General features: G+C 33.5%; 45 protein-coding genes, 1 tRNA gene and 1 riboswitch. Of the genes, 5 read left to right on the forward strand and 41 right to left on the reverse strand.

All coding sequences use genetic code 11. The annotated features are described in order from the left end of the window. The first annotated feature begins 137 nt into the window (after positions 1-137). On the forward strand, positions 138-1,625 hold the full coding sequence (locus BMZ74_RS01520; RefSeq protein WP_089858561.1) for a TrkH family potassium uptake protein: 1,488 nt from the start codon (positions 138-140) through the stop codon (positions 1,623-1,625). 29 nt (positions 1,626-1,654) lie between these two features. After that, positions 1,655-2,371, forward strand: coding sequence for a potassium channel family protein (locus tag BMZ74_RS01525; protein WP_089858564.1), 717 nt, complete (start codon positions 1,655-1,657; stop codon positions 2,369-2,371). 110 nt (positions 2,372-2,481) lie between these two features. Here BMZ74_RS01525 and BMZ74_RS01530 read toward each other — a convergent pair whose 3' ends face one another. The 5 genes from BMZ74_RS01530 to BMZ74_RS01550 form a co-directional block, all read right to left on the reverse strand. After that, positions 2,482-3,246, reverse strand: coding sequence for an SIMPL domain-containing protein (locus BMZ74_RS01530; RefSeq protein WP_089858566.1), 765 nt, complete (start codon positions 3,244-3,246; stop codon positions 2,482-2,484). A gap of 221 nt (positions 3,247-3,467) precedes the next feature. Continuing rightward, entirely contained in the window at positions 3,468-3,866 is a 399-nt protein-coding gene (locus BMZ74_RS01535; RefSeq protein WP_089858569.1) for an ExbD/TolR family protein, read from the reverse strand. Beyond that, positions 3,850-4,530 (reverse strand): MotA/TolQ/ExbB proton channel family protein, encoded by a 681-nt coding sequence (locus tag BMZ74_RS01540; protein WP_089858572.1) that lies wholly within the window; start codon positions 4,528-4,530, stop codon positions 3,850-3,852. Before BMZ74_RS01540 ends, BMZ74_RS01535 begins: the two co-directional genes overlap by 17 nt. A 13-nt stretch (positions 4,531-4,543) precedes the next feature. Further along, on the reverse strand, positions 4,544-5,566 hold the full coding sequence (locus tag BMZ74_RS01545) for an energy transducer TonB (RefSeq protein WP_089858575.1): 1,023 nt from the start codon (positions 5,564-5,566) through the stop codon (positions 4,544-4,546). 25 nt (positions 5,567-5,591) lie between these two features. After that, on the reverse strand, positions 5,592-7,400 hold the full coding sequence (locus BMZ74_RS01550) for a TonB-dependent receptor plug domain-containing protein (protein ID WP_089858578.1): 1,809 nt from the start codon (positions 7,398-7,400) through the stop codon (positions 5,592-5,594). Between the two features lie 137 nt (positions 7,401-7,537). Then, a riboswitch (cobalamin riboswitch) is annotated at positions 7,538-7,732 on the reverse strand. Between the two features lie 196 nt (positions 7,733-7,928). Here BMZ74_RS01550 and BMZ74_RS01555 point away from each other — a divergent pair. Continuing rightward, positions 7,929-8,276: a YraN family protein gene (locus tag BMZ74_RS01555; protein WP_245750777.1), complete on the forward strand. Its 348-nt coding sequence runs from the start codon at positions 7,929-7,931 to the stop codon at positions 8,274-8,276. A 33-nt stretch (positions 8,277-8,309) separates the two neighbouring features. Continuing rightward, positions 8,310-9,836, forward strand: a complete 1,527-nt coding sequence (locus BMZ74_RS01560; RefSeq protein ID WP_089858585.1) for a YifB family Mg chelatase-like AAA ATPase — start codon at positions 8,310-8,312, stop codon at positions 9,834-9,836. Here BMZ74_RS01560 and BMZ74_RS01565 read toward each other — a convergent pair. The 36 genes from BMZ74_RS01565 to BMZ74_RS01740 all read right to left on the reverse strand — a co-directional run bounded on the left by BMZ74_RS01565 (position 9,819) and on the right by BMZ74_RS01740 (position 44,572). Further along, a complete protein-coding gene (locus BMZ74_RS01565) occupies positions 9,819-10,265 on the reverse strand; it encodes a QueT transporter family protein (RefSeq protein WP_089858589.1) in 447 nt (148 codons plus the stop codon). The genes BMZ74_RS01560 and BMZ74_RS01565 overlap by 18 nt on opposite strands. Continuing rightward, the gene (locus BMZ74_RS01570) at positions 10,255-11,106 is read right to left on the reverse strand and encodes a ribonuclease HII (RefSeq protein ID WP_089858592.1); all 852 of its coding nucleotides are present in this window, start codon (positions 11,104-11,106) and stop codon (positions 10,255-10,257) included. Before BMZ74_RS01570 ends, BMZ74_RS01565 begins: the two co-directional genes overlap by 11 nt. 9 nt (positions 11,107-11,115) lie before the next feature. Next, on the reverse strand, positions 11,116-11,973 hold the full coding sequence (gene ylqF / locus BMZ74_RS01575; protein ID WP_089858595.1) for a ribosome biogenesis GTPase YlqF: 858 nt from the start codon (positions 11,971-11,973) through the stop codon (positions 11,116-11,118). Between the two features lie 77 nt (positions 11,974-12,050). Next, a complete protein-coding gene (rplS, locus tag BMZ74_RS01580) occupies positions 12,051-12,395 on the reverse strand; it encodes a 50S ribosomal protein L19 (RefSeq protein ID WP_089858598.1) in 345 nt (114 codons plus the stop codon). Between the two features lie 29 nt (positions 12,396-12,424). Beyond that, a complete protein-coding gene (locus tag BMZ74_RS01585; protein WP_089858601.1) occupies positions 12,425-13,009 on the reverse strand; it encodes an RNA methyltransferase in 585 nt (194 codons plus the stop codon). Further along, entirely contained in the window at positions 12,996-13,754 is a 759-nt protein-coding gene (gene trmD / locus BMZ74_RS01590) for a tRNA (guanosine(37)-N1)-methyltransferase TrmD (RefSeq protein ID WP_089858603.1), read from the reverse strand. Before trmD ends, BMZ74_RS01585 begins: the two co-directional genes overlap by 14 nt. A gap of 11 nt (positions 13,755-13,765) precedes the next feature. Next, complete coding sequence (rimM, locus tag BMZ74_RS01595; RefSeq protein ID WP_089858606.1) at positions 13,766-14,278, reverse strand: ribosome maturation factor RimM; 513 nt, start codon at positions 14,276-14,278, stop codon at positions 13,766-13,768. 22 nt (positions 14,279-14,300) lie between these two features. Next, positions 14,301-14,528 (reverse strand): KH domain-containing protein, encoded by a 228-nt coding sequence (locus BMZ74_RS01600; protein WP_089858608.1) that lies wholly within the window; start codon positions 14,526-14,528, stop codon positions 14,301-14,303. Between the two features lie 17 nt (positions 14,529-14,545). Next, complete coding sequence (gene rpsP / locus BMZ74_RS01605; RefSeq protein ID WP_089858611.1) at positions 14,546-14,809, reverse strand: 30S ribosomal protein S16; 264 nt, start codon at positions 14,807-14,809, stop codon at positions 14,546-14,548. Positions 14,810-14,909: 100 nt separating this feature from the next. Further along, positions 14,910-16,247, reverse strand: coding sequence for a signal recognition particle protein (ffh, locus tag BMZ74_RS01610; RefSeq protein ID WP_089858615.1), 1,338 nt, complete (start codon positions 16,245-16,247; stop codon positions 14,910-14,912). Between the two features lie 13 nt (positions 16,248-16,260). Continuing rightward, positions 16,261-16,614, reverse strand: a complete 354-nt coding sequence (gene ylxM, locus BMZ74_RS01615; RefSeq protein ID WP_245750780.1) for a YlxM family DNA-binding protein — start codon at positions 16,612-16,614, stop codon at positions 16,261-16,263. 95 nt (positions 16,615-16,709) lie between these two features. Further along, on the reverse strand, positions 16,710-17,633 hold the full coding sequence (gene ftsY / locus BMZ74_RS01620) for a signal recognition particle-docking protein FtsY (RefSeq protein WP_089858622.1): 924 nt from the start codon (positions 17,631-17,633) through the stop codon (positions 16,710-16,712). A gap of 4 nt (positions 17,634-17,637) precedes the next feature. Next, positions 17,638-21,249, reverse strand: coding sequence for a chromosome segregation protein SMC (smc, locus tag BMZ74_RS01625; RefSeq protein WP_245750781.1), 3,612 nt, complete (start codon positions 21,247-21,249; stop codon positions 17,638-17,640). A gap of 68 nt (positions 21,250-21,317) precedes the next feature. Further along, a complete protein-coding gene (locus BMZ74_RS01630) occupies positions 21,318-21,578 on the reverse strand; it encodes a stage V sporulation protein S (protein ID WP_089858625.1) in 261 nt (86 codons plus the stop codon). A gap of 151 nt (positions 21,579-21,729) precedes the next feature. Continuing rightward, the gene (locus BMZ74_RS01635; protein WP_089858628.1) at positions 21,730-22,440 is read right to left on the reverse strand and encodes a pseudouridine synthase; all 711 of its coding nucleotides are present in this window, start codon (positions 22,438-22,440) and stop codon (positions 21,730-21,732) included. Between the two features lie 16 nt (positions 22,441-22,456). Further along, positions 22,457-23,131: an SMC-Scp complex subunit ScpB gene (scpB, locus tag BMZ74_RS01640; RefSeq protein WP_089858631.1), complete on the reverse strand. Its 675-nt coding sequence runs from the start codon at positions 23,129-23,131 to the stop codon at positions 22,457-22,459. Between the two features lie 5 nt (positions 23,132-23,136). After that, a complete protein-coding gene (locus tag BMZ74_RS01645; RefSeq protein ID WP_089858634.1) occupies positions 23,137-23,862 on the reverse strand; it encodes a segregation and condensation protein A in 726 nt (241 codons plus the stop codon). Positions 23,863-23,882: 20 nt separating this feature from the next. Then, complete coding sequence (locus BMZ74_RS01650; RefSeq protein ID WP_089858637.1) at positions 23,883-24,527, reverse strand: site-2 protease family protein; 645 nt, start codon at positions 24,525-24,527, stop codon at positions 23,883-23,885. Between the two features lie 25 nt (positions 24,528-24,552). After that, positions 24,553-26,193 (reverse strand): tRNA nucleotidyltransferase/poly(A) polymerase family protein, encoded by a 1,641-nt coding sequence (locus tag BMZ74_RS01655; RefSeq protein WP_089858640.1) that lies wholly within the window; start codon positions 26,191-26,193, stop codon positions 24,553-24,555. Between the two features lie 67 nt (positions 26,194-26,260). Next, positions 26,261-27,589 carry a nicotinate phosphoribosyltransferase gene (locus BMZ74_RS01660; protein ID WP_089858643.1) on the reverse strand — a complete coding sequence of 443 codons (1,329 nt, stop codon included), beginning with the start codon at positions 27,587-27,589 and terminating at the stop codon, positions 26,261-26,263. A 20-nt stretch (positions 27,590-27,609) separates the two neighbouring features. After that, positions 27,610-28,914, reverse strand: coding sequence for a pyrimidine-nucleoside phosphorylase (locus BMZ74_RS01665; RefSeq protein ID WP_089858647.1), 1,305 nt, complete (start codon positions 28,912-28,914; stop codon positions 27,610-27,612). Positions 28,915-28,929: 15 nt separating this feature from the next. Beyond that, positions 28,930-29,742 (reverse strand): purine-nucleoside phosphorylase, encoded by an 813-nt coding sequence (locus tag BMZ74_RS01670; protein ID WP_089858651.1) that lies wholly within the window; start codon positions 29,740-29,742, stop codon positions 28,930-28,932. 19 nt (positions 29,743-29,761) lie between these two features. Next, positions 29,762-30,862, reverse strand: coding sequence for an aminopeptidase (locus tag BMZ74_RS01675; RefSeq protein ID WP_089858655.1), 1,101 nt, complete (start codon positions 30,860-30,862; stop codon positions 29,762-29,764). A 19-nt stretch (positions 30,863-30,881) separates the two neighbouring features. Continuing rightward, entirely contained in the window at positions 30,882-32,069 is a 1,188-nt protein-coding gene (locus BMZ74_RS01680) for an endonuclease Q family protein (RefSeq protein ID WP_089858658.1), read from the reverse strand. Next, the gene (locus BMZ74_RS01685; protein WP_089858660.1) at positions 32,069-32,602 is read right to left on the reverse strand and encodes an NUDIX domain-containing protein; all 534 of its coding nucleotides are present in this window, start codon (positions 32,600-32,602) and stop codon (positions 32,069-32,071) included. Before BMZ74_RS01685 ends, BMZ74_RS01680 begins: the two co-directional genes overlap by 1 nt. Before the next feature lie 13 nt (positions 32,603-32,615). Further along, on the reverse strand, positions 32,616-33,398 hold the full coding sequence (gene spo0A, locus BMZ74_RS01690) for a sporulation transcription factor Spo0A (protein ID WP_089858664.1): 783 nt from the start codon (positions 33,396-33,398) through the stop codon (positions 32,616-32,618). 4 nt (positions 33,399-33,402) lie between these two features. Continuing rightward, positions 33,403-35,103: a DNA repair protein RecN gene (gene recN, locus BMZ74_RS01695; RefSeq protein ID WP_089858668.1), complete on the reverse strand. Its 1,701-nt coding sequence runs from the start codon at positions 35,101-35,103 to the stop codon at positions 33,403-33,405. A gap of 25 nt (positions 35,104-35,128) precedes the next feature. Then, entirely contained in the window at positions 35,129-35,980 is an 852-nt protein-coding gene (locus BMZ74_RS01700) for an NAD(+)/NADH kinase (RefSeq protein ID WP_245750778.1), read from the reverse strand. Between the two features lie 4 nt (positions 35,981-35,984). Beyond that, positions 35,985-36,809, reverse strand: a complete 825-nt coding sequence (locus BMZ74_RS01705; RefSeq protein ID WP_089858671.1) for a TlyA family RNA methyltransferase — start codon at positions 36,807-36,809, stop codon at positions 35,985-35,987. Next, complete coding sequence (dxs, locus tag BMZ74_RS01710; RefSeq protein ID WP_089858676.1) at positions 36,788-38,707, reverse strand: 1-deoxy-D-xylulose-5-phosphate synthase; 1,920 nt, start codon at positions 38,705-38,707, stop codon at positions 36,788-36,790. Before dxs ends, BMZ74_RS01705 begins: the two co-directional genes overlap by 22 nt. Beyond that, positions 38,700-39,263, reverse strand: a complete 564-nt coding sequence (locus tag BMZ74_RS01715; RefSeq protein WP_089858679.1) for a hypothetical protein — start codon at positions 39,261-39,263, stop codon at positions 38,700-38,702. Before BMZ74_RS01715 ends, dxs begins: the two co-directional genes overlap by 8 nt. A 632-nt stretch (positions 39,264-39,895) precedes the next feature. Continuing rightward, positions 39,896-40,780 (reverse strand): polyprenyl synthetase family protein, encoded by an 885-nt coding sequence (locus BMZ74_RS01720; RefSeq protein WP_089858682.1) that lies wholly within the window; start codon positions 40,778-40,780, stop codon positions 39,896-39,898. A 2-nt stretch (positions 40,781-40,782) separates the two neighbouring features. After that, a complete protein-coding gene (gene xseB, locus BMZ74_RS01725; RefSeq protein ID WP_089858685.1) occupies positions 40,783-41,064 on the reverse strand; it encodes an exodeoxyribonuclease VII small subunit in 282 nt (93 codons plus the stop codon). Then, a complete protein-coding gene (gene xseA, locus BMZ74_RS01730; RefSeq protein ID WP_089858687.1) occupies positions 41,057-42,316 on the reverse strand; it encodes an exodeoxyribonuclease VII large subunit in 1,260 nt (419 codons plus the stop codon). The genes xseB and xseA overlap by 8 nt, the downstream gene beginning before the upstream one ends. Positions 42,317-42,332: 16 nt before the next feature. Then, complete coding sequence (gene gltA / locus BMZ74_RS01735) at positions 42,333-43,742, reverse strand: NADPH-dependent glutamate synthase (RefSeq protein ID WP_089858690.1); 1,410 nt, start codon at positions 43,740-43,742, stop codon at positions 42,333-42,335. Continuing rightward, positions 43,742-44,572, reverse strand: a complete 831-nt coding sequence (locus BMZ74_RS01740) for a sulfide/dihydroorotate dehydrogenase-like FAD/NAD-binding protein (protein WP_089858693.1) — start codon at positions 44,570-44,572, stop codon at positions 43,742-43,744. The genes gltA and BMZ74_RS01740 overlap by 1 nt, the downstream gene beginning before the upstream one ends. A 301-nt stretch (positions 44,573-44,873) precedes the next feature. Between BMZ74_RS01740 and BMZ74_RS01745 the strand changes: the two genes are divergently transcribed. Then, a tRNA-Leu gene (locus BMZ74_RS01745) sits at positions 44,874-44,960 on the forward strand. The last annotated feature ends 40 nt before the right edge of the window (positions 44,961-45,000 follow it).

Below are 45,000 nucleotides of genomic sequence, written 5' to 3' on the forward strand. Positions count from 1 at the left end.
TTATTATATATCCATTTATTGTAAATTTCAACCTGTTTTCGTCTTTACTTAAAGGAATAATTAAATTATTCGAGAAAATAATAATATGGATTTAATTTAAATAACCTATTTAAATAGCAGTAAAAGGGAGGTAATCTATGCTCAGATCAACTAAATATAATACGATCCTTTATTTTCTAAGTATATTAAGTTTTATTATTGGATTTATAATTATTATTCCTTTATTATTAGCAATTTATTTTAAAGAGGGGCAGCAAATATATCAAGCTTTTTTTTATTCAATAATTATTGCTATTTTAATTGGTTTATTACTTAAATTACCAACTAAAAAAGAAAAACTTCAGCTTGATTTGTCAACTTCAATGATTCTTTGCACTTTAGGCTGGATATTAGTTTCATTGTTAGGTTCACTACCTTTTATAATAGGTCTCAATAAAACATTTATTGATGCCCTTTTTGAAGCAGTAAGTGGTTTTACTACAACTGGAATTACTGTTTTTACTGGACTAGATTTTATGCCAAAATCTATTATTTTCTGGCGTAGTTTAATTCAACTCCTGGGTGGATTGGGAATTTTGACTTTCTTTTTATTGATATCTTCAAGAGCAAAAGGACAGACCTGGCAGCTATTTAGTGCAGAAAGTCATAAAATAAATGTAGCTCGACCTGTTCCAAATGTTTTTAAAACTGTTAAAATACTGTGGCTAATCTATCTGGGTTTTATGCTGCTAGAAACAATTATTTTAAAATTCCTTGGTTTATCATTCTTTGATGCCATGACTCACAGTTTTACTACTCTTTCTACAGGAGGATTTTCTCATTATGATGCCAGTATTGCTTATTTTAGGAACCATAACTACAGTCATTATATTTTAATTGAATATTTGTTTATATTATTTATGTTTTTAGGAGGAGTAAACTTCTTGCTCCATTATAGATTTTTTACCGGTGATTTTAAAAATATAAAAAACAATAATGAGTTAAAGTCATTTTTAAAAATAATTATTACAAGCAGTTTATTTATAACTATTATTATAATAATTTTAAAAACAGCAGTTAATATTCCTTTAGAAGAAAAATTTCGAGATAGTCTTTTCCAGATAACATCAATTATTACAACAACTGGCTTTGGGACAAAAGATATCAATTCTGCTTTCTTTCCAGCAGCAGCCAGGCAAATATTTTTAGTTTTAATGTTAATTGGCGGCTGTGTAGGTTCAACTTCTGGTGGAATAAAAATAATGAGAATTAATATTTTGACTAAATTATTTAAGCGTGAAATTAAAAAAATATACTTATCAGATCAAGCTATTTTGCCTGTTACACTTGATAATAAAATTATAGAAAATGATGAAATTAATAAACTAGCAGGACTTTTTTACTGCTGGTTGATTATTATAGTTATAGGAGGAGTTATTACTTCTATATTTTCTGACTTAAATGGCTGGCAGTCCTTTTCAGGAATGTTTTCAGCTATGGGAAATATTGGACCATTTTTTTTCTCAGTAGAAAAAATGGCTTCTCTTTCGCCAATAATTAAACTTACTTATATAATTGGTATGTTAGCTGGTAGATTAGAGATTCTACCAATTATAGTTATCTTCAGCCGTAAAACATGGGAGTAGTTATTTAAGTAATAAAGGAGGAAATAATAATGTATATAGTTATTGCTGGTGGTGGGATAGCTGGGCGTAACTTGACCAAAAAATTAGTCCAGAATCATGATGTAATTGTAATTGAAAAAGAACAAAATGTTGCTGAAAAAATCTATAGTCGTTATGGAGCAATCACTATCTTGGGAAGTGCAACTAGGATTGATATTTTAAGGGAAGCAGGTATAGAAAAATGTGATGTAGCAATTGCAGTGATGAGGGATGACGCCGCTAATTTATCTTTTGCCTTATTGGCTAAAAATTTTGGAGCTGAGAAAATTTTAGTTAGAATGAGAGAGCCAGAATATAAGCAGGCTTATCAAATGGCTGGTGCTACTAATATTGCTGCAACCATGGAATTAATGGTTGATAGCTTTGTCACAGATATTGAAGAACCAGAGGTTAAGAAAGTTGCTTCTCTTGGCGATGGAAAAGCTGAAGTATCAATTCTAACTATCCCTAAACAATCAAAAATTGCAGGGATGAAAATTTCAGAAGTTGTCAGTCAGCCTCATTTCCCTGAAAACTGTGTGATTGCTGGTATTTATGATAAAGCACAAGATAAATACATTGTCCCCCGGGGTAATAAAGAAATTTTTGTTGGTAATCAAGTTTTTTTAGTAGCTTCTAAAGAAGATATGAAAGAAGCAGCTAAAATACTTCTAGCAAGTGAAAGTAATAATAAATTCTGGCAGTTAAAAAACAAATCTCAATCTTGATTTAAAAAACTGTTAAAAATTCAAATTTTAAGTATTAAAAACCTGAGTAATTAAAATAATTACTCAGGTTTTGATATTTATTAATAAATTTATTTAAAATAAAATTTAGATTAATAAAGTTCTATTTCAGCTGATAAAGAAACATTAATTTCTACATCTTCCTTAGCCAATGGAACTTCTGAAAATTCCTGACTATTATCTGCCCTACTGGCTGATTTCATTAAATTAACCCGATAAATATTTTGGTTACCAAAATTAATTTCTTTAATTCTATAATTTTCTTTACCTAAATTATCAGCCATAAACTTCGCTTTTTCTTTCAGACTATTAATAGCCATTGTTGTTACTTCATTTAGAGCTTGATTATTATCTCTTAAATCATAATTTAAACTCACTACTCTATTAGCTCCTGCATTTAATAATTGAGCAATTAAGACAGGCAATCTATCTAAATCAGAAGTTGTAAATTTAATCTGATTTGTCACACGATAATAGACTGTCTTTTGATCATTATCATTATATCTTGTATAAGGATAAACTCTATATTGATCAGTAGCAACTTTTTCTAAATCATTACTTTCCAGCAAAGCCATTAAATTATTAACAACTTTGTTATTAGCTTCTACTGCTGTTGCCTGAGAAGCACTTTCATTTTCAAATCCAATTACAACATCAGCTATTTCTGGTACATATTCTTTTGTCTGGTTAATACTCAAATTTGTCTTAATAGTATCTTCAGCAGAACTTAAATTATTATTTAACTCTGCTGTCTGTTCTTGACCAGCTGGATTATTAAAATATAAACCATTAACTACCAGAACTGATAACAAAATTAAGGCAATAAAGACTAATAATAAACCAATATTTTTATTCATTTAAAATCCCTCCATTTTTACTTTTCTATATCTTGCTAAATAATAAAGATATCTTATAATTTAAATATAAACTAAATTAATTACCAGCCTAAGAAATTTAAAAAAATTAGCCGATTAATTATATATTTCTCATAAAAAAGTTAAAATCCTCTATTTAAAACTGCTTTTTTAAATTTGACAAAGAGTTTATTTATTATCTCAAAAAAATTCCAGCTCACAAGTTATTTTAAATCATGTAAAGTAAATGATATTTTAGTAAAACCACTTGTTTTTAATAGATCTATTAATTTAATTATTGCCGCAAATTCAGTCTTCTGATCAGCATAAATCTTAACATCTAACTTATCTTTCTGATTTAAATTTGCCAGAACCTTAATTAGCCCGGAACTGTTATAAGAATGTTTTTGATAATAAATAACATTATTTTCATCTAGAAAAAAATTTAAATAATCATTATTAACCTGTTCTCCAAACTTCGCCTGAGGAATTTCTATCTGATAAACAGATTCTTCCCCCTGTAAAGTTGAGGCGGCAATAAAAAAAATTAATAATAAAAAAACAACATCAATTAAGGGAGCTAGATTAAAAAGTGATTTTTCAGGTTTAGGCTGATACTTCATTAGTAGTCAGCTCCTCTTCAAATTCAGGCAAATCGGACTCAATTTGTTTACTTAAATCTATTTTCTTTTTAAAGTATGCTTCAATTTCTAATTCTAGATTTAATAACTGATTACGTAATTTTTTAATTTTAGCATAGTAAAAATAATAAAACCCTGCAGCTGGAATAGAAATTAATAAACCAGCAGCAGTAGTAAATAAAGCCTCATAAATTCCAGTAGCAAGCTGTTCAGGATTAATATTGCTAGCCAAAATTTGAAATGTTTTAATCATCCCAGTGACAGTGCCTAATAAACCTAGAGTAGGACTTATCTGAGCTAAAAAATATAAAAGTCCTAATCCCCTTTCCAACTCTGGCAGCTTTTTTATCTCTTCTGCTTCCAGATAAAGTTTAAATTCCTGCCAGGTAATTGGTTTTTTCTTTAAAACCTGACTGTAAATAGCTCCAGCCAGACCCTGTTTTTTTAAATAGTCACCTGGAGATAGCTGTTCAGATTTTTTAAAATAAAAATTATTTAATAAGACTAAATAACTATTTTTTTTTAGCTGCCGATAATTAAGTAAAAAAAACAAGCCTCTTTCTATAATAATAAATATAGTTAAAAAAGCTGTTATCAAAAGTGGATATGCAGTTAAACCTGCTTTAGCTATAAATTGACTTAACATTATTTACCTCCATTCATTCCAACTTAAAAGTAATTGGTATTTTAACTTTTACAGTAACTTTTTGCCCGGAAAGTTGAGCTGGCTCAAAAACTATCTTATTAGCTGCCTCTAGTGCAGCCTGATCAAATGCAGTGAAACCAGAACTTTTAGCTAACTCTGGCTTAATAGCTTGACCAGTCTTATCAATTATCAAACTAATAATTACAGTTCCCTCTATATTTCTTTTTTGTAGCTGTACAGGATAAGCTGGTTGTTTAAATTCTAAAACAGTTGGTTTCTGTATTGCACTATTTTGATTGCTAGTTAAGTCATATACTTTTGAAGCTTGATCGGTAGATGATTTAGACTTTTGATTAGTTTTAGCAGCAGTTGAATTTAACTTTACAACATCAGATTTGAGCTCTTTTTTAAACTTATATTTATCATTCAATTTATTTTGCTGTTTTTTTACTATCTCATTATCCGGCTCAAGATCATTTTTATTTTGCTGATTAGTCTGATCTTTTTTCAACTCTGCTAAATATTGAGCAAGGTCAAACTTTTGAGAGTCAGTTTTAGCTTTATCCTTTTTAGCCTGGCTAATTTTGGTTTCAGTTTTATCATCAGCTTGCAGTTTTTTTTCAGGCTGCTTAATTGCTGAGCTTAGCTTTGAATTATTAGTTGTTTTTTTCTCAGATTTGTTAATTTTTAATTTATCGCTATTAGGCTCTGCTTCTTTATTTATTAATTCAGCTGAATTAACAGAAGTCATCTTTGCTGGTGCTTTTTGCTGCTGGCTGGAGTTAGTTTTGAGTGGCATTTTATGTTCAACTTTAGCTGAATTATTTTCAGGTTGTTTAATTAATTTCTTTTTATCTGTTTTAGTTTTCTGCTGAATCTTATTTGCCTTTGATAATTGGAGCTGTAATTTAAGCTCTAATTTTATTGAATATTTTTCTGCTGTCACTAATAAAGAAAAAGAATTTTTTTCTATCAATAAAAAAATAAACAGAGATAATAATAAAGCTACTATATAGATCAACTTATCTTTCTTCATTATTATCTCCTTTCTTTAACTAAGCTTAAAAAGTAGTACTTAAGTTAAACATAAAATTTCTTCCAGGCATTGGATAGCCATTATTAATCTGGTAATCCCTGTCAAATAAATTATCAATACTTATTTTGAATTTATAATTATTATTAAATAACTGAATTTGTTTAATAATATTTAAATTACAAATTGTATAATTATCTAGATCATCAACTCTGCCACTTACATGACTTATTTTAAAATTAATTGAATAATTAGCTGGCTGATAAATTAAAATCAGATTATTATAATTTTGATCTTCAAGTAATCGATCTGTGTTTTTATCTCTACTATCTAAATAAGTATGCTGATACTCAAGTTTAAACTTATCAGTTAAAGATTTACTTAAGTTAAGTTCTATTCCATCTGCTTGAGCCTCATCGACATTACTAGGGCGCCAGATTTTATCATCTTGAGCCGCCCAATCAATTAAATTATCTGATTCTCGCCGAAAAAAACTAAGATTTAAGCCAAATGAATTATAATTAGACTTATAACCAATCTCATATGATTTCGACTCCTCAGCCTCCAGATCAGAATTCCCTTCTGAATATTTGGTTTTAGGCCAGTATAAGTCATTAAAAGTAGGTGTTCTGTATGCTTCCCCATAACTAAAGAAAAGATTATTATGGCGATTTAATTTATAGACCAACCCAATCCGGGGACTCGTTGCTGAACCAAATTTTTCATGATCATCATATCTTAAACCCGCATTAACAGTTATTCTTTCTGCTAACTTAATTTTATCATTTAAATAAACTGATTTAGTTACAAAATCATGCTTACCATTATCACTACTATCAATTTTATCTTTATTATATTCAACTCCATAACTTAATGTGTTTCTAGCAAAGTATTGAATTTGATTAAGATTGTAGCTTAGTTCTTTTGTTTTATGATCTGATTCACCAGAAATTGTTGTATCCTCATCATAAATCTGATTCTGGTCTTTATAATAAATTACTAACTCCGTATCTTTATGGGCAAGCTGATTAAGCAGTTTGAGCTGATAAGTATTTCTTTTAGTTTCTTGTTCTGCCTCAGGAGTTGGGGTACTGATAGTACCTGGTATATCTTTTTGAGAATCATGATAATTTAATGCAAAAAGTAGTTTAGTATTAGGTGTTAGTGATCTGTTAATTTTAGTGCTTAAAAAATAACGATCTAGCTCATCATGATCAGTATCATCTCTAAATCCAGCTGAATTAAGGCTGCCAAAAGAAAATACTATATCCCCTTTATTTAGTCTAGTTCCATAATTAAAAGAAGTCTGATAAGTATTAGCAGAACCCATCCCTAAAACAAGTTCTGATTTTTGCAGATCTGCAGCAGTCTTAGTAATTATATTAACTACACCCCCAAGAGCGTTGGCTCCATATACTGCAGAGGCTGGACCTTTAATAATTTCAACCTTTTTTACATTACCTAATAAAATCTGTGCTAAATCAAATTCACCGTTCTGACTACTATTTATTTTTTGACCATCAAGTAAAATAAGGACCTGACTAGCACTTGAACCTCTGACATGAATTGTTTTTTGACCACCAGGCCCACCATTATCTTTAATTTGAATTCCAGCGCTATTTTTTAATAAATCACCTAAATTATTAGCTTGACTATTAGCTATTTGCTCCTCATCAATAATTTCAATGTTAATTGGAAGATCAAAACTATCTTCCTGATAACGATTTGCTGTTACAACTAATTGCTCCAGTTCCATAATTTCTGCTGCTGCTCCACTTACAGATACAATTAAAATTAAAATTGCTGTAAGCATGACTAAAAATAATCTTTTAAACATTTTACTCCTCCTTGTTTTTGGTCTTGCTCACAGCCAAACTTCGATAAAGACTAACCCTATTATAAAATAAAAAACACCCTACATTATTGCGGGTGCTTAATTAATAAATTAGCCCACAACCAATCCTGTCTCGAAGATGGCCGTTATCTCTCCAGGCAGGTCTCCTGACTTTAGCAGCAATAATTATGACTACCAATTAACCTTCCCTGTAAATTATATACAAGTGGTTTTAAACTGGTTAACTGCTTAACAGTGGCGGACCCGTTCAGGAATTTCACCTGATTCCCTATTATCTTCTTTAATTAAGAAGCACCTAAAAAGAAAACATTATTCACTTATACTACTATTATTTCTGGTTTCAACTTAAAAAACCTCTATTTTTGCTTAAAAAAACAGTTCAAACTTAAATGTTCTTTTATTAATTAAATTTAAAAAATTTAATTAATAAAAGAGGTATTTCTATTTTTTTACATAATTATATAATATATCCTTTAAATAGAGGTGATAAATTTGGCTTTTCATAATAAATTGGGGAAATTGGGTGAACAAATTGCCTGTAATTACTTATTAAAAATGAAATATTCAATTATTGAACAAAATCATAGAAATAAATTTGGCGAAATTGATATCATTGCCCGGCAGAAAAATCTACTTATTTTTGTAGAGGTTAAAAGCAGAAGTTCAGAGGAATTTGTTAATTTAAATTACAGCCTTCGCAAACAGCAAATAAAACATCTCAAAAAGGCTGGCAGCTATTACTTTATCGAAAAAAAACTTAAGCTTTTAAATTATCGCTACGACTTAATTCTGCTTAAAATAGATTGCAAACAAAAACAAGTCACTAAATTTAGCCATTTAAAAAATATAATCAATTAAAATTTATATATTATGGAAAGGTAGTGATACTTTATGTACAGCTATTTATATTCTAGTGTAATCAGTGGTGTAAAAGCAGAAATAGTTAGAGTAGAAATAGATATTTCACGGGGATTACCTGGTTTTAATATAGTTGGTCTAGCTGGCAAAACAGTCAAAGAATCTGCCCAACGAGTCCGTTCAGCGATTATTAACTCTGGTTTTGAATGGCCAGTTAAAAAAATAACAGTTAATCTTGCCCCAGGTAATATTAATAAATATGGTTCTCATTTTGATCTTGCTATTGCAGCTGCACTATTAGAATGTTCAGGTCAAATTAAAATCATTGATAAAGCAAAAACAATCTTAGCAGGAGAACTCAATTTAAATGGTAAAATCAACTCTGTTAAAGGGCTAATCTCAATGTTAATTGAAGCTAAAAATAATAATTTTAAACAAGCAGTTTTACCTGCTGCTAATAAAACAGAAAGCTCTTTAGTTAAAAGTATTGACTACTATTTAATCGATCATTTAAAACAAATAAATAAATTTAATCACTATTCTTCAGATAATTCAAAACAAATTAAACAAAATAACTATACAGCAAAGAAATATCCCGATCTATCTGAGATTAAGGGTCAGAAAAATGCTAAAGAAGCAATTTTAACAGCTGCTGCTGGTGGCCATAATTTGCTTTTGATCGGTCCCCCTGGTTGTGGAAAAACAGTTCTTGCTCAATCAATAGTTAAATTATTACCGCCTCTAGATAAAAAGGAGTTTTTAGAAACAGCCTCTATTTATAGTATTTCAGATAATTTAGCTGAGTTAAATTTAAACAAACGCTATCGACCTTTTGTTGCACCACATCATTCAATAACAAGCGCAGCTTTAATTGGAGGTGGGAAAATACCAGCCCCTGGTGAAATATCACTGGCTCATAATGGAGTGCTTTTTTTAGATGAACTACCTGAATTTAAAAATAGAGTATTGGCTAATTTAAGAGAACCATTAGAAAATAAATCAATAAAAATTGTTCGTCAGCAGGGCAGTTTTTATTTCCCGGCCAACTTTCAATTCATTGCTGCAATGAATCCCTGCCCCTGTGGTTTTGCTGGAGTTAAAAACAGAGAATGTCGCTGCTCAGAAAGAGATATAATTCGCTATCAGCAAAAATTATCTGGCCCACTTAAGGACAGAATTGATCTTCAAGTTGAGGTTCTTCCTTTAGCAAAAGAAGAAATTTTGAATAAAAATTCAGTTCAAGCAAAGATTAACTATCAAAGCAAAGTGAAAGACGCTCTGGCTAGACAGAATTTTCGCTATCAAAATACAAAAATAAAAAACAATTCCGAATTGGAATTACATGATTTAGATAAATACTGTAAATTATCAGAGACAAGCAGTTATCTGCTTGATCAAGCCTTTGCTGAATTAAAGTTAAGTATAAGAGGCTATATTAGATTAATAAGAGTTGCCAGAACAATAGCAGATCTCAATCAAAATGAGAAAATTAAAGATGAAGATTTATTTAAAGCAATTGATTTTCGCTGGTATGCAGAAAAATCAGAAATGCTGCTTTAAATATTTAACTAATGGTATACCAAGAATAACCACTACAACCGCTTCACTGGCTCCAATCTGCAGGACAGTTAACCAATAAGGTAAAGAAAATAATAAATGTAGATAAATACTGATTAAAAAAGCATTAAAAAGAATTGGGCTTAAATAAGCAATTATGTTATTTCTATTCTTATAAGTAACATAAGCTGCTAATAAAGTAACTAAACTACCGCCAATAATGTCTACCATACCAAGGCCACCAATAATATTAGCCAGAAGTACTCCTAAAAATAAAGCTGGCACTGCTTCTGGAAAAATTATTGGCAAAACAGTTAGAGCTTCTGCTGCTCGGAACTGAATCGGACCAAAACTAACTGGAGCTAAGAAATAAGTTATTGCAATATAAAGAGCTGTAATAGCAGCTCCTCTTGCTAATTTTTTAGTCTTCATTTAATTCATCCTTCCTAATTTTTCCTAACGGTACTTTAGCAAATGTCTGCCGATGAATTGGAGTTGCACCATATTTATTTAAAGCTGCAATATGCTCAGCTGTTCCATAGCCCTTATTAGAAGCCAAATTGTATTCGGGATACTTTTTCGCATATTCAAAAATCAAATTATCTCTAGTCACCTTAGCAATAATTGAAGCTGCTGCAATTGTATTAACTTTTGCATCACCATTTATGACTGCCTGCTGCTCAACTGAAATTCCCGGGATTACTGCATTACCATCAATTAATAATAAATCGGGATTACACTTTAAATTGGGAAGTAAATCTTTAACAGCTCTCTTCATTGCAACAAAGGTTGCCTCTCTAATATTATATTTATCAATTTCTAGATTTGATGCCTGGCCAACTCCAATGAGCGCTTTCTCTTTAATTTCAATAAATAATTCTTCTCTTCTAGATTGAGAAAGTTGTTTTGAATCATCAAGCCCATAAATAGGTTGATTAAGATCTAAAATTACAGCTGCCGCAACAACAGGACCAGCCAGCGGGCCACGGCCAGCTTCATCAATACCTACAATTGAATTATAACCCTGATCTTGAAATTTTTTGATTAATAAATTCATTTTTTCCCATTTATTTAGCAGTTTTTCTTTTTTAATTAACTGCTTATTTAATTTTTTAGCTAATTTTTTTATTCCCTGCCTTGAATCTTGATTTAAAAGTGTAATTAGTTTAGAATACTCAGCAGCCACTGTCTTCTCAGTCAGAAAAGCTTTTACTTCCTTAATTGTTAGCTGACTAAAATCTGGATACTGCTTATCAGATAGTTTATGCTTCAATTTTCACACCTACATTTCTGTAATTTCTGCTGGAGTTTCCAGAGAAACTCTACCTAAATTACCAGCTCTAAAATCAGTAATTATAATTCCAGCTGCTCGATTACGATCAACTTTTCCACCGGTCATTAAGCAACCTCTTTTTCTACCTATATCAGCTAAAATATCATAAGGATGGTCTGCTAAATAATCAAGCTTATAAGCTTCTAAAAGCAGCTTCTCATTTATTATAGTTATAAACTTAATTAGTTTATAAGCAGCTAATTCAAAATCAAAAACATCATTATCAACTGCTCCTGTTAAAGCCAATTTATAAGCTTTATCTTCATCAGAAAATTTAGGCCATAAAATACCGGGGGTATCTAAGAGACGAACTTTTTTTCCAACATTCACCCATTGACGTCCGCGAGTAACACCAGGCTTATTTCCAATAGTAGTTATTTTTGAACCAGCTAGCAAATTAATTAACGCTGATTTGCCTACATTAGGAATACCAATAATCATTACCCGGAGTCGTCTTGACTTCCTTCCCTTAGCAGCTAATTTTGAACTTAAACGATCATGATTATTATTCAAAATACTTTTTAATTCACTAACCCCTTCACCTGTTAAAGAATTAAGTAAAACCGCTGCTTCTGAGTTGTTATCATAAAATTCCAACCATTGTTCATTTAGCTCCTGAGCAGCTAAATCTTTTTTATTTAAAACTGTAACTTTACTTTGTTCATTAATTAGCTGGCGCAGATCAGGATTCTGACTGCTCAGTGGAATTCGTGCATCAACAACTTCAATAATTATATCCACTAATTTTAAATCAGCTTTTAAAATTCTCTTTGCTTTTGCCATGTGACCAGGATACCATTGTATCATTTTATAACTCCTTACTAAAAATTATTCTATTCAAATTTAAAAAGGTGGAGAAAAGTCTCCACCTTGCATAAATAAAACTAGTCTCTTTTTTCTTTAATTCTGGAAGCTTTTCCTCTTCTATCCCGCAAGTAGTATAAACGTGATCTTCTTACATCACCACGACGAACTACTTCAATACTGCCAAGTTTGCTGGTATGTAAAGGAAAAGTTCTTTCTACACCAACACCATTAGCAACTTTGCGAATAGTAAAATTTTCGTTTAAACCGCCGCCATTTCTTCTGATTACTACACCTCTAAAAGGTTGTAACCTTTCTTTACCACCTTCGCTGATTCTAACTTTTAAATCTAATGTATCTCCAACAGCAAATTCTGGAATATCATCACGCAGCTGTTCTTTTTCTATTTCATTAATAATGTTCATCTATAAACCTCCTCTCAAAGCATTAAATTTTATTCTTCCCACCAGGGATCAGCTAGCAATCTATCTATAATTATAGAAGCAGCACTTCTAACAGAAAGGTGATTAAAATCTCCTCTCCCCCAGACAGGTTTCAAAATATAGTCACAATCAGTTACCATTTTTTCAGTTAGTCCGTAGCCAGTGCCATAAATAATTAAAAATGGCCTTTCCTGTTTTTGCAGCTCAGAGCGCATTGCTGAATAACCAATTGTATTGGGATATTCTTTAGCATCAGTAGCAATTAAAAAAGGCTCCTGACCAGTTTCAGCTTTTATATCAGCTTTTACATCTTCAAGCTCAGCTGCTATATCTAAAACTGAAAATGCTTGATGTCTGTTATAAACATACTCAGCACCTCTGCCACCAGTCCAGTAATCACGAACTCGTTCAACTAATTCCTGTTGAGACTCTAAATTATTAACAATATAATATTTTTTAATATCATATGTTTTTGCAGCTCTTGCAATATCATGTAAATCATAATTAGTTACAGTTGTAGTTATAATATCGCCACGTTTATTATAGATTGGATTATGAATCAAAGCTAAATAAACATTGGCTTCAATCTTGGCCATCAAATTCACCCTTAAGTTCAAGCTTTATTTCAGCAAGTAATTCTAAATCCTGATCAGTCAACTTTTTAGTTTCAAGCAAATCTTTTCTTCTTAAAAAAGTTCTTTTTAGTGATTCTTTGCGGCGCCAGCGCTCTATTAATTGATGATTACCGCTCAATAAAATTTCTGGTACTTTTAGGCCTCTAAATTCGCGCGGCCTCGTATAATGAGGATGCTCCAAGAGACCATTGTAAAAAGAATCCTGCTGAGAAGAAGCTGCTGCTCCTAAAACTCCTGTTAAAAGTCGAGAAACAGAATCAACTAGAACCATAGCCGGTAGTTCTCCTCCAGTTAAAACATAATCTCCAATTGAAATCTCTTCGTCAACAATAGTCTCTCTAATTCGTTCATCAATTCCTTCATAATGACCACAAATTAATGTTAAAGCTTTTTCTTGACTTAGTTCTTTAACCTTTTTTTGAGTTAATTGCTTTCCCTGTGGACTCATTAAAATAGTTTTAGACTGAACATCTCGCTTAGCTTGAAGACTCTGCCAGGCTTTAAAAATAGGTTCAGCTTTTAAAACCATTCCTGCCCCACCACCATATGGAGGCTCATCTGTTGTATGATGTTTATCCTCAGTAAAATCACGGATATTAACTGTATTGATATTTATCAAATCATTTTGTCTGGCTCTTTTTAAAATACTCTCACTAAAAGGTCCAACAAACATCTCTGGAAAAAGGGTTAAAATTTCAAAAAACATAAAGTCAGCTCCTAAAGCTCTAAAATTCCTGGAATTGGATCAACTATTAACTTATTTTGCTCAAAATCAATTTCAATTATCATTTCATGAGTGGCCGGTAACATATATTCTTTTTTGCTTCCTTTGATAAGGAAAATATCAGTTCCAGCTGTGGTTATTACATCAATTAATTCTCCTAAATAATCATTATTCTTTAGATAAACCTGCAGCCCCACTAAATCACTAATATAGTAATTATCCTCAGGCAGTAAATACTTTTCAGAATCAGTAATTAAAAGTTGATAATTTTTTAGTTCTTCAGCCTGGCTAATTGAATCTATGCCAGCAAATTTAATTATTACAAATTGTTTATGAAATCTAACATACTCAATTTCCAGCTCTTTAAAATTATCCCCTCTTTTTAGATAAATAGAGTCCAATTCTAAAAATCTTTCTGGTAGATCAGTAGTTGCTTTAACTCTAACCTCACCTTTATTACCCTGAAAACGAGTTATTTGTCCAATTTTTAAATAGCTAGCATCCAATTATTTCACCGACCTATAAAATTTATTTAATATCAACTTTAACTTTGCTACCTTGCTTAGCAGCTGCAGCATTAGCAACAGTCCGGATAGCTTTTGCAATTCTACCCCGTCTGCCAATTACTTTTCCCATATCATCTTCTGCCACTGAAAGTTCAACTGTTACAGATTTATTATTTTCAATTCTGTTGACTTCAACTTCAGCCGGATTATCAACTATAGATTTGGCAATAAATTCTACTACTTTTTGCATGGGACAACCTCCCTTAATTAATCATTACCGTGGAATTTAGCCATTACACCTGATTTTTTCAGTAAAGATTTTACTGTATCTGAAGGTTTTGCACCATTGTTTAACCATTTTAGTGCTTTTTCTTCATCAATATTATAGGTTTCAGGTTCTGTTGTAGGATCATAAAAACCTAATTCTTCCACAAAATATCCCTGTGGAGCTCTTTTTGAATCAGAAACGATCAGTCTGTATGATGCATTACGCTTACTTCCTGTTCTTTTTAAACGAATTTTAACTGCCATCTATTAAACACCTCCTTTCGTTAGCCTGCTAAAACTAACTTTTATAAAAATAGTAGTAAAAGCTATTATTGGGGTAGTAGTTTTAATAAAATAATCTTTACTAACCGAAAAATGGTAATTTAAAACCACCTTTTTTCATTTTCCCACTATTTAATTGCTTCATCATTTTTTTAGTTTGTTTAAACTGCTTTAACAACCGGTTAACATCCTGAATACTCGTTCCACTACCCAAAGCAATTCTTTTTCTTCTGCTGCCATTAATCACTTCCGGATCTCTTCGTTCCCCAGGTGTCATTGAAGATATAATAGCCTCTATATGATCAAGCTGTTTATCATCAACCTGAAGGTTTTTAAGCTGTTTAGCCTCTCCAATACCTGGTATCATGCCTAATAGTTCATCCATTGGCCCCATATTACGTACTTGATCCATCTGCTCCATGAAATCTTCTAAAGTGAATTCATTTTTACGCAATTTTTCTTCTAAAGCTGCAGCTTTTTCTTTATCAATACTTTTTTCAGCCTTTTCAATTAAACTTAAGACATCACCCATTCCTAAAATGCGGGAAGCCATTCTGTCAGGATGAAATTCTTCTAAATCAGCTAATTTTTCTCCTGTCCCAGCAAACTTAATCGGTTTACCTGTAATTGCTTTAATTGATAAAGCTGCTCCACCCCGGGCATCACCATCCATTTTAGTTAAAATAACACCGTTAATATCAAGGCGCTGATCAAAGTTTTTAGCTACATTTACTGCATCCTGACCAGTCATTGCATCAACAACTAATAAAATTTCATCTGGTTCAACAGCTGCTTTAACTTCTTCTAATTCAGCCATCATTTCTTGATCTATATGCAAACGACCTGCTGTATCAAGAATAATTAAATCACAATTATGAGAAGCAGCGTAATTAATACTGCCCCGGGCAATATCAACTGGATCACTATCATCGCCCATTGAAAAAACAGGTATTTCTAGTCTTTCTCCTAACACCTGAAGCTGACGGATGGCTGCCGGACGATAAACATCTCCAGCAACTAACAGAGGCTTTTTACCATCTTTAGCAAACTTACGGGCTAATTTACCAGCACTCGTTGTTTTACCAGATCCCTGCAGACCGGCCATCATAATAATAGTTGGTGGCTCAGAAGAAATAGCTATTTCTTCTTTACTGCCCCCCATTAATTCTTGCATTTCTTCATTCACAATTTTAATAACATGCTGGCCTGGAGTTAAACTTTCCATAACTTCCTTACCAACAGCTCTTTCTTCAATTTTATTAATAAACTTTTTTACTACTTTGTAATTAACATCAGCTTCTAGAAGTGCCATTTTAACTTCTTTTAAAGCTGCTTTAACATCTTTTTCATTAAGTTTTCCCTTACCTCTTAATTTATCAAAAGTATCCTGCAGCTTTTCAGCAAGATTAGAAAATATCATAATTAACCTCCTCTTAAAGGAGAGACTTAATCGTCTCCAATTTTTGGCCTAATTCGCAATTATTATTTCCTGCAATAAATTTTTTATTAACTAAAATTGTTTCTAGTTCAGAAATTTGCTGTCTCAACTTATTATATTTAGCTAAAAGACCTAACTTACTCTCATATTCTTCTAAATTTTCCTCACTTCGATGCAGATGATCATATACTCCCTGTCTGCTAATTTCAAGATTAGCAGCTATTTCGGCCAGAGATAAATCATTATAAAAATAATTTTTTATGATCTGCTGCTGTTTATCAGTTAAAAGAGATCCATAAAAATCAAACAACATTGTAATTCTAATAGTTTTTTCTAACAAAAAAATCACCTGTAAAGTTATTTTACTTAACACAGGTGATAGTATATGATATTTTGCGGCTTTTGTCAAGTTTAAATTACAAAATAATGTCCAAAAACTAAAACTTATTGGTCACTACTAAAAAGTGCTTCGATAAATTCTTCTGGATCAAAATTCTGCAGGTCTTCGGCAGCTTCTCCAACACCAATTAACTTAATCGGCAAGCCAAGTTCATTTTTAACAGCAATTACAATTCCACCTTTAGCGGTCCCATCTAATTTGGTTAAAGCTACTCCATCAACATTAACAGCCTGATTGAATAGTTTAGCCTGAGCAATAGCATTTTGACCGGTTGTAGCATCTAAAACAAGTAGTACTTCAACACCAGCAGCAATTTCTGCAGCTTCCCGATCAATAACTCTTTTAACCTTTTTAAGTTCTTCCATTAAATTTGTTTGAGTATGCAAGCGTCCAGCAGTATCTATAATCAAAAGATCAACATCCCTAGCTCTTGCTGATTGAACAGCATCATAAGCAACTGCTGCTGCATCAGAGCCTTCCTGCTGAGCAATTACATTTACACCTAAACGATCTCCCCAGATCTGCAGCTGCTCAATCGCACCTGCCCGGAAAGTATCTCCAGCAGCCAGCATAACTTTTTTACCCTGATTTTTATATCGACCAGCGATTTTGGCAATAGTTGTTGTCTTACCTGCTCCATTTACCCCAACTACCATGATAATATTGAGCTTTTTATCTAATTTAAAACCACCTTCTTGATTTTGCAGCATAGTTTGCAACTCTTTTTGAAAATAGTTCATTAATTCTTCAGGCTCTGTAATATTCTCTGTTTCTACATCTTCCTGTAATTTTTCAATCAGAGCAAAAGTTGTTTTAACTCCTACATCTGCCTGAATCAAAACTTCTTCTAATTCTTCAAATAAATCATCATCAATATTTGTTCTCCCAGAAAAAACATTACTTACTTTATCAACAAATCCCTGCTTAGTTTTCCTTAAACCTTCTTTTAATCTTTGTAAAAAACCCATTTATCTATAAAGCCTCCTTAATAAAATTTTCATTCATTTCTTCAGCCTGATCCAATTTTAAAGAAACTAGTTTTGACACACCTGATTTTTCCATAGTTACCCCATACAAAGAATCTACTTCAGTCATCATGTACCGACGATGAGTAATAATTATAAACTGAGAAACTCGCGCATATTTTTTTATAAAACTGGCAAAACGAGCGATATTAACATCATCTAACGGTGCATCAATTTCATCTAAAACATAAAAGGGACTAGGCTTAACCTGGATAAAAGCAAAAATTAAAGCAATCGCAGTTAAAGCTCTTTCTCCACCTGAAAGAAGAGATAGACTTTTGAGACTTTTACCGGGAGGTTGAGCATGAATTTCTACACCAGTAGTTAGCATTTCTTCTGGCTCACTAAGTTTTAATTCTGCCTTTCCGCCTTGAAACAAAGCTTTAAATACTTTGGTAAACTCTGTTTTAACTTGATAAAAAGTCTGACTAAACATTTTTTCCATAGACTCTTCTATATCTGAAATAACAAGCTTTATTGAATCTCTAGCATGCTGAAGATCAGCCTGCTGTTCATGCAAAAAGTCAAGCCTTTCTTTTAATTCTGCAAATTCTTCAACTGCTGCTTCATTAACTGGATGTAATTTATTCATTTTAGTTTTTAACTGCTTTATTTTTTCCTCTACAGCTGCTTCATCTGCTTTTTTTATCTCTTTTATTTCTGCTGGATTAATCTCTGCTGGAGTAAGTTGATAATCTTCAGTTAAAATATCTTTAATATTACTTAACTTACTTTCTAAGTCATTGTATTTTAAATCAAATTGATGAAAATTATCTTTCAGCTGATTTAATTCTTGTTGTAACTTTTTAGCTGATTTTTCTTCTACCTCAACTAATTTTTCTAACTCAGTTATTTCTGCAGTTAATTTCTGCTGTTCTTTTTTTAATTCTGCCGATTTTTGAGATAAGTCTTCTTTCTTTAATTGTAATTGTTCTTTTCTTACTGCTAATTTTTTTAGGTCTGCTGTAAATTGTTTAATCTGAGTTATATTAGCTTGAATAGCCTCCTGTTTAGATTTTAAATCAGACTGCTGAGCTTTAACTTTTTCTTCAATATTGATTCTTTTTTCTGAAATCCTTGCTGCAGTCAGTTCTAACTCTTTAAGATCAGGTTCAAGCTCTAATAATGACTCTTCTGAACTATTGATTTCTCTCTGCAACTGCTGCTTTTTAACTGTTAGCTCTGCAATTTTCTGCTGATAATTATCAATATCTGTCTGTTTGGTTTTAATTGTAGTCTGGTTATTTTGCAGATCAGAATTTAAGTTTTTCAGGCTGGTTTGACTTGAATTCTGTTCAGATTCAAGTTCTTTTAATAAATCAACCAATCTATTTTTAGAATTAAGCAGATTATTTTCTTCTATCTTTAGAGATTGAATTTCAACTTTAATTTGTTCTTTATCCTGCTGAAGTTTTGTTACTTCAGCTTGCTTTTTTTCTAACTTTACTACCAGCTGCTGACCCTGCTCCTTTAAATCTGCTTTGTTAGCTTGCAGTTCGTCTATTTTCCGGCTGCGTCCAATTAAATCTCTGCTATTACTGGCACTACTACCACCAGAAATAGCTCCCCCAGGATAAACCACATCTCCTTCAGTAGTAACTATTCTAAAATTTTTACTGCTTTTTTTAGCAATTTTTACAGCATGATTAAGATTATCAGTTACTACTATTTGACCTAGAAGAAAATTGAAGATATTTTCCAGTCTAACTGGAAAATCAACTAAATCAACAGCCAGTCCAATAAATCCTGCTTCACTATTTAAATTAGCAAGGTAGTGGTCAGCCAGCCGTGAACCATTTACCATATTAAGGGGTAAGAAAGTAGCTCTGCCCAGATGATTATTTTTTAAATATTTTACTGCCTGACGGGCAGTCTGATCAGTTTCAACAATAATATTCTGCATTTTAGCTCCCAGAGCTGTTTCAATAGCAGTCTCATAATCTGAGTCTACATTTACAATTTCTGCTACTACATCTATCAAACCAGGAAATTTTTCTTTTTTTTCTAAAATATTTCTAACTCCATTATAATAACCTTCATAACTATCCTGCATTTCTTCCATCAATTGCAGTCTAGAACTACAGTGCTGAAAATCTTCTTTCAATGTAATTAAATCTTCTTTGCCAGATTCCAGTTTCTGCCTTTCTTTACTCAATGCTTCATCTTTTTGAGTAAGCATTGTCTCTTTTTGTGCTAATAAATCTTTTAATTTATTTATTTCTGCTGTCACTTTATCAAGTTCAGAATTTTTATTTTTCTGCTTTAAATTCAAATCAGACTTATCAGCTGACATTTCAGCTAATCTTTCTTTAGTAATAGCAACTCTTTCCTGCAGACGTTGAATAAAAGCATCTTCAGATTGAATTTTATTTTCTAATTGTTTAATTGTTTCTTCTTGTTGATTCAGTTCCTGTTTTTTATTAGCTAGATTTTCTTTGCTCAGCTTGATTTGCTGTTCTAATTTAGATATTTCAGCAGCTATTTCATCATTATCTGAACTCACTATTTTATATTCTTTTTTAATCTCTTTTAAATCTTCTTCAGAACTGCTTTTTTCTTTTTTTAACACTTTATTTTGCTCTTCTAACTTTGCCTCCTGCTGAAGATAATTCTTTTTTCTTTCTGCCATAACATTTAAATTATTGTCTATTTCATTTAATTTATTCCTGCTTTGGAAAAAATCATTACTAACTTCTTCTTTTTTATTTTTAAGTAATTTTAATTTATCTTTTTTATTATCCAGCTGATAATTAAGGCTATTAAATTCACTTTCTTTTTTTTGGAGTAATTTTTCTGCCTGATCTTTTTCTGCTTTAACTTTTTTATAAGCAGCAGAATAGTCCTGCCATTGTTTATGTAATAAACTTATTTCTAGATCAGCTAAATCTGCTTTGTATTCTCTATACTGCTCAGCTTTTTGGGCAGCCCTGGCAAGAGGTTGATATCTCTTTTCTAATTCATCAACTAAATCATGAATCCGATTTAAATCGTTACTAGTGTTGGCAAGTCTCTTTTCAGCCTCTTCTTTTCTTGATTTATGTTTCATAATACCAGCTGCTTCTTCAAAGAAAAGTCGCATTTTCTCAGGTTTACTTTTGATAATAGAATCAATTCTACCCTGGCCAACAATTGCATAGCCATCACTGCCTAAACCGCTGTCCATTAGCAGCATTTCTATATCTTTTAAACGACAAGAGGCCCCATTAATTAAGTAGTCGCTTCGTCCATCGGCATCAACCTGTCTGCCCAGAGTTAGCTCTTTACCATCAATTGGTAAAGCTCCATTTTCATTATTAAAAAATAAAGTAACACTGGCTGAGTGTTTGGCATTTAAATTTTCACTGCCGGCAAAAATTATATCAGCCATCCGACTCCCCCGTAAATTTTTAGCACTCTGCTCACCTAAAACCCAACGGATAGCATCCACAATATTACTTTTTCCGCTGCCATTAGGTCCTACAACCGCCGTTATATTTTCTTCTATTTCAATATCAGTTTTATTGGCAAAAGACTTAAAACCTTTAAGTCTAATTTTTTTTAAGAAAATAATAATCACCACTTTCAAACAATAATCAACTATACAGTTAAAAACCTATCCGTGAAGGATAGGCTTAAAAAAACTGTAATTTATCTGGGTTCAACCAGAAACTTAATAGCTGTTCTTTCTTCACCATCAATTTCTATCTCAGTAAAAGCAGGGATCATAATCAAATCAAGCCCATTTGGTGCCACATAACCTCTAGAGATTGCAATTGCCTTAATAGTTTGGTTAACCGCTCCTGCTCCAACTGCCTGTAATTCAACCTTGTTTTCATCTCTCAATACAGCTGCTAAAGCTCCTGCGACAGCTTTAGGATCTGAATTTGATGATACTTTTAATTCTACCATAGAAAATCTAACTCCTCCTTAGTGTAAATCCCACCTGCTAAAATTAAAGTAACTTATAGTCGGTAGAATTAACAACTTAATTAGTAAGAAAATTTAAACAGCTATTTATTATTTCTTGGTAGAACTGCTTATTCCTGCTTTAACAGTTAATTTAGCCAATATTTTTTAGTTTTTTTATTTCTTCTGTTTTTAAATAGCGAAATTGACCACTGGCTAATCCAGAGATAGTTAAAAAAGCAAAAGCTGTTCTCTGTAATTCTAGAACTGAAAAGCCAACCAGTTCACACATTCGTCTAATCTGCCTATTTCTACCTTCATGAATAATAATATCAAAACTAGTTTTATTACTGAAATATTTAAGCTTAGAAATTTTAGCTGGAGCTGTGGGCTGACCATCAATAATTAAACCAGAGCTAAGTTTTTTTAAAGCAGTTTCTTTCATTTCTCCTGCTACAACAACCCGATATTTTTTATCAACTTCTTTTTTAGGATGAGTTAACTTATAGGTTAAATCACCATCATTAGTCATAATTAAAAGCCCTGAACTATCATAATCCAATCGCCCTACAGGATAAAGTCTCTGCTGTAAATCTGGTATTAAATCCATTACTGTTGGCCTACCTGCTGGATCAGAAACAGTAGTAATATAACCTTCCGGTTTATTTAAAAGTAAATATTTTTTCTTTTCCTGCTCGATCAAGTTTCCATCAACTGCTATCTGATCCTGATCTGGATCAACTTTACAGCCCATCTCAGTAACTTTTTTACCATTTACAGTTACTCGACCAGCAGCAATTATTTCTTCCGACTTCCGGCGGGAAGCTATTCCCGCATGCGCCATAACCTTCTGTAATCTTTCCATACTTTCACCTCAAAATTTAAGCTTGATTTTCTGCTGTAACTGCCTGCTCTGCCGCAGCTTCAATTTCAGCTGCAAATAATTTTTCCACTCTTTCAATTTCAGGCAGCTGACTTAAGTCTTCTATATCTAGATATTCCAGAAATTGATCAGTTGTACCATATATAATTGGATTTCCAATCGTTTCTTTACGACCAAGTTCAGTAATTAATTCATATTTACCTAGTGTATTAAGTGTTCTCTCTACTTTAACTCCTCTAATTTCTTCAATTTCAGCTCGAGTTACTGGCTGACGATAAGCAATAATAGCTAATGTTTCTAGAGCAGCAGTAGAGAGTGATGAAACTTTTGTGATATCAAATAATTGTTCTATTTGTTCAGCAAAACTTTTTTTTGTTTGGAAAAGATAGCTGTCATTATATTCTTTTAACTGAATTCCAGAATCAGCTTTCTGATACTTAGCAGTTATATATAATATGATCTTTTCTAACTTAACTTCATCAAAATCACTTATTTCTAAAATAGCTGAGCGAGCTAGCTTTTTCTTACTGCTGAAAATTAAGGCTTCAACCATAGCAATTTCTTCTGGAATTAATTCAGCTTCTAAAGCAAGCTTAAACTGCTTTTCAGTCTGATTTTGTTGATCTGACTGGTTTTCAATTAAATTTAGCTGATCAATTTTTTCCTCTACCATCAAATTCACCTTTCCAAGCTGATCTTTATATCAGCAAAGTTACTTTCCTGCTTAACTTTAATTCTTTTTCTTTTCATTAGTTCTAACAGGGCCAACAGACTAACTACTATTTCTAATTGATTGTGACGATCATCCAATAAATTAAAAAAAGAGGTTTCCTGTTTAAGATGTCTAATATCCTGCAGCATATTACGGATTTTATTTCTGATATTAAACTTTTCCTCTTTTAAATATTCAAGCTTAGGATTTCTAACTACTTCTGTTTCTTTTTCTTTCTCAGCTGTTAAAGCTTGAATAACTAATTCATGTAATTGCTGAGCTGAAATATTTAAATCAACCTGCAGTCTTTCTGGCATTAAATCTTCTATATCAACATTACATTGATATCTATTCCCTGCTTCTGCTTCCCACTCTTTTAAGAGCTGCGCTATATTTTTAAATAATTCATATTCTCTTAATCTAGTAATTAACTCATGCTCACCAGGATCTTCCGTTTCTTCCTGAGTAGGTAAAAGAGCTCTAATTTTTATTTCAATTAATTCAGCTGCAATAATTAGAAATTCACTGGCTAAATCTAAATCAAATTCTTTCATTTGCTCTAAATAATTTAAATATTGATCAGTAATACGTGCCAGTGAAACTTCACTAATATCTATTTCATTTTTTTTAACAAGCTGATAGAGTAATTCTAAAGGTCCTTCAAAATCCTCTAAGATAACTTTATAGTCCATTTTTTACTCCTTTATTGCTGCTACATTAATAAAAGTCTATACATAAAATTTACAAGTGGTCCAATTAAGCTCCATAAAATACCTGTATAAGCCAGTAAAAGCAGTAAAATCATCCCATAAGGACCTTCAAGCTTGTGGATGTATTTATCAAATTTGGGCGGTAAAATACCCATTAATATCTTGGAACCATCTAGTGGGGGCACTGGAATTAAATTAAAAAAACCTAGACTAAGATTAATAATAACAGCTAACTGAAAGAAGATAAAAGTTGTTTGAATCAAATTACCATAACCTGACTGCTGCAACTGATAGATTGTTGAAGAACTAAAAAAAACAACTAGTCTGGCAATAAAGGCAAAACAAGCAGCTAGAATAAAATTAGAGCCCGGGCCAGCCAGACTAACAAGCATAATCCCCTGCCGTGGATTTTTATAATAATTGGGGTTAATTGGAACTGGTTTAGCCCAACCAAATCTTCTGGTAACAATCAAAACTAAACTACCAATCGGATCAAGATGTGCTAATGGATTAATTGTTAACCTTCCCATTGCTTTAGGGGTTGGATCTCCCAATTTATGTGAAATATATCCATGAGAAAATTCGTGTAAAGAAAGAGAAAATAAGAGTATAGGAATCAACAGTAAAATTTCATAAATTGAACTCATTTTTTCACCTCAATCTTATCTATAATTAAATTATTTTCTTTAAATAATTTATAGCTTCCTGACGACCATTAATTTGTTTACGTAACATCTCGTCTCTTACTTTTAAAAGATACTCTTTAATTGCCGGGCCTTCTGCTAAACCAAGCTCTAACAAATCACTGCCACTAACTGGTAAATTTAATTCTGCTCTTTTATTTAGATGAGTAAAAATAAGTTCGATAAATGACTGAGTAAAATTTTTTAAGCCAGCCATAATTAATTCTTCTGCTTTAAATTTTTCTAAAAAGCGAAAATTAAGAGCAGGATCAACCGCTGTTTGTGACTCCAAATAATCAACTGAAATATCCAGCCACTTTTGGGCAGCAAATATCTGTTTTTCTTGCTTTGATAAAGGCCATCTTTTTAAACGGCTTTCTTTAATATTATAAAACAAAATCATTATCCTGACAAGAAAATGATTAATAGTTAGTCCATTTTCTCGACTTATTTCTAATAATTTTTCCCCTTTCAAAAATGCAGCATCCTGCTGCTTTTCCAATTTATAATTACTTTCTATTAGCTGCAGGACAGGTATTTGGTTTAAAAGCAGGGATGAAAACTGGGCAATATTTTTTTTCACATTAAATAAATAAGATAATTCAGTAAAAATTCTTTCCAGAGCCAGCTCTTTATAGTTATATTTTTTGAGCGAGATTCTGCTCAAATTAACTGTCTCTGCACTGAGTTGAAAATCTTTTAAAATTTGAAATCTAATTCCTCTTAAAATTCTCAGAGGATCATCACGGAAACTATAATCATGTAAAACCTGCAGCAGACCATTTTGTAAATCATTTAATCCACCAAAAAAGTCATATAAAATCCCTTTTCTATCTGGATGAAGATCAATTACTAAACAATTTACAGTAAAATCGCGGCGATAAAGATCTGAAAAAAGATCAGCTTTTTCAACTAAAGGCAGAGCACCTGGAAAATGATATTTTTCTTCCCGGCAGCTAGCAATATCTATTGAGAAGCCAGACTGGTTGTGCAAAAAACCAGTTGAGAATTTAGAATTATAATCATATTGATAACCATATTTTGCAGCTAAGTGAGAAAAAAACTGCTGCAGATCACCTTCTAACAAAATATCTAGATCTTTGTTAAGCGGAAGATTAATCAGCATATCTCTTACCTGACCACCTACTAAATAAAGATTATAACCAAGTCCAGCTGCTTCAGCAGCTAATTTCAAAAGCAGTTCTCTCTTGGCGGCAGATAATTTTTCTAAAAGATTAGTCTGATATTGCAAAAATGAAGCCTGGTCATGACCTGAACTTTGATATTTTTTTAATAAATCAAGCCCTTTTTCTAGACTAATTTTTAAAGAATTATTTGCTAGCTTAGTCTGCTTAATTAAATAAAGTCCATTTCTAATTCCTCGCAAAAATTTAATTTTATCAGCTAGAAGATTAGGATTTTGTTTATTAAAATAAATTTGACCAGTTTTAGTTTGCAGAAAAACATTAGCTTGATAATAAGTCAGCTCAGCCGAATTTAAACCGGCAACTATTTTTTTAAACTCAACTTCATTTAAATTAATTATCTTAAAATCAACAGCATCGAATTCATAATATTCCTCTGCTCTAGTATTAATAATTTTTTTTACTAAGCTAATTTTATTTTCCATATTAAGGCCCCACTTTAAAAGACTGCCCCTTTAAGAGGCAGTCCCTATTTATAAATTTAGCTAAACTTTAATTTATATCTGCTAAGTCAATTGGTTTAAGGTTAGCATTATCTGCTGCAGAACGACCGACTTTTGCCATTTCTACCCATTCTCCATCAACTTTAACTTTAACTACATCTGCTGTAAAATCATTTTTTGTTCCAGTTAAGGAGCAATTGGACAATAACCAACTGCCAACTCCATAAATATCAACTGGAACCTGGGAAGATTCAAATTGATCAATTTTTTCTGGGTTAAAACCACCTGTTGCTATAATTTTTACTTCCTGACAATATTGTTCAGCTAATTTTAAATCAGCAGGTTGTAAGTCCCAATCATGATAAGCATTATCCAGAGCTTTTCGTAGTTTAAATACAAGTCGAGCATTAACTCCATTATCAAGTTCTTTTTTTCCAAGCGGTTCTACACTTTTATCCCGTAGAGAAGAAGAATTATCAGGTCGAACACCAAATAATTTATACTTTTTCGCTTCTTCTTCATCTCCAGCATTTTTCAACTGCAAATACTTGTCAAACATTGCTTTTAAAACTATTAAACTTGTATTTACACAATCATTATCAAAATCTACCAGAGCAATTCTATTCACTTCTAAAGGCATCAAGCGGCAAAACTGCAGCATTGATTCTGCAGTATCTCCGAGAAAAGAAGCTACATAGGAATGGCTAATTGTGCCACCACCTTTTCCTCCCCACCAGGCCCCCTGCTCATCAGTAGAAATAAAGCGCTGAGTATTAGTTCCATATTCATAATTATAGGCATTTACCCCAAGTGAATAGGCATAACCATGCATTGCCTGTGATTTATAGTGGGTAAATCTAGCCGGAAAGAAAAGAATATCTTTACCCCGGGCTGCTACCATAACCTGATAAACATTAGTCGCAATTCGAGAAGCTTCTGTCAGTGAACCTAAAATAGGGGTTTCAAGAATAGAAAAATCACGATACCGACCTCTAATTTTTAAAACTGGATCAACATGATGAGGGTTTCCTTTATAATAAGCTTTCTCTCCATCATAACAAGCTTCTATATCTAAATTTTCAGCAGTATTAATAAATTTACCTGTTTCATCTTTATAACCAGTAGCAGTTTTTAAAATAGCAAGTGCTTCATCTACCCCCCCTACTATACAGAATGGCTGTCTTCTGGGGAAAATCTGCATTTCTACTTCTATATTTCCAATGTCCTGCTCCTTGAATTTGTAGCCTTCTTTAGAAAGCTGGGTTAAAATACGGGCTATATTGCGAAAATAAACATCTGAATACCAGCCTTCTGCCATTCTCTTACGATCAAGCTGGAATAATTTTGTCTCCAGACGCTCACTATTAAAAACTGTCATAAACTCACCTCTAAATTTTCTTATTTAATTATTTCATAAATCAACTTATTTGAGGCTGGCTTATCTGAACTTATTGTAAATGACTGCTCTAATTTTGCTTTTGCTTCTGCTAAATTTTGAGCTGAATTATAATAAATAACAGCCAGACTCTCTCCTTTTTTAACCTGATCACCAATTTTTTTCTTCAACTCTAGGCCAACAGCAAGATCAATTTGTGAGTCTTTATTTTCACGGCCTGCTCCTAACAGCATAGCAGCTAAACCCACTTCAATTGCTTCAATTTCATTAATATAACCTGACTTTGCTGCTGTTATTTCCAGACTGTTTTCAGCAGTAGGCAGCAGTGTTAAATCTTCAACTACAGCTGGATTACCTCCCTGAGCTGTTATCATTTCTTTTAATTTAGCTAAAGCTGCTCCTGAGTTAAGTTTTTCTCTTAATAATTTTTTACCTGCCTTCAACTCAGTAACTTTATCAGCTAATTTAAGCATTCCAGCACCTAATTCTATACATAGTTCTGTTAAATCTGCTGGTCCATCTCCCCGCAATGTAGTAATTGCTTCTTTTACTTCCAGAGCATTTCCAACTGCTTTTCCTAAGGGCTGATTCATATCAGTTAAGTAAGCTGCAGTTTTACGACCAGTTTGTTTCCCGATGTTTACCATAGCCTGAGCCAGCTTACGAGCAGATGATTTATCTTTCATAAAAGCTCCATTACCAGTTTTAACATCAAGCACTATAGCATCAGCTCCTCCAGCAATTTTCTTACTCATAATACTGCTGGCAATCAAAGGAATTGATTCTACAGTTGCAGTTACATCACGTAAAGCATAAAGTTTTTTATCAGCAGGGGTTAAATTACCAGTCTGACCGACAACTGCCAGACCATGCTGATTAACATTATCAAAAAACTTATCTTCACTTAAAGAAGTATTAAAATCCGGGATAGATTCTAGTTTATCAATTGTTCCTCCTGTATGGCCCAGACCTCGACCAGACATTTTAGCAACTGGCAATCCTGCAGCAGCAACTAAAGGAGCCAGAACAAGCGTAGTTGTGTCACCTACCCCGCCTGTACTATGCTTATCGACTTTAGTTCCAGTAATTGGACTTAAATCTATCATATCACCAGATTCAGCCATCAGCATTGTTAAATCAGCGGTTTCTTGAGCATCCATCCCCTGAAAAAAGACAGCCATTGCCCAGGCTGAAATCTGATAATCAGGAATTTCCTCTTTAACATAACCAGTAATTAAAAACTCTAATTCTGCCCTGGTTAAGCTTTTTCCTTCTCTTTTTTTATATATTATATCATATGCACGCATTATTAAAACCTCCAGCTAAATATTTTTAATAATTCCTCGCATCAATTTGATAAAATCAGGTCTAACCTGAGCAGCAATTTCGACTACTTCACTGTGATCAAGAGGTTGAGCTAGAATACCAGCTGCCATATTAGTTATGCAGGAAATACCAAGTACTTCTACTCCCATATGACGGGCTACAATAACCTCCGGAACAGTTGACATACCAACTGCATCAGCTCCAATTGTCTTTAAAAATTTTATCTCTGCTGGAGTTTCATAACTTGGTCCAGTCATCGCAGCATAAATACCTTTGCGAAGTAAAATTCCTTCCTGACGAGCTATTTGCTCAGCAGTTTTAATTAGATCTTTACTATAGGCTTCTGATAAATCGGGAAACCTTGGTCCTAATTCAGCGAGATTAGGTCCAATTAAAGGGTTATCTCCTAAAAGATTGATATGATCTGAAATCAGCATAAATTCACCTGGACTATAGTTCTCGTTGACACCTCCTGCTGCATTAGTTAAAATTAATTTATCAATTCCAACTGCCTGCATAACTCTAACTGCAAGTGTTATTTTCTGAATAGAATAACCTTCGTAATAGTGAGCTCTTCCCTGCATAGTAATTACAGTTTTGCCGGACAACTGTCCGATAACAAACCTTCCTGCATGACCTTCTACTGTAGAAACAGGAAATTCTTTTAGTTCAGCATAGTCAATATAGACAGGATTTTCAATTTCTTCTGCCATTACTCCCAGACCTGATCCTAAAATTAAACCTAATTCTGGCTTATTTTCAATTTTATTTAAAATTATCTCTGCATTTTGTTTGATTATATCTAACATAAATATAGCCTCCTTAAAATTAAATTATAAATTTACCATCTTCATAAATAAGTTCATCATCTGCATATATCTTGCCACCGTTTTTCATATCACACAGCATATCCCAATGAATAGTTGATTCATTTTTGCCCAGAGTTTCAGGATAACTCATTCCAAGTGCAAGATGGATTGTTCCACCCATTTTTTCATCAAAAAGCATATTACGAGTAAAACGCTGAATACCCTGATTACAGCCTACTGCTATTTCTCCAACAAAGCGGGCTCCCCGATCAGCTTCCAGTAAAGAATTAAGCAAATCTTCGCCCTGAGAAGCTTCAGCACTAATTACTTTACCTGCTGCAAATTCTAATTTAATATCTTCAACTTCCTGGCCACTATAAATACCTGGATAAGAGAATCTAATTTTCCCATGCACAGAATCTTCAACTGGGCCGGTAAAAATTTCTCCCCCTGGATAATTTTCTTTTCCCTGATCAACTGTCCAGATTCTACCGGATGTTTTACAGTAAAGATCAGTTCCTTCTGCTACAAAATGGAAGTCTGTTTTTTTATTTAAAATCGCTGCTATCCTTTTCATTTCCTGACCAAATTCCTGCCAGTAAGCTACCGGATCATTTCGATCAAGATGACAGGCCTGATAAACAAATTCCTGATAATCAAAGAATGACATTCCAGCTTCTTGAGCATCTGATTGAGTTGGAAATTGACAGATATTCCAGTTTAAATCACCTGCTGCAGCTCTGTCATTCATCAGTTTTGATATATTTTTTTGGGCAAGAGAACGCAGCTTTATTTTTTCGGGATCTATACCAGCTAAGCTTTTGGTATTATTATGACCAAGAATTCTGAGATAACAATCAATATTTTTCATTAAAAATTCATCAAATGGTGAAACATACTCTAACTGCTGCCGGGAAGCACTGCGAAAAAATAATTCTTCTTGTTCAGCAAATTTTGTAATAACTAGGGGATGTCCTCCCTTAAGGACTTCCTGATAAACAGCTTTAATGAGTGGAAGACTGACATCTTCACCTTGAATTAAAACTTCACTTCCATCTTTGACCTGTAATGAATAATTAGTCAGTAATTTAGCATATTTCTTGATTTTTTCTTCTATCATATTCAAACTCCTTTACTCTTTAAGCAAAAACTACTTTACCATAAATTCCTCCTCCACCAGGAAGAAAATTAAAGTCATGCTCTCGAATTCGTTTTATTTTCTGATAAACGCTCCCACTGCTACAATCTTTTAGCTCAGCCAGACTTAACTTATGAATAATTTCCATTTCAGTTCCACAATTTTTTAACAATTTAGCAGCAGTTTTTTTCCCAATCCCGGGAATATCAAGCAGTGGTACCTGATAAGTATATTGAGCACGATGATCGGGATGCAGATCAGGCTGCTGATCTGCTATTGCAAGTATCCGGTCTTTCACTCCCACTATTAGCTTATCTGCTCCACAATCAGGACAGCTTAAAATAGGTTCAGGGCCAGCAAAAACTTGCTCACAAACTTCACAGTAGCTGCGGTGATACTTACCTAATTCCGGATTAAGCCCATAATTATGAATAACCTGCCGCCCAGCTTCCCGTTTAAGGGCTTTTAAAAATTCATTAAAGTTAAGTTCAGCCAGCTGAATAATATTATATTCACGGGCTATTTTAGGTAATGAATGGGCATCTGAATTACTTAAAAATGTTTTTTCATTTAGTTCAGTAAGCAGATCAGCCATTGCAGTATCAGCACTTAATCCCAGCTCTACAGCAGGTATTTGCTGCCATTCCTGCTCAGTAAATATCTCCTTAAAAGTGCTAAAGGCTCTACCATAAAAACTTTTATGGGGAGTAAAAATATGAGCTGGAATCATGATTCCGCCATGATAACTAATAATCTGCAATAATTCTTTACCAGTTAAACTAGCTGCTTGAGAACTTAAGTTAATATTAGAGATATAATTGGCCATAGTCAAACTAAATTCTTTAATATCTTTTAAGTAAGGGAAAAAAGCAAGATAATGAACCTGACCACCATTTGCTTCTCTACTTTCTATTTCAGCCCCTGGCAAAACCAGCATTTTTTCTTGATATAAAATACCACCATCGGGTAATTCACGCATTTTCCCAGCAGATAACAAATCTTCGATGTCAGCCATTACAGCTGGAGAAGCACAGTCAATAATCCCGACAATATCCAGGCCCTTTTTAAAAGCTGCTTCTGCTAAAATATTAGGAAAATTAAGCTTACGGGAAGCAGTTATTTTAACTGGACTTCCTCCACTAGCTGCCCCAATATGAATATGTAAATCAGCAAAAAAATTATTTAGCATTAAAAATCACCTAAATAATACATAACAGCAATTAATGTTTTACTATCTTTTAACTTCCCTGCTTTAAAAAGTTCAAGTAGTTCTGTTTTAGTTTTAGGAACTACTTCAATATATTCACCTTCATCAAGATTCTGGCCGACATAACTTAAATTACTGGCTTGATAAATATAAATTTTTTCACTGCTGTAACCAGGTGTTGGATAAAATTCAAATAATTTTTCCAATTTTTCTGCCTGATAGCCAGTTTCTTCCTGTAATTCTCTGGCTGCACATTCAATAACTTCTTCGCCAATTTCTAGTTTACCAGCTGGAATTTCATAAATAACTTCTTTAACAGGATAACGATACTGGCGAATTAATAGTATTTTACCACTTTTATCTTCAGCCAGAACAGAAACTCCACCATTATGTTCAACAACTTCCCGACTTGAATTATTTCCATCTGGAAAACTAACCTGATCTTTAAACAATTTCAAAATATTGCCCTGATAAATCAATTTTCTTTGTTCGCACTTTTCCTGCTCTAATTTCATAACATCCTCCAGTTTAAGATACTTTTAAGTCAATTCTAATTTTATCAGCAATTCTGGCAATAAACTGAGAATTAGTAGGCTTCATATTTTCATTAATATTATTGGCAAAATATTTTTTTAAAGCCTCTTCACTCCCTCTCTGCCAGACAACTTCAATCGCATGCCGAATTGCTCTCTCTACACGACTAGGAGTTGTGTTAAACTCTGCAGCAACTTTAGGATATAATTCTTTAGTTACCGCATTGATTAGATCAATATCATTAATAACTGATTCAACTGCATAGCGAATATAATGATAACCTTTTATATGAGCGGGAATTCCCATTTCATGCATAATAGAAGTAATTAATGCAGGATAATCTTTTTCTTCTTTGGCAGGAGCTGAATAACGTATTTTAGGTTGATATTCTTCCTGTTTAATTACCAATTGTCTCAACCTGGTTACTAATTTATCAAGATCAAATGGTTTCATAATATAATAATGCACACCTAGATCAATTACTGTTTTCATTATCTCATCATGTCCCATTGCAGTTAAAGCTACTATCTTCATTGTATTAATCAAATTACGTGCATTTAATTCTTCCAGAACTCCAATTCCATCTAAATGAGGCATAATTAAATCAATAATTAAAATATCAGGGTTCTGATTATTTATTAAATAATTGAGGGCTTCTTCTCCATTATGAAGTATTTCAACAACTTTAAAGTCCTCATTCATTTCAAGAAATTCAGCCAGCAGCTGGCAAAATTCCTGATTATCATCAACTATTAAAACTTTTATTTCAGTACTCATTTTTTTATCCCCCTTGCTTTACTTTAAAATTGCCAGCCAGATTTAACATTTCTTCTGCGTGAGCAATTGTTTTATCTGTCATTCTAGTTCCCCCAATCATACGAGCAAGTTCTTCAATTCTTTCTGTTTTAGCTAAAGGATAAATACGAGTAAAAGTTCTTTTCTCACCCTTTTCTTTTTTGATCAAAAAATGATGATCAGCCTGACTTGCTATTTGAGGTAGATGGGTAATACAAATAATCTGTCGACCTACTGCAATTTGAGAAAGCTTATCAGCCATTTTAGCTGCTGTCTTACCACCAACTCCACTATCAACTTCATCAAAAATTAAAGTATCTACCTGATCCAGAGCAGCAGTAATTGTTTTTAGTGCCAACATAATTCTTGATAACTCACCACCAGAAGCAATTTTAACCAGTGATTTCAATTCTTCTCCCCGGTTAGGAGAAATTAGAAACTCTATCCGGTCAATTCCATCAGCAGCAATATTTTTTTCTGAAAAATCAACTTTAAATTCTACATCTTCCATAGCTAAATCCTGCAGCTCAGTTTGTAAATTATTTTCTAATTCTACTGCATAATTCTGCCTTATTCTGGATAAATCAGCTGCTTTGACAAGTAATTTTGACTTAATTTCATTTTCTTTTTTTTGCAGCTGAACTAGTTTTTCTTCCAAATTTTCGAGACGATTTTTCTTGCTATATAATTCTGTTAAATAATTTAAAATTTCTGTTTCACTATCACCATATTTACGCAAAAGACCATTAATTAGATCAAGCCGCTGACTAAGCAATTTAAGACGATCTTCATCATAGTCAAATTTTGCTTCAAAATCATTTAATTCAAAAATAAATTCTTCCAAATTATAGTAAATATCATTAAAATGTTGATTAAGAGCAGACAATTCCTCATTATATTCATTAAAATTCAACATTTTATTTTTTAAAGCTGCCAGACGATCAATAATCCCCTGTTTGCTAAATTCATCCCCACTTAAAACATTAATAAATTCATTAATAACTTGATAAATTTCTTCTCCATTTTCCAGTACTTTATATTCTTCTTTTAAATTTTTATATTCACCAGCTTTTAATTTAGCAGTTTCAATTTCTTCAATCTGAAAATTAACCATATCAAGTTCCCGAACTCGTTCTGATTCATCAATTGCTACTGCTGCTAATTCCTGCTTTATTTCTTTTAAACTCTGATAAAGTTTATTTATTTCTGTTTTATGTTCGGCAATTTTTTGCCCGATAAAAGCATCAAGAATCATCAGATGATAATCTTGATTTAATAATAACTGATGCTCATGCTGACCATGAATATCAATCAAATAACGGCTAATTTTTTTGACAATTTTTAGGGTAGCCAGCTGACCATTAATTAAAGTTCTATTGCGGCCATTTTCCCTAATTTCTCTGGCTATTAAAATTCCATTTTCTTCTGTTTCTATACCAGCTTCTCTTAGAAATTGATTAATTAGTTCTAGTTCATCAGGCTGAAAAAAGGCAGATATATAAGCTGCCTCCTTACCACTTCTTATTATATCTGTTGATGCCCTTGCCCCTAAAAGTAGATCGAGAGCTCCAATTATAATTGATTTACCAGCTCCAGTTTCTCCACTTAAGATGTTTAAACCTTGTTTAAAATTAATATTAACCTGATTAATTAATGCAAAATTTTTAACCTGTAAGTCACTGAGCATTATTTTTCCTCCTGTCAGTTAGGTGTTAGGCAAGATTCATTTTTTCTTTTAAAATGGTATAAAAAGTCCGATCAGGCAACTTAATAATGGATAATTCTTGATCTGCACCAGTTAACTGGATCTCATCACCTGGAATAAGTTTGTTTTTCTGCCGTCCATCTGCACAGCCTTTAATTGAACGCCCATCACTATCGACAACTATTCTAATTGCTTCTTTATTTGAAATAACCATCGGCCGTAGATGAAGATTATGAGCACAAATTGGAGTAATTAAAATTGCTTTAATCTGTCGGGGATTAATGATTGGTCCTCCAGCAGAAAGAGAATAAGCTGTTGAACCGGTTGGAGTAGCAATAATTAAACCATCTCCTCTAAATTTATTAACCAGCTCATTATTAATATATAATTTAATTTTAAGCATTTGAGAGTCTGGGGCTCGATTAATTACATAATCATTTAAAGCATAGCTGCTCTCCAGTACTTTATGATTCCGCATATGTTTAGTTTTCAACATCATTCTTTTTTCAACCTTAAAATTACCATCAGAAATCATTGCCAGAGCTTTTGTTAGTTCCTCAGTTTCCACATCAGTTAAAAAACCAAGCCGCCCTACATTAATTCCTAAAAGCGGTAGTTCAGAGCCGATAAAATGGTGTGATGTATGTAAAAAAGTCCCATCGCCACCAATAATCATTACATAATCAGCTTCTGCTTTCATCTTTTCATAATCAGCTACCTTATCCTGTTTACTAAGCTGAAAGGCAGCTCTTTTTTCTAATAAATAATCATATCCCTGCTTATCAAACCAGTCAATGGCTCGTTCAGCCACTGTAAAAGCTTCTTTTTTATTTAAATTTAAAATCATAGCTGCTTTCACTTAACTAACCTCCCAATTCCTGATGTGCTGTTTTGACTACTTCGCTAATTTTTTGCTGCCAGTCCGCAGATATTAAATCATCTGTCGACTTGCTATACTTTAATCTAATTAAATATTCAATATTTTTACTGCTGGCACCAGTAATTGGAGAATAAGCTAATTGACAGGGTAAAAAACCAGATCTGAGAAAAAACTCACTTAAAGATTCAATAACATCCTGATGAACTGCAGGATCTTTAACTACTCCATTTTTGCCAACTCTTTCTCTGCCTGCTTCAAATTGAGGCTTAATTAAGGCAACAAAATCACCATTTTTTTGGAGAAATTTTTTTACACCTGGAATAATTAAACGCAGCGAAATAAAAGAAACATCAGTTACAATTAAAGGAACTTCTACTGGTAAGTCTTTTTTTTCTAAATGTCTAAAGTTACAGCGTTCTATAACTTCAACTCTCTCATCCTGCCGCAATTTCCACGCCAATTGACCATAACCAACATCAATTGCATAAACTCGAGCAGCTCCGTTTTGTAAAAGACAATCAGTAAAGCCGCCAGTAGAAGCCCCTATATCAATTACTTCTTTTCCTGTTACACTAAGTTCAAATTTTTCTAAGGCACGAGCCAGTTTAAAACCACCACGGCTAACATAAGGATTAACCTGGCCACGGTATTCAATTTCAGCATCAAGTGCTATTTGTGTACCTGCTTTATCTTCACGAACTCCATCTACAAAAACAAGCCCGGCCATAATTGCTCTTTTGGCCCGGGATCTGCTTTTAAAAAGCCCGCGTTCAGTAGCAATTAGATCTAATCTTGCCCGGGCTGCCATAATTTTTCTACCTCCTCAACTTTTCCCAACAGAGCAAGCGCATTTTTAAAAATCCCTTTTGCATCAAGTTCAAATTCCGCCTTCATTTCTGCCATAGATCCCTGTTGAACAAATTGATCGGGAATACCAAGACGGCTGTGATCTGGCAATGGTAATTGCTGATCAGCTGCCAGTTCCAAAATGGCTGAACTAAAACCACCAGCCAGCATTTGTTCCTCTAAGATTAAGAGTTTTTTACTTGTTTTGATAGTTTTTAAAATATCTTCTTCAGCCAGAGGTTTAACAAATCTAGCATCAAGTAAGCCAATCTTAAAACCATGCTGCTGGAGAACTGCCGCTGCTCTCTGAGCTGGATAAACAGTTGAACCAATTGCAATTATATTTAAATCAGTATCTTCTAAGCTAAGCAGTTCTTCTGCTGTAGCAATTTTTATTTCTGCTAATTCTTCTGGCTGATATTGGCCATTTATTACTCCTCTAGGATAACGTAATACAGCTGGGCCAGCATAATTAATAGCTGTATAAAGCATCTGTTGTAGTTGCTCTGCATCCCGGGGAGCCATCATCACTAAATTAGGCACAGGACGTAAAAAAGAAAAATCAAATAATCCCTGATGAGTTTCACCATCATTGCCGACAATACCAGCCCGATCAATTGCCAGAGTTAAATCAACATTTTGAATTGCCGCATCATGGATTATCTGGTCATAGGCTCGCTGGGCAAAAGTAGAATAAAGGGCACAGACTGGTTTTAAACCTCCCTTAGCCAGACCAGTACTCATAGTTACTGCATGCTGTTCTGCTATTCCAACATCATAATAGCGATCTGGAAATTGAGCAGCAAAAATACTCATCCCTGTCCCACCTGGCATAGCTGCTGTAATGCCAACAATTTTGGGATCTTCTTTAGCAATTCTGGCTAAAGTTTCACCAAAAACGGTGCTATAACTTTTGTTAGATTTTTGTTTTTTAAGGCTGCCATCACTTAAATTAAATGGCCCAACTCCATGAAATTTATCTGGATTCTGTTCAGCCGGAAGATAGCCTTTCCCTTTTTTAGTAATTACATGCAAAAGAACAGGTCCTTTAATTGCTTCAGCCTGCTGAAAATAATGTGTTAATTCTACTATATTATGTCCATCGATTGGTCCCAAATATTTAAAACCAAATTCTTCAAATAAAATTCCTTGAATAAAGGTATATTTCAAAGCATTTTTAACTCGATCTACAGCTCCTGAAACAGTTCCCCCAATTCTGGGAATTTTATTAATTAAAAATTCTATATCTGATTTAACTTTGTTCAAAGTTGGATCATTGCGCAGTGAAGCTAGATAGTTAGAAACAGCTCCAACATTATCTGCAATTGACATCTCATTATCATTTAAAATTACATTAATGTTAGCTTTAATATGGCCTGCATGGTTAAGTGCTTCAAAAGCCATACCTCCAGTTAAAGCTCCATCACCAATTACTGCATAAATATCACCCTGCTGCTGCAGAGTATCACGTGCCATAGCAAGCCCAACTGCAGCTGAAATTGAGGTGCTGCTGTGACCAGCCCCCATAATATCATGAGGAGATTCACTACATTTAGGATAACCACTCAAACCATTTTTTTGTCTTAATTTAGTAAAACAATCTTTACGACCGGTTAAAATTTTATGAGTATAAGCTTGATGTCCAACATCCCAAATTATTTTGTCAACTGGACTATTAAGATAGTGGTGAAGCGCAATAGTTAATTCTACTGTACCTAAATTAGAAGCTAAATGTCCTCCAGTAACGGAAATGTTTTCTAATAAAAATTCTCTGATCTCTTCGGCCAGTTTTTTAAGCTGGTAAGATTTTAATCTTTTTAAATCAGCCACGGTATTTATTCCTGCTAAATAATCACTCATCACTTACACCTCTTTTTAATAAGCCAAGCAAATATCTATATATATAAATAAATAGAGTTAATGTTTTTCCAGCTAAAAATATTATTTCAGTAGATTTTTTCATACCATAATGTTTAAAAAAAGCTTTCCCTCCGACAGTTAAGGCAGAAGCAAGGCCAATAATAACTAAACTTGTCCAGAAATTAGAAAAACCATAATAATTAATTAAGTCGAGAGCAATTACTGCACTAATAGCACCACTTATAGTACCACAAATATCACCAACAATATCACACATTAAACTCGATACTTTATCACCATTTTTAGCTAGATAAAGAGCAGTTTTAGCACCAAAAATTTTTTTAGCAGCTTTTGCATTAAAAGGCTCTTCCCGGGCTACAGTTGCAGCCACTCCAATCATGTCTGATAAAACCCCAGTTATTATAATAATTAACAGTATTATCACTGCCATCGGTAATGGTACATACTGAACCTGAGTTTGAGATACAGAAGACACACTCACCGCAATAAAAAAAGTAATTATAGCAATAACAATACTGCTCAAGAATTTATTCAAAAATTTATTCACCTCATTAATAAAATAGCAGATGGTGATCTGATAGATAAATGCTGTGTCATAGGTCCAGCAGGTTTTCCCCGGGAATTCCCATCTGTCGCCAGACAGGAGATTTCTCATTAAATTCCCGCCGCAGGGTTTCCCACTACAGAGCTGGATTACCACTCAGAACACACTTTAATCCCTACCCTACCCATTAAGACAGTCTAGAAGTTTTCCTTAACAACATTTAAACTATCTCCTAGCTTCTTTTGCAGTAATGGTTTCCAGCAGGACCAACAAGAGACTGGATCCAGGTCTAATGTTTTGCTACTGTCTCCATTACCACTTCAAAGCAGGCTACACTGTTTTACTTTACAGTAAAAACAGGTTAACCTGGCCTTGCTATGTATCATCTAACTCGACCAGGCCTCCGCGGGAAAGGGGTCAACGCCCACATGCCATTGTGGATCGCCCCAAGCCCTTATCTCTCTGCAAAAGCCCCCGACTGGGCGTCAGCAGCCATTACAAAGAACTTCATCGATGTGCCCTTGGACGGATTTTTAGCCCCGCCTTCAAAGATAGTATGCCGACTAGAATACTGCACCATCTGCATTTTAAATAATTATAACACATTTATAAATGCCCTTCAATTAATGCTTTCTAGTTAAGATATAATCAACCAGGTCTACTAAATAATTTGTTTGACCACTTAAAGAAGCAAGGCTGGCTTTTGCTGCTGCTGCATATTCTCTGGCAGCTGACTCTGCCCCTTCTAACCCAAGTAAACTGGGATAAGTTGATTTATTAAGTTCTTCATCTCGGCCAGCTTCCTTACCTAGAGCAGCTGTATCACCAGTTAAATCAAGCAAATCATCTACTATTTGGAATAAAATACCGATATTTTGGGCATAATTAAAGAGAGCCTTTTCCTGATCTTGTTGATAGTCAGAACAATAAACACCAATTAAGACAGCTGCTTTTAACAAAGCACCTGTTTTCCCCTGCTGTAATTTTTGCAGTTGCTCCAATTTAAGCTGTTTATTTTCTGCCTGAATGTCAAGCACCTGCCCCCCTACCATACCCTGATAACCAGCTGATCTGGCCAGCAGATTGATCAGTTTTACCTGTCGCTCATCAGCAATTTCTAACTCACTTAAAATTTGAAAAGCATATGTTAAAAGGGCATCTCCTGCCAAAACAGCAATCGCCTCACCATAAACTAAGTGGTTGGTTTTTTTACCTCGCCGCAGCTTGTCATCATCCATAGCTGGTAAATCATCATGAATTAAAGAATAGGTATGAATCATTTCTAAAGCTGAGCCTGCAGTTAAAGCTGCTTGGTAATTACCTCCTAAAAGTTCAACAGTTAGTAAAGATAAAACTGGTCTAATCCGCTTACCACCTGAGAATAGTGTATAGCTCATTGCTTCTGTTAAAATTGGAGCAAGCTCATCTGATTTAAGTTCCATTAATTCTTTTAATTTATTATCAACAGCTGCTGCTTTTTCTGTTAAAACTGTCTTCAATTCAGCCAAATTTATTCCCCCTCAACTTCAGAAGCAAAAGGAACTTCTTTGCTAAATTCATCATTTTCTTTAACCATTAATTCAATTTTTTTCTCTGCTTGATCTAATTTTTGATGACAAAATTTAAGCAGCTGCATTCCCTGGCTAAATTCTGCCAGTGTTTTATCAAGTGAAAGTCCTCCCTGCTCAAGATCTTCAACAATAACTTGTAATTTTTCTAAAGCAGTTTCGAAGTCTATTTTTGCTAGATCTAATTTTGCCGAATTATTTGCTTTCTCATTCTGTTTAGTCATCTAAATCACCTACTTTTTTTGCCTGTACTTTCAATTTTGCTCTACCATCTTTAAGCCGAGCAGTTATTTGCTGTCCAACGGATAAATTTTCGACAGATGTAATTGAATTATTTGTTTTATCCTGTAGAATACTGTAACCCCGATCAAGGGTCTTTAAAGGACTAAGATTATTTAGCTTATGATATAAAAGCTGATATTTGTTTTCCCAATCAGTATAACTTTTTTCTGTCTGATGGAGCAGCTTAGTTTCCAGGCTATCAAGCTGTTGTTGATAATCTCTAAAAATTTCAGCTGGAAATGCAAAAATTCGCCGCTCTGCAATATTTTTTAATTTGTTTTTTACTTCCTGCAGCTGGTTTTGACTAGTATTAATTAAACGCTGGCTTAAATTCTCCAGTCTATTTAAAATTTCTTCCCGATTAGCTGTGGCCAATTCGGCTGCTGCTGAAGGAGTTGGGGCTCTTAAATCAGCTACAAAATCTGCTATGGTAAAATCTGTTTCATGACCAACTCCACTGATTACAGGTAAGGCGGAATTGAAGATGGCCCGGGCCACCTCTTCTTCATTAAATGGCCAGAGATCTTCGATTGATCCCCCACCCCGGCTAACTATAATCAAATCAATATCAGATCTGCTGTTTAAATAATTGATCCCGGCTGTTATTTCAGCTTTAGCTAATTTACCCTGCACATGGGCTGGCACAATTAACACAGAAAATTTACCGCTTCTTCTCTGCATTACCGAAAGAATATCCCGGATAGCTGCCCCTGTTGGTGAGGTTACAATCCCTATTTTTTTAGCTAATAAAGGAATAGACTTTTTTTGACTTTCAGCAAAGAGTCCTGCTTTTTCTAATTTAACTTTTAATTTTTCAAAAGCTCTATATAGTTCTCCCTGACCTGCCTTTTCTAATTCACGAGCATAAAATTGATATTCACCCCGTCTAGCATAAATATCAAGATTGCCCCGGGCAGTAACCTGCATCCCATCTTCTATTTCAAAATCAACTTTAGAATTATAACCTTTGAACATAACTGTTTTAAGCTGAGAATTTTTATCTTTTAAAGTAAAGTACATATGACCTGAACTATGATGATAAAAATTAGAAATTTCACCTGTAACCCAGAAATCGGTTAATACCGGGTCTGAGTTAAGTAAAGACTGCAGATAATCAGTTATCTCAGCTATGGTAAAAATCTTTCTTTCTTCATCTGTATTTGTAAATAAATTATTTTGATATAATTCTGTCATAAAATCACTTCTAGTTTTAGTTTTTGGCTAATAAATATTTTTTAATATTCTCAGCTGCTGTTTTGCCTGCTCCCATTGCTTTAATTACTGTTGCAGCACCAGTAACTACATCACCACCGGCATAAATGCCTTCTCTACTTGTCTGCTGGTCAGAATCTACTTCAATGCCACCCCAACTCTTAGTTTTAAGATCTTTAGTAGAGCTAGTTAAAAGTGGATTAGGATTTTGACCAATTGCAATAATAACTGTATCAAGCTCCAGCTGCCAGTTTGAGTTGGCAATTGGAACTGGTCTTCTTCTGCCGGAAGCATCTTTTTCGCCCAATTCCATCTTCTGGCATTCCATAGTTGCCACTCGACCTGATTCGGCATGGATAGCAACTGGATTATTAAGCAGCTTAAATTCAATACCTTCTTCACCAGCATGATGAATTTCTTCACTCCGGGCTGGCATCTGTTCTTTAGCCCGGCGATAAACTATATAAACATCTTCTGCTCCAAGTCTTTTAGCAGTTCGAGCTGCATCCATTGCCACATTACCTGCTCCTACGACTGCAACTTTTTTGCCAACTACAACTGGAGTTTTATATTCTGGATATTTAAATGCTTTCATCAAATTAACTCTGGTTAAAAATTCATTAGCGGAATAAACTCCGTTTAAGTTTTCTCCAGGAATACCTAAAAATCTAGGCAGACCAGCACCTACTCCAATAAACATTGCTTCATAACCCTGTTCAAATAATTCATCAACTGTAATAGATTTTCCTACTACAACATTAAGTTTAATTTCTACTCCCAATTCTTTGATAGCTGCTACCTCCTGGTCAACTATATCCTTGGGAAGTCTAAACTCAGGAATTCCATAACGCAAAACTCCACCAGTAGCATGTAGTGCTTCAAAAACTGTTACTTTAAGCCCATATCTAGCCAGATCTGCTGCTGCAGTAAGACCTGCTGGTCCAGCACCAATTACAGCTGCTTTTTTACCAATCAAGGCAGGTATTCTATCTTTTTTTAATTCTTCATCTCCAGATTGAGATGTACCACGTTCCATATTATAGTCTGCTACATATCTTTCCAAGCGTCCAATTGCTACTGGCTCATTTTTTATTCCCATTACACAGACATTCTCGCACTGCTCTTCCTGGGGACAAACCCGACCACAAACAGCAGGTAAATTGTTTTTGCTTTTGATAATTTGGTTTGCTGATTCAATATTGCCATCTTTAACTGCCTGAATAAATTGGGGTATTGGGACATGGACAGGACACCCTTCTACACAGGGCTGATGTTTACACTGCAGACATCTTTCTGCTTCTACAACTGCTTCTTGATCTGTATAACCAAAAGGTACTTCCTTAAAGTTCTTAATTCTTTCCTCCGGCTTTTGTTCACGCATCGGAGTTTTTTCTTTCTGAACTGCCATTATTTCTCCTCCTCAACCACATTAGCATAAACAAGATTTTCTTCATCTCGATAAAAATTAAGTCTATTCATTAATTCATCAAAATCAACCTGATGGCCATCAAAAGAAGGCCCATCAATACAGGTAAACTTAGTTTCTCCACCAACAGTTACTCGACAGGCTCCACACATTCCAGTACCATCAACCATAATTGTGTTTAAACTCACAATTGTTTCTACATCAAATTTTTTAGTTAAATCTGCAACTACTTTCATCATAGGAACTGGTCCAATTGCAACTACGAGATCAATATCGCCTTCTTTTTCCAAGAGGTCTTTTAAAATATCAGTTACAAACCCATGATGTCCATAACTGCCATCATCAGTTGCAATAAATAGTCTATCACTATATTGTTCTAATTCATCTTCCAAAATAATTAAATTTTTAGTTCTAGCACCAGTTATACTGATTACTTCTGCTTCAGTTCCAGAAAAACCTCTTACTTTGGGATATAAAAGGGCAGTTCCTGATCCTCCTCCCAGTAAAACTACTTTTTGATAACCATCTAATTTAATATGATGGCCCAATGGTCCAACTATATCCTGGATAAAATCACCCTTGTCCATTTTACCCAATAATTTGGTAGAATACCCTACCTCTTGAAAGATAATAGTAATTATACCATTTTCTCTTTCATAATCAGCTACAGTCAGAGGGATTCTTTCTCCCTGTTCATCAACACGCAATATAATAAAATTCCCTGGTTCAGTCTTAGCTGCAATTAAAGGTGCTTTAACTTTTAACCTTTTAATTGTTGGAGCCAATACTTCTTTGGCTAAAATTTCGTACATAATTTACCTCCTACTTAAAAATAAAGCTTAAAATTTTTATTTTGCTTGAACTATTTTTTTACTTATGTAAAGTAATTTTAACATAAAGATAGTTCTATAGATAGTGCTATTAATAACTAATTCTTTCTTAGAACCTGCAATTCCTGCATTTATTTTAGTATAAATCGTTTTTGATAAATTATTATTTTATTCACAATTTAATTTAAATTCAGCCACTATTTTTTTAAATTTAACTTCACTTATTTATTTAGTTTCTTGCTTGACAAAATTATCTATTTGGGTTACAATATTATTTGTCAGTGCGAAAGTGGCGGAACTGGCAGACGCGCTAGGTTCAGGGTCTAGTGGTCTCACGACCGTGAGGGTTCGAATCCCTCCTTTCGCACCATTGATATAGCAGTGATAAGAGTCCTTTTTGGGCTCTTTTT

Origin of the sequence: Halanaerobium salsuginis (genome assembly GCF_900114545.1) — a bacterium.
In the GTDB taxonomy this organism is placed as follows: Bacteria; Bacillota; Halanaerobiia; order Halanaerobiales; family Halanaerobiaceae; genus Halanaerobium; species Halanaerobium salsuginis.

What these genes read in the sequence shown, in the direction of transcription:
- BMZ74_RS01520 (WP_089858561.1), top strand. Translation starts at nt 138, where the DNA reads ATGCTCAGATCAACTAAATATAATACGATCCTTTATTTTCTAAGTATA.
- BMZ74_RS01525 (WP_089858564.1), top strand. Translation starts at nt 1,655, where the DNA reads ATGTATATAGTTATTGCTGGTGGTGGGATAGCTGGGCGTAACTTGACC.
- BMZ74_RS01530 (WP_089858566.1), bottom strand. Translation starts at nt 3,246, where the DNA reads ATGAATAAAAATATTGGTTTATTATTAGTCTTTATTGCCTTAATTTTG.
- BMZ74_RS01535 (WP_089858569.1), bottom strand. Translation starts at nt 3,866, where the DNA reads ATGAAGTATCAGCCTAAACCTGAAAAATCACTTTTTAATCTAGCTCCC.
- BMZ74_RS01540 (WP_089858572.1), bottom strand. Translation starts at nt 4,530, where the DNA reads ATGTTAAGTCAATTTATAGCTAAAGCAGGTTTAACTGCATATCCACTT.
- BMZ74_RS01545 (WP_089858575.1), bottom strand. Translation starts at nt 5,566, where the DNA reads ATGAAGAAAGATAAGTTGATCTATATAGTAGCTTTATTATTATCTCTG.
- BMZ74_RS01550 (WP_089858578.1), bottom strand. Translation starts at nt 7,400, where the DNA reads ATGTTTAAAAGATTATTTTTAGTCATGCTTACAGCAATTTTAATTTTA.
- BMZ74_RS01560 (WP_089858585.1), top strand. Translation starts at nt 8,310, where the DNA reads ATGTACAGCTATTTATATTCTAGTGTAATCAGTGGTGTAAAAGCAGAA.
- BMZ74_RS01565 (WP_089858589.1), bottom strand. Translation starts at nt 10,265, where the DNA reads ATGAAGACTAAAAAATTAGCAAGAGGAGCTGCTATTACAGCTCTTTAT.
- ylqF (WP_089858595.1), bottom strand. Translation starts at nt 11,973, where the DNA reads ATGATACAATGGTATCCTGGTCACATGGCAAAAGCAAAGAGAATTTTA.
- rplS (WP_089858598.1), bottom strand. Translation starts at nt 12,395, where the DNA reads ATGAACATTATTAATGAAATAGAAAAAGAACAGCTGCGTGATGATATT.
- BMZ74_RS01585 (WP_089858601.1), bottom strand. Translation starts at nt 13,009, where the DNA reads ATGGCCAAGATTGAAGCCAATGTTTATTTAGCTTTGATTCATAATCCA.
- trmD (WP_089858603.1), bottom strand. Translation starts at nt 13,754, where the DNA reads ATGTTTTTTGAAATTTTAACCCTTTTTCCAGAGATGTTTGTTGGACCT.
- BMZ74_RS01600 (WP_089858608.1), bottom strand. Translation starts at nt 14,528, where the DNA reads ATGCAAAAAGTAGTAGAATTTATTGCCAAATCTATAGTTGATAATCCG.
- rpsP (WP_089858611.1), bottom strand. Translation starts at nt 14,809, where the DNA reads ATGGCAGTTAAAATTCGTTTAAAAAGAACAGGAAGTAAGCGTAATGCA.
- ffh (WP_089858615.1), bottom strand. Translation starts at nt 16,247, where the DNA reads ATGATATTTTCTAATCTTGCTGAAAAGCTGCAGGATACTTTTGATAAA.
- ftsY (WP_089858622.1), bottom strand. Translation starts at nt 17,633, where the DNA reads ATGGGTTTTTTACAAAGATTAAAAGAAGGTTTAAGGAAAACTAAGCAG.
- BMZ74_RS01630 (WP_089858625.1), bottom strand. Translation starts at nt 21,578, where the DNA reads ATGGTAGAATTAAAAGTATCATCAAATTCAGATCCTAAAGCTGTCGCA.
- BMZ74_RS01635 (WP_089858628.1), bottom strand. Translation starts at nt 22,440, where the DNA reads ATGGAAAGATTACAGAAGGTTATGGCGCATGCGGGAATAGCTTCCCGC.
- scpB (WP_089858631.1), bottom strand. Translation starts at nt 23,131, where the DNA reads ATGGTAGAGGAAAAAATTGATCAGCTAAATTTAATTGAAAACCAGTCA.
- BMZ74_RS01645 (WP_089858634.1), bottom strand. Translation starts at nt 23,862, where the DNA reads ATGGACTATAAAGTTATCTTAGAGGATTTTGAAGGACCTTTAGAATTA.
- BMZ74_RS01650 (WP_089858637.1), bottom strand. Translation starts at nt 24,527, where the DNA reads ATGAGTTCAATTTATGAAATTTTACTGTTGATTCCTATACTCTTATTT.
- BMZ74_RS01655 (WP_089858640.1), bottom strand. Translation starts at nt 26,193, where the DNA reads ATGGAAAATAAAATTAGCTTAGTAAAAAAAATTATTAATACTAGAGCA.
- BMZ74_RS01660 (WP_089858643.1), bottom strand. Translation starts at nt 27,589, where the DNA reads ATGACAGTTTTTAATAGTGAGCGTCTGGAGACAAAATTATTCCAGCTT.
- BMZ74_RS01665 (WP_089858647.1), bottom strand. Translation starts at nt 28,914, where the DNA reads ATGCGTGCATATGATATAATATATAAAAAAAGAGAAGGAAAAAGCTTA.
- BMZ74_RS01670 (WP_089858651.1), bottom strand. Translation starts at nt 29,742, where the DNA reads ATGTTAGATATAATCAAACAAAATGCAGAGATAATTTTAAATAAAATT.
- BMZ74_RS01675 (WP_089858655.1), bottom strand. Translation starts at nt 30,862, where the DNA reads ATGATAGAAGAAAAAATCAAGAAATATGCTAAATTACTGACTAATTAT.
- BMZ74_RS01680 (WP_089858658.1), bottom strand. Translation starts at nt 32,069, where the DNA reads ATGCTAAATAATTTTTTTGCTGATTTACATATTCATATTGGGGCAGCT.
- BMZ74_RS01685 (WP_089858660.1), bottom strand. Translation starts at nt 32,602, where the DNA reads ATGAAATTAGAGCAGGAAAAGTGCGAACAAAGAAAATTGATTTATCAG.
- spo0A (WP_089858664.1), bottom strand. Translation starts at nt 33,398, where the DNA reads ATGAGTACTGAAATAAAAGTTTTAATAGTTGATGATAATCAGGAATTT.
- recN (WP_089858668.1), bottom strand. Translation starts at nt 35,103, where the DNA reads ATGCTCAGTGACTTACAGGTTAAAAATTTTGCATTAATTAATCAGGTT.
- BMZ74_RS01705 (WP_089858671.1), bottom strand. Translation starts at nt 36,809, where the DNA reads ATGGCAGCCCGGGCAAGATTAGATCTAATTGCTACTGAACGCGGGCTT.
- dxs (WP_089858676.1), bottom strand. Translation starts at nt 38,707, where the DNA reads ATGAGTGATTATTTAGCAGGAATAAATACCGTGGCTGATTTAAAAAGA.
- xseB (WP_089858685.1), bottom strand. Translation starts at nt 41,064, where the DNA reads ATGACTAAACAGAATGAGAAAGCAAATAATTCGGCAAAATTAGATCTA.
- xseA (WP_089858687.1), bottom strand. Translation starts at nt 42,316, where the DNA reads ATGACAGAATTATATCAAAATAATTTATTTACAAATACAGATGAAGAA.
- gltA (WP_089858690.1), bottom strand. Translation starts at nt 43,742, where the DNA reads ATGGCAGTTCAGAAAGAAAAAACTCCGATGCGTGAACAAAAGCCGGAG.
- BMZ74_RS01740 (WP_089858693.1), bottom strand. Translation starts at nt 44,572, where the DNA reads ATGTACGAAATTTTAGCCAAAGAAGTATTGGCTCCAACAATTAAAAGG.